The following is a 57,671-nucleotide window of genomic DNA, read 5'->3' as shown; positions in this document are numbered from 1 at the left end:
CCTTCAGCCATACCAAGTGTGCCAAACACACTAAAGTGCCTGTAATCGTTCGGTACATTTAAGTTAGTATGAAAACTCAGATTTATGCCATTTTCATACTGAATGAGTGCGGTTTGGTGATCCACCAGCTCAGAGTCATTATCAAACACTTCATCTATGCCATTCCAACGTGACTTGCGCTGATGGTATACAGGGTGTTTGCCTAAGTGCTTGTTCTCAGGCGTGAAGGTTTTTCGACCACCAAAACTAGCAAGTTTAGCTGGGCGACTTTTCACTATGCCCTGATAAAGATCTAAGTCGTGACAGCATTTTTCTAATAAGAAGCCGCCCGAAAGCCCCTGATGTCTGCGCCAATCTCGCATAAAAAACGCACCATGCTCTGGCGGAATATGCTCTGATGCCTCAATACTGGTGATTTCACCCAGTAATTTAGATGATAAGGCTGCGACCAAATCTTTATACAAAGGCGCATAACGAAGCACCATACCCACTAAAATTTTATCGAAGGCATTATGTTTAGCGATAAGCTCAAGCACGTCGTAGGTCTGCTGCTCAGACATCACAATAGGTTTCTCTGCAAAAATGAGTAATCCTGCTTCAATGCCGAGTCGTAGGTGCTCTAAATGCATATGATTTGGAGAGCCAATCATCAGCATATCAAGCTGCTCATTTTGCAACATATCTGCTAGCTCATCATAATGACGCATCGAGATACCATGCGACTGCATATACTCAACTTTTACAGATTCAGGGTCGGCATAAGCCACCAAATCAAAATTTGGAATAAGCTCATGCATCACTTTGGCAACATAACTTAACCGGTCGCCTAAACCACAAATTCCTACTTTCACAATTTTATTCCTACAAGGTACATTAATAACTCAAGTTAGTTACCTTGCACTTGAACAGTCAATCACTTGTCTGCGCTTTGTGAATGGGATTTTTTTTATGAAATTCGGCTCAACATGGGTTTTACATACAAAACAATCTTCAATTAATAAAGGTTCTAGTTAGCTGTACGTTAAATAATCTTTATTATCGAGAGGCGCTATATTCACTCACTTTGATAACAAAAACTTTACGTGAATCATTGTTCAAAAATAAATTTAACTACTTAATTTTCAAATAAAAATCAGAAAACCTTTATTGACCAAAACAAAACAGTTGGGATATACAAGCTACTTTATTACCAAATTCAGGTGATATTTCAGTGCATAAGCGCTCTTTGAGACTACACTTATGTATAAGGTTTTAATCTAAGAATAAGTAATTAGAAGTACCCGATGACAGAGAAAGAAACTAAATATAAAGCGCCCGCTCTTGAGAAAGGCATGGCGATTATAGAATTACTCGCAAGAACCCCGGAAGGGTTAAATCTGACACAAATTTCTGACTCATTAGGGAAATCAAAAGCTGAAATTTTTCGTATGGTGGCGGTTCTAAATGATCTCCACTACCTTGAGTTTTTTCAAACTGAACGCGTTTATAGGCTCTCACTCAAGCTTTATCGGCTTACTCACCGCTACGCGCCAGTTCACCACCTAAATAATGTTGCCTTTCCTATCATCCAAGAATTGTGTAGTGAAATTCAACAATCTTGCCACTTAGTGGTGTATTCAGACGGTGGTGGATTAATCTTGTCTCACCAAGATTATGATACCAACAGCAACTGCTTAACCCTACCCGTTGGAGGAAGAGGCCCCCTTACCGATAACTGTGCAGGACATGTGCTATTAGCATTTGCATCGTACGACAACCGTGAACGAATGCTCAAAGCATACCAAGAAAATCACCCTGACTTGTCTCTTGATTTAATGGCACTGCGAAATATTTGGCTGCGCGTAAAAGAACAAGGCCATGAAGCTATGCCAAGCCCTGTTCTTGCTGGCGTATATGATATAGGCGTGCCCATTTTCGATTATTACCATAATGCCGTCGCTGTGCTGCTCACCTCAATTCTGATGTACCGTGACGAATCGCGTAATGCTGATTTCGAGCATGTGATAAATAAGTTAAAAGAAACCTCACTTCAAATTTCACAGAAAATGGGTTTTGACGAAGAGGCCTAAATCATAGTGCTTTTCTTATGACTTTCCACTCATGCAAATATTCAAGCAATATACTGGTCTTTTGGTATGCGCAATTCTTTTGGTGAATACGCAACTAGCTAATACTATTTTAGGAATTTTCCCAAAATAACTATCAACATAAATTCAACCATTTTATTTCATTTATAAAACATCATTCTTGGCGAAATTTTAACTAAGAAACCTAGCTAACGCAGTCAGCAAAGCGCGTTGACGGATTTTTAGTCTTTATATATCACTGAATGGACATTTGAACATTCACGAGAATAATTCGCCGAGAGCGATGGGGGTCAATATGATGAAATTCACCAAAAGCCAAATAGCCTTGTCTGTTGCTTTATCCCTGATGGGTAGCACAGCAATGGCAGAGGAACAAAGTACAGCGAAGGATGTTGCACAAGATGATATTGAAGTAATCGCTGTCAGCGGTGTGAGACTGAGTTTGAAAGAAGCTATCGCAACCAAGCGTGGCTCCGACAAAATTCTTGACTCAATTGCAGCTGAAGATATGGGTAAATTCCCTGATGAAAACGTCGCGCAGTCTTTGCAACGTGTTCCAGGTATTTCAATTGACCGCCCTCGCGGTAGTCCAAATGGGGGGACTAATGGCAGTACCGATGGTCGACTTGGTGGTCAATATGTACAAATTCGTGGCTTACCTGTTGATTTTACCCAAGTTACCCTAAATGGCCGCTCTTTGGCATCAGGTCGCAGTATTGGCCGTCAGTTTTCTTTAGATGTCCTGCCTTCAGAGCTAATTGGTCAGCTAGATGTTTATAAAACAGTATCAGCAGATCAACTCGAAGGCGGTATTGGTGGCAATGCAGACATTAAAACCCGTAAACCGCTAGATGCAGATGAAGTTGGCTTTTCTGGTGCTTGGTCAGCTGAGGGTGTATACAGTGAGCTGCCTGATTCTACCGACCCGCGTATTTCTGGCATTGTGAACTGGAAATCAGACGATGAAAAACTCGGTGTACTGTTAGGCGTAACCTACTCAGAGCGACAAACCCGTGAAGACGAATATTTCTCTTGGGGTAATGTAAACTTTGGCCCAGGCACTGGCGATGGTGTTGAAATTCGCCCTGACCTTGCAACCGTTCCTGGTGGTACAGATGATGGCAGTATCGACTATCCTAACTCTCTTTACCCTATCGAACCGCTTACTCAATACTATGGTGATGAGCGAACTCGTACTGGCTTAAATGCAGTAATCGAGTTTCAACCTAGCGACGAGTTAAACATCACATTTGATGGTTTATATGCAACATTCGATGTAGATGAAACAGCGCTACAGTTACCTGCTCGATTCCAGTTCCGTGGCCCACAAGACCCTAGCTTGTGGGTTGCAGCCGACCTAAATGACCCAAACGGTCGTGGTGTAGGCGGTATTTTCCCATTCCTCGTAACAGAAGCTGTGGTAGAAAACGATAACCTTGTTTATGCCGTTGCACCGCAAACCCAGTTCCGTAGTGTATCTGAACTTACTAAACTAGAATCAGATACGCTTGCATTAGGTACTCATGTAAATTGGGCGCCAAATGATGATTGGGAACTTGATTTTGATATTGGTTATTCTAAAGGCGAGCAAACACGCGACCTTAAAAGTGTGCTATTACAAGCATTTGCTGACGTAGTGTATGATGCACGTAATCCAGATAATGGTATTCCTGACCTTTATGTTACTGGTACTGACTTAAACGACCCAGATAACTACCGTGTCGCGTTTGGTAACTCAAATGCACGTGACGTAAAAGATACATCTCTGTCGTTTTCTGTTGACGTTAAGTACTTCTTAGACAATGAGTACTTCACAAGCCTAGAAACAGGTGTACGTTACACACAACGTTCAAAAGAAATCAAAGCCTATGTAGGTAACAGCTTCACAGGCTCGAACGGAGTACCTGATGTACTACCTACATCAGCGATTAACTTGCTTGATTTCCCTGTTGATGATTTCTTAGGTGAAGCACCAAACGCCAATGTTATCCGTAGCTTTGTGATTGGTGATCCAATTGATTTCCACAATAAATACGGTGTTGAGCAACAATTTGATAGCATCAGCTCATTCAAAGTTGAAGAAGATATTGCTGCAGCATACGTTAAAGCGAACATGGCCTTTGATGTAGCTGACATTCCAGTAAAAGGTAATGTGGGTGTGCGTGCAGTAACAACCGATGTTGAAGCTACAGGTGCATTACCAGTTGAAATCATCATCCGCAGTGCCGGTGATTACGACGTAGTTGGTGAAACTAGCTCAACAGGCAGTAGTTACACCAATGTGTTACCAAGCTTAAGCTTAAATGCAGAGCTAACTGACGAAGTGTACTTACGCTTTGGAGCTAGCAAAACAGTAACGCGTCCTACACTTTCGCAGTTATCGCCACGCTTTACTTTTAGCACCACCACACTAACAGGCTCTGCGGGTAACCCGGCTCTTGAACCATTTGAGTCTGATTCACTCGACTTATCACTTGAGTGGTATTTCAACGATACAGGTTTAGCAAGTGTTGCTTTCTTCCAAAAAGACATTGATGGCTTTGTATTTAACTCAAGCTCACCAGAAACAATTGCCGGAATTGATTGGGCATCGGTAGACCGTCCACGTAATGCGGCATCAGCAACAATCAATGGTGCAGAGCTTAGCTTCCAAACTGCTTTTGATTTCTTACCTGCCCCATTCGATGGCTTAGGTATGCTAGCAAACTATACTTACACAGACAGTGATACTGATTTTGGTGATGGCTTTGAAGGTCAAACCTTCAGCTACACTGGCTTGTCTAAAAATGTATATAACCTAGTTGGTTACTATGAAAAAGGCCCAGCGTCAGTACGTTTATCTTACAACTATCGTGAGAAATACTTACTAGAACCTTCGTTCGGTTTCTTCGCTGGTCCTCGTCATGTAAACGACTACCAACAGCTTGATTTAAGTACGTCTTACAAAATCAATGACAACTACTCATTGACCTTTAATGTGACCAACTTAACCAATGAGCGTTTCGACCGTTACTTCAATAACGACGAATCAATCATTGCGACAACCAACTTTACAGGTCGCCAATACTTCGTAGGTATTCGCGGAACCTTCTAACCCATTATGTTGTTGTAGGTGATGAGCCTAACCCAAAGCCTCCTAACGGAGGCTTTTTTTATGAAACCACTCAAAAAAATGCTGCACCAACATCATTGGTACAGCATCTATAGAATGAAAGTGCTTAATGAAAAAGTAGCTTTCTATACTTTAAATTTACGTCTACAAGCAACCACAGCAAGTAATAAAGACATCAGGTAGTAGAGACTACCGCCAGAACCTGAGTCTGAGCTAGAACCTGAATTATCTGCTTTACCAACGATGTTTATAAATACAGTTTTTGTTTCTGATGAAGCAAATCTATCTTTTACTCGATAGGTAAAACTTACAGAATAAGCAGACTCACCTGACGGTTCGTAGACAAATAATCCAGTATCCTTATCAAAACTAAGCTCACCAGAACTTGGGCTCGTTACTAGTTCAAACTCTAACTTATCACTATCTTCGTCATTGCCAATAAAACGACCATTTACTACCGTTGAGTAATAAGTTTCATAACTTAAATCTATAGCCGTCGGTGTTGTATTTGTTAATTCAACTACAACATTGGCAAGCGCAGTCTCTTCAAGCGAGTCTTTCGCGGTAAAAGTAATTGAAACAGGCTGTAAAGATTCACCACTCGGCGTGTATTTTATTTCACCCGTATTTTGATCAAGTAATTCAATTTGACCATGTTGAGGCACATTTTTTACAGTAAAAATAAGTGGCTCATCGTCTGCATCTGAGGCAGGCAAAGTAAGTATCAAAGGTGTATTCCAGTGCGTTGTGATCGAAGAGTTCTCAACGACTGGAGCCTGATTAGTTAACGTAGCTGTAAACTTTGCAAGCTCAGAACGTGAACGACCTTTTACTGTATAAAACGCTAATTCATCAACACCTACAGTGCCGTTAGGCGTATATGTGAACTGTCCTGTTTGACGGTCAATAAACGTCAACTGGCCAAGGGTAGGACTATTTTCAAAAACCACAAAGTCAATATCACTCAAATTAAGGTTAACTTCGAGTGGCGAAAGCACATGGGATGTTACCTCGCTATCTTGCGGTTTAGCTAAAGGAGCTGGGGCTTCATTTGAGAAAACCTCTATAGATTTTCCTGATAGCAATGAATAATCCACACCATTATAAGTTGCACTTACTATAGAACTACGTTGATTTGCACGCGCTACTTCATAAAGCAGTTCATTATTATTTAAATCGTACTCTCCAAACTTATCTTCACAACTAAATAAGATGAAGCCTGCACGTGTAGATACTATATTGTTTAATGAATTGTCACATAATTTAGCAACTTCTGACATTTCACCTGTTTCTGTCAAAGAGAATAAAAGGCCATATTGATTGGCAGCATAAAGTGCTTTTTCACCATTGATAACAACCCCCTCTAGCGACTTAAAACGGTCGTTTAAAGAGTAATTAGTTACACTATTATCAGTGTAATTATATTTGACTAATTGGTTACCGGTTAAAGCAAATAATTCTTTACTGCTTTGTTGTGTATCTATGCCTGCGACTATGTCAGAAACCCCACTCCAAAAGTCATGTAAACGAGGTGAACGCTTAATTAGTTCACCGGTTTGTCCGTTAAAAACTCGTATGTATGAGCCTTCACTTCCGGTATGCGATGCGCCATTGCCAACAATTAGCTCTAAGAAACCATCTTGGTTAATATCATAGGCTTCAATTGTTGAAATTTGGTCGCCACTTTCAAAAGGTATCGTATACAGTACGTTTCCATTATCTGGGGAAAATACTTGTATGCTCCCTGCGTAAGACCTTGATCCTGCAACGATTAAATAGTTTTTATCATCATTGAATAAATCAGCAGCAATCACATACTGGTAGTCATTCCAGCCATCGGTTAAATCGACATTGGTTAGTAATTGCTCGTTTGTTTCGATATCAACAACTTGAAGTTTGTTTGTGCCATTTTCAGAAAAAACAACATCAATTCCACCTTTACCGTCAATATCTGCAAGACCTAATAAAAACTGCGAGTAGCTAAAGATCGTTTGCGACCATTGATTAGACTTATCTTCTACAGTATGAATATGAAACCCATCATCCCCTGAAGACGTATAACCTGCTCCCCAGGCGATATCTGCTTTGCCATCAAGATTAAAATCGTCTACCAAAATACTTGAAACACTGTGTTCAGGGTTATTGATCTGCCAAAACTCCTGACCAGTAGTTAAAGATAAAGCATGAATTTGCCCCCATTGACCATCACCATATACGAGATCTTGGGCGCCATCATTATTAATATCTGCGACTATAATTCTTGAAATGTCTAAATCACTATTTGCTGTCCACATGACACTGTCTGTGCTTGGGCTAATTAATTCTATCGAGTACCAAGCATTTCCATTGATTACTTCATCTAAACCATCTTGGTTAGTATCAACACTTTGTAAATGGATACCTGTTAGTTGCGTACTCAATGTTTTTATATAATCTATTGTATTTTCAGAGATACGATACAACTTGCCATCTTCAAGCATTAATTCGTGAACATTTTGTTCGGTAAACGAACCAACAACAAATTTGTTACCGTAATACTCAAGTTGGGAAATAATAGAAAGGTCTGACTGGTCTAGTATTAAAACCTGGCTATTGGCAATAGCAATGAGCTCGTCCTGACCATCGTTATTAATATCTCTTGCCATAACTGATTGGCTAGAAATTACTTCCTTAGTACTTTCGACTTTCATTGTTAGTAAATTAACTTTTACTATCTGATTGCTCGTCATAAGTATTAAATAATAAGTATCATCGGCAGTGCTTTTTACCAATGTACTATCTGTGATGTAATCCTGAGAATCGAAACCTTCAACGACTGAATATTGATTATCTTTATACTCAATAATATTAAAATCGTTTTGTTGCACCGAAATAATTTGCTTATTACCGTTCCCGAGCAAGTCTACAGAATAAAGACCATTTAGACCTGTTGAATTACCCAAAGAGTAACGACGAAATACAGATGTTAAATCTAAGCTTTCATCTACAGTGGTATTGGGTAAGTTAATCCCAGAAGCTCTGTCTAAATCTGCTTGCGAATTGTTTTTATCGCGGCTAGTAAAATAAGTTTTTTCGTAATTAATCTGTTGCGAATTTAAAAGTGTCGCATCACCATATAGGTTATAATGTGCAGTATTTTCTGTGGCTAAAAGTGATTGCGAGCAAAATAGCAACGCAAGGTATGGTAGCTTGGTCATTTCCCTATCCTAAACAACTTATAATTTTTATTTTACTCACAACAAAAAACTGTTTTCTTATTATGAGATTAAGCAAACGATTTTCCTCTATTAGAGACATTTATTCAAGGAGTAGATTATGAACTCTTAACTAAAAGTATCTAATTAGAAGCAAGCTATTGTTCAACAAATATGCTTAATGAATTAACTTCACGGCTCGTTTCAGAAAGTCCTACCTTTGTGGCACCACCCACTAGCCAAATTTGGCCGTTTAACGTAACAGCTCCTAAACCGTGGCGAGGTGTTTGCCATTCGAAAGTTTTGCGCCATTGCTGCTTAGACAAATCATAGCTAAAAACTTCACGGTCAACTCCTTTGCTATTCTCACCGCCAAACACAGTAATAGCATTATCAATAACTGCCGCCGCATGCCCTGCTCGTGCTTTAGGGAGTGCTGCATGTGCTTGCCAAGTGTCTGTTTCAGGTAAGTATTCGAGCATGTCAGTGATAGGCTCGCCGCCAACGGTTCTTCCACCTAACACAAACCAACGGCCGTATACTTGTGCACTTGCCGCACTATTTCTAGCCGAAGGTAAGGGTGCAGCTTCTTTGAAGGTGAAGCTTTTAGGATCAAAAATTAAATGCGCACTCACATCTAAACTATGCTGCCATTGGCCATTTTTCTCACTGCTTGGGCTACGTCCACCTGCTAAGTGCACTTTACCATTAAGCACTGCGCCCACAGTTTCGCTTAATGCAAAAGGCAAACTCGCCACCTTTTGCCATGCTTTAGCACCTTTATCTAGCATTAGCACATCACGGCTATTGGTCCATTGGCCTTGGCTATTAACAAAACCACCAAAGGCAAATAATCTGCTGTCTACTGCGATTAAATACGTGTGATGACGCCCTTCAGGCAAACTAGGTGCTGATTGCCAACTAGCATACTTAGGTGACCAAAAATGAACTTTTTCTGTCATCTTACCCGTTGATGCTGGCAGCTCGGTAGAGATACCACCCGCAACCCAAATCTGTTGATTCATTACTGTAGGGTAAATTTCTTGTATAGCCTCAGGGAGCTTTGGTGCTAAAAGCTCTTTTGCCGATAACGTATAAGGTAAACAAGTAATAGAAAATGCTGACAACAGTTTGGCTAAACGCATATAAATCCTTAATAAGCAGTCAATTAGCTAAAGGTTAAGCCAGTTGTACCGGTTAGTACACTGTCAAATAGTATTACTCGAACAACGATTACTATTCCTAAACGCCAGCAATTTGATATATTATAACAAAACATTTAGCGTATTTTGTTTAATCTAATTAAGGGTCACTACTATGAGCAAACTTCCCGTCACCGTGCTCTCTGGCTTTTTAGGTGCAGGTAAAACCACTGTGCTCAGCCATATTTTAAATAACCGTGAAGAAAAAAAAGTGGCTGTAATCGTCAATGATATGAGCGAAATAAACATCGATGCTGCAACAGTTAAAAACGATGTTTCGCTGAGCCGCGGCGAAGATAAACTAGTAGAAATGAGCAATGGTTGTATCTGCTGCACGCTGCGTGAAGACTTACTCATTGAAGTACGCGCTTTAGCGCAAACGGGCCAATTTGATTATTTGGTTATTGAGTCAACCGGTATTTCAGAGCCCCTTCCTGTTGCCGAAACATTTACCTTTGCCAATGAAGATGGCGTGTCACTTTCTGATGTTGCAAGGCTTGATACCATGGTCACGGTCGTTGATGCCGTTAACTTTTTAAACGACTTTAACGAAGCCAAGTTTTTACAAGAAACCAACGAGCATTTAGGTGATGAAGATGAGCGAAGCGTAGCCGACTTACTTATTGATCAAGTTGAGTTTGCTGATGTTATTTTAATTAGTAAAACAGACTTAATTAGTGCCGATGAACTTGAGAGTTTAAAAGCCATTTTAAGCTCATTAAATACTTCTGCAGAGCTTATTGCCATTGAAAATGGCCAAGTTGATATCAATAAAATTCTCGGCACGGGCCTGTTTAACTTTGAAAAAGCTCAGCAAGCACCTGGCTGGCTAAAAGAGCTGCGCGGCGAGCATACCCCAGAAACCGAAGAATACGGTATTAGCAGCTTTACTTACGAGGCCCGCCGCCCTTTTCACCCTGAAAAATTTTATAACTTTATTCATAATAATCAACGCGAAGGCAAACTACTTCGCTCTAAAGGCTACTTCTGGTTAGCCTCTCGACCCCAATTTGCTTGCCAATGGAATCAAGCTGGCGGCATAGCCCGCTATGGTTTTGGCGGGGTATTTTGGAAAGCCTTACCAAAAGATCAGTGGCCAACAGATAGCGACTACTTAGATTCAATTAACCAAGTATGGCAAGAACCCTTTGGTGATATGCGCCAAGAGCTGGTTTTTATTGGTCAAAACCTCAATCAAGCAGCGACCACTCAAGCTCTCGATAACTGCTTACTTTGCGACGATGAACTATTAGCAGGCAAAGCGCTTTGGCAAACCCTGCCCGATCCATTTCCTGTTTGGGAGGAAGCATAATGACAGCCTACGCATTAGAACATGACACAGATAACCTACCATCAGCGGCAGCAACAGCGCTAAGCCCTGTGGTGTTTTCACAAATTTATAAACCTGAGCATAATATTGCAATTTGGCAACGCAGCTTATCAGAGCAGCTGCAATCAGAAGTAGCTGAGAGTATTACAGCCAACCCAGAACTCAGTATTAACGCAGTGATCAATCAAAATACCATTGTGGCTGACATAAATAAGGCCCTTAAAAAACTACCTCAAGCAGAAGAGCTTAAAGCCGACCTCGCTCAGCTTGTTGATATGTTTTGTTATTTATTTGAGTTAAAGCGCACCGGATTACGCCTAAGAGTACTTGAACGTGCCATGTGCCCACGTTTTCATGTTGACAGAGTTCCTTGTCGGTTAGTCAGCACATATTGTGGTAGTGGCTCACAGTGGTTGCAAAATGCAGGACTTGATCGCACCAAGCTTGGCGCAGGGCATCAAGGATTAAGCGATGAAGAATCAGGCTTAATGACAGCAAATACTAAAATTCACTCTCTAAATGTGGGTGATGTAGCCCTATTAAAAGGCGAAACTTGGCAAGATAACGAAGGCAAAGGCCTTGTGCATCGCTCACCTGCACTTGCTGCTGGCGAAAAACGACTACTTGTAACCCTCGACTTTATTGCTTAATACGAGCGTACCTACTGCGTCTATTAATTCTAATAGGCGCTATTTCATTCAAGAACACACAACAACTGCTCATGGCTTTAAATTAACGAAAAGCATACTAAGCGCACTTGCAATTGCAGATAGAGCAAACATCCTTAGTAACAAAATTAAGGCATTCCTTTCGCCACCAGCAAAAGTGCCTTTAAAGCTTAATGGGTAGCCATGAAAAACCATTAAATATAACACGTTAAAAAGCCCTACCCGCATCCCGTCAATTTCATGGGTACCACCATTTTTTAAGTGAATTTCACACACATGCAAAGTGGGTAATCTAATTCGTGGTTCGCCAAACTTTCGTTTGCGTTTTAGATCCATCGTGTAGTGAAACAAGACCTCTGCGATTTGGTTTTTAGCAATGGTGAGAGTGTGATTTTGGTGCCCTTTAAAAGTCAATTTATCAATTTTGAGCTCATCCTTGCTTATGCTCATTGCCCATCTAGAACCAAAGCCATACTTCTTGTAAGTCATGATGCGTTTGGTAATAAACACGACCAAAAAACTTGTAAGACAAACTAAAAAAGCCAACCATGGGTTAAAAGCATCTACTAAATAAAAACTAGATAGCGAAATTGCGCATACCATAAGCGCAAAAAACACTTCGGCCCACCCAGATAACGTCGCTAAGCCTGGGAGAGATTCTAATTCTGTTATTGACTCTTCAGTTAGTGACGATTTTCCTTTAAAGGCAGCATATCGAAACCATTTTTTATCATTTAAATCCAGTTCTAGTGAGTGCTTAGCCATCGACCCCATAAAAATCCCTTTTGTACTAATGCTTGTTAGAAGTAACCCTTGTTGTTCCTTAAACTTATACACAATCCGACCTTACGAGTAAATACTAAAAGAACTAGTAAGTTAGGTTCATCTTCGCTAATGATGCATGCTGTATTTAATCAAAAACCAGCTAAGCTTCGTATAACAAAGAAATTAATTTGTGTGAGTTGATATGGAGCGCCTTTTTCAAAATAGCCGGTTTTTAGTCATCATCGCGATTATCACTACAGCAATTTCATCATTACTTGTTTACATTGCTTGTGTGAATATCGTTTTCAATGTTGTTAAAGTCACCATCACCGCGCTACCTGACTCAGCAAAAGGGGGGAAAGAGTTAATTGTCGAGCTTTTAAAAATTCTCGACCTATTACTCATCGGTATTACTCTTCAAGTTATTACCATCAGTCTGTACCGGCTATTCATTTCGCCTGCGACCAATAAGAGTAGCCAGTTTTTAGCCGCTTTTCATATCGAAGATTTTCATGACTTAAAAATTACCTTAGTGCAGGTAACATCCGTCATTTTAGTGATTCTGTTTTTAGAACACGCCGTTGAGTTTGGCGGCACAATAGAAACCCTCTACCTTGGTATTTCTATTGCGATTGTGGTTGCCGCTTCGACCTTTGCATGGCGCTCAATGAAATAGTGAACACTCACCAACGTTAGTTTTCTTTTTCAGGGTAACGTAGCTGATATTGCTCTTTCATCGCGGCATTAAATAATTCAAGTAAAGTGCCCTTTTGAGTATCTTTAGCCAGTTCAAGCAAATCAATCTTTAAGTGGTTATGTTCATTAAATTGGCTGGCAAACGTGCCCATCATTGCTGATTCAAACTTACCATCAGTGAGCAGTTCAAGTACCTGATTACCAAATTGAAACGCCTCGTACTCATTGAGTAGTGTTAAAAAATCACTAAATGTTGCGCCTGATAAGTTACTTTGCGTATTAAACGCACTTAAGTAACCCTTTGCTAATAAGTTTTGCTCATTAAAAGCTAGCTGAAATTGGTATGCATGGCGGGTTTCGTGTAATAAAAACGCTAATGGCGCATAAACTTCCATCTCTTTGAGCTTATCTGGGTTTAAGTAAACTAATCCTGCACCTGGGTAACGTACATCAAACACAAAATTAACGGCTCTTTGCGGATATAAGGTGTTATTTATCACCAAGGTTGGTGCTGTAATAGCAAAGCTTTGAATTTCAATTGCAAACACCTCTGGTAGTAAAGCCATTCGCTGTTCAAACGATAGCGCTTCCCAGCTCATTAACTTATTATAAAGCGCTTTATTTTGCTTTAAGGCGTTGACCAGTTTTTCTGCATCAAGTTGTCTTTGCTTATGTGCTTGCTCTAACCAAGGAATATTAGATTCACTGAGCGCATATGCTGTTGGAGCTTGTTTTTGCAATGCTTCATTAGCATAAAACTTTGCAGGTTCTGCATAAACAAAGCAAGATAAAGCCAAGCAAGCGCTTGAAAATAGGTGGGTAAGTTTCATGATGTGATTTTTATCGATAATTTATTGCCTAGATTTTACTAGCTTATGCAATAGAATTAAACGTATTCAATTGTTTAAAAAGGCGTAACACTTCATGTTACGCCTTTAAATTTAAGCCCTAAAGTGCAAGCGCTAATATTTGCTTAACCTTTGCTAAGTCAATATCACCATGTTCGCCTAGCGTAGTTATCTCATTCTTTTCTAAGTTTTTAACAACCGCGTCTATTGCTTCTTCATCAAGGTCATAATCAGCAAGGCGCGTTTTCACAGCCATTGCTTCGAAGAAGTCTTGCACTGCTTTAATCGTTTTATCGATTTGCTCAGCTTCATCGTTATAATTAAAACCAAACACTCGCTCACCAAGTTGCTGTATTTTAATAGACTTTTGCTCTTTTTGAACATGCATTAGCGCAGGTAAAACAATCGCCAGCGTTTGTGCGTGATCAAGGTTATAAAGGGCTGTTAATTCATGACCAATCATATGTGTAGACCAATCTTGCGGTACACCCTGACCAATCAAACCATTAAGTGCCATTGTAGCCGCCCACATAACATTGGCTCTAACATCATAGTTTTGCGGTTCGCTTAAGGCTTTAGGTCCTTCGCTGATCAAGGTTTGTAAAATACCTTCTGCAAAGCGGTCTTGTAATGGCGCGTTTACTGGGTAAGTTAAGTACTGCTCAATAACGTGTACAAACGCATCTACAACACCATTGCTTACTTGGCGTTCTGGTAACGAAAAAGTATATTCAGGATCAAGTACTGCAAAAACAGGTTGCACACTCGGTGATGAAAAAGCACGTTTTTGCGCAGTCTCTTTTTTAGTAACCACTGAGTTACCGTTACTCTCAGAGCCAGTTGCAGGTAAAGTTAATACCGCACCGATAGGAAGCGGGTTGCTAAACTCAGCACCTTTAACAAGGATATCCCACGGCTCACCTGCAAAGTTATAAGCTGCTGCAACAAACTTAGCGCCATCAATAACACTGCCACCGCCAACAGCTAGAATAAAGTTAACATTCTGCTCTTTAGCAGTTGCTACTGCTTGCATTAGTGTTTCGTAAGTTGGGTTAGGTTCAACACCACCAAACTCAATAACGTCAACATCGGCTAATGCACTCATTGCTTGGTCGTATACGCCATTTTTCTTTATTGAGCCACCACCAAAAAGTAATAGTACTTTAGCGTTTTCTGGTAAACGTGACGTGATCTCACTCATTTGACCTTTACCAAACAAAATTTCGGTTTGATTTTTATAAATAAAGTTCAACATTTAAATGCCCCTTAAATTAGGTTTAAATTGCTAATTAGCTAATTTACTTAGCTAACATTTCTAAAAGCTTTTCTGCTAATAATTTATCTGAAAACGGGTTTTGCCCCGTAATGAGTTCGCGGTCAACAACCACGTTTGGCTGCCACTCACTAGCGAATGCCATATTTCCACCGGCGTTTTCCATTGCCATAGCAGGATAGAACTTAAGCTTTTTACCTTCTAAACTGCTTTCAAAAACACGCTCTTCAGGGTCTGAAAAAATAGTCATTTTATAGCCGTCATAAATCCAGTTATTGGCTGATGCTTTTTCGCCATCTTTTATCGCTTGATAATAAGAATTTGGCTGAACTTGTGCAGACAACAACGTAATTGGGCCATGGCAAATTGCCGCTGTTGGTTTACCTTGCTTATTAAAATGACGCAAAATCTCACCCACTTCTGGGCTGTTTGCTAAATCAATTAAAGGCGCATGCCCGCCTGGGATAAATACAGCCTCATATTGGCTTAAGTCACCCGCTAAAATTTCGCTTAAACTTGCGGTATCTTTGATATCTGGTAGCGATGCTACAAAACGCTGAATGCTCTGCATTTTAGCTTCATCACCATCAAAGTAGTCGGTACTCACTGATTTTTTATCTACTTGAGGCGCATTACCTTTGGGTGTTGCAAGTACAAGCTCATAACCCGCATCGACTAATGCTTTCGCAGGCACACCAAATTCATTTAAGTAGTAGCCTGTTTCAATGCTCTGGCCGTCAGCTAAGTTCATGGTTGTTTCACTTGATAAAATAACCAATACTTCGCCTTCACCCGCCACTGCAAACATCGACATAGTTGATGCAGCAACAAGCGTTAGTCGCTGTAATATCTTTTTCATAACTCGTCCTCTTAGAAAGTGTAGCCATCATAGTTGGTTTGCGAGGCGAGTAGAATTCGGATAAATTAAGAGGAGCAATCAGAATATTTATGGCTCGTACAGTTACATGTCTTATCTCACGCAATTAAAAACCTTTGTTGAAGTTTATCGTTGTAAAAATATTACGAAGGCAGCGGCTAATTTAGGCTTATCTCAGCCTTCGGTGACCTCACACATTCAAGCAATGGAAGTTGTAGTTGGTAAATCTTTATTTGAGCGCAAAGCCCGCGGGGTTACCCCCACTGCCGCAGCACATGATCTAGCGCTTCAGGTTTCTGGTCATATCGATATATTAGAGCAAAAGATCATGTCGATACGGGCACGTTCTGATGCCGCTCATGGCACTATAAATATCGCAGGACCTGCCGAATATATTAGTAGTGTATCGGGGCCACAAATTGCCAACTTACTGCAATCTGGCAATGTGAACCTTGTTCTGCATATTGGTAATAAGGTGAGTATTTTTGATGCCTTGCAATCAGGTACTGCAGATATTGCTATTGCCGCATCAGCGCCTGATCCAGCACTATTCGATAGCCTAGTGCTCGACAAAGAAAAGCTCATTTTGGTGATGAACCGTCTACATGGAAGAGAAATCAAAGACAGCACTATTACCGCCGATTTACTCTCAAGCTACAATGTCGTTGCTTATGATGAAGAGCTGCCTTTGATAAGACAATACTTTGAAGCTGTATTCAACGCAAAATGCCACTCAAACGTCATTGCTATTTGCCCAGATATACGTGCTATTAGCAATATTATTCGCTCAGGCATTGGCTATTCTGTACTACCCGATTACCTTTGTCGCGATCAGATAAAAGCCGGAGAGCTTGTGCAATTAGGGCCCGAAGGCCCAGAAAACATAATTTACTTAGTTTGGAACAAAGGGGCACTAAAGCACCCCCGTATTGCATTTGCCAAAGATGTTATTTCGGCCTTTGCAAATATTAACTACTTTGCAAACTAAGCAAGGCTTGCTTTGCGTCATCATTTTCGCTCTCAGTTTGGTTTATCACCGCGAGACTGGCGTAATGCATTCCGCCAAGCGTAAAGCTTAGGTATAATCAGTTTTTCGTCTCGATTTTGGTTTTTAAATGAAAAAGCTTTCTAAAGTACAATTAAAACAGCAAGCCCTTGTATTAAATGTTGCCGACGCCCTTGAAGAGCAAGGCCGCGCTGAACTTGAAGGCATGTTGCAATGCTGGTTTGATGTGGAATACCACTTATTCCCAGGCTCATTGCTTTTGTGTTTTCAATTTGAAAACCAACAATCACTCGATGCTGCAACCCCAGAGCTATTAAAATGGCAGAAGCGCCTAAGTGGCGCAATGCTGAAAAAAGGTGTGATTTTAAAAGACATGCGCAGGCATTTAGTGTTTACCCTAAAAGGCCCTGACGATTAAATGAGGTAAGTTGCGAGTTAGCAAGAGTGTAGCCGCGATTTTATATCGCGTAGTTCTCTTAATACTCACAAAGAGAATAAGAGACGCTACGCTTAAGAGGTATTATTAAAAACAAATTTTATAGTTTTGTTGGGTTACTCATTCACTTCTCATTTTATTCTCTTTGTGCAAAAACAAATTGAACCACAGAGATCACCGAGACGCTTCGCGTTACACAGAGATAAACAGTAAATTACGCGGAGTAAGCCCCGCAACTATCAGTTTGGCGCCCCCTCCTACACCTCGTATCTTTCTCCTTTACCCTTGTAACTTGCTAACTTATTCCAACACCAGCGTACTTAACGCCAGATAACAACGCCATATCTTTGTGCCATGTTGCTAGATCATTAGCATTGAACTTAGCTAAAGAGTCATGACCACATGCCCTTGCCATAACCGACATTAACTCAGTTGACGCTTCAAAAAAGTTCTTTAATTGATTTGCTGACTTTTCAATATTTAAGCGCTGACGTAAGTCTTGCTTTTGTGTGGCAATCCCTGCAGGGCAGTTATTGGTATTACACATGCGCGCAGCAACACAGCCGATTGCTTGCATTGCACTATTCGAAATCGCCACACCATCAGCACCAAGCGCAAGCGCTTTTACAAAATCAATTGGCAAGCGTAAACCGCCAGTGATGATCAAAGTAACATCACTTGCACCTTGTTCATCTAAGTACTTTCTTGCTCTGGCAAGTGCAGGAATAGTCGGTACGCTAATATGGTCTCTAAAAATCTCAGGGGCTGCGCCTGTACCGCCACCACGACCATCTAGAATGATATAATCGGCACTCGCATCGAGCGCAAATTGAATATCTTCCTCAATGTGATTTGCACTCAGTTTAAACCCGATTGGAATACCGCCCGTTACCTCGCGCACTCTGTCAGCAAACTTTTTGAAATCGGCGGCACTGTGTAAGTCTTTAAATGTTGGCGGTGAAATCGCCGAAGTACCTGCTTCAATACCTCTAACCTCAGAGATTTTTCCTACATTTTTGTTACCCGGCAAATGACCCCCTGTGCCTGTTTTTGCGCCTTGTCCACCTTTAAAGTGAAAGGCCTGCACGTTTTTTAATTTATCTTCGCTATAACCAAAGCCTGCGCTTGCTAGCTCATAAAAATAACGTGAATTGGCTTGCTGCTCTTCAGGGAGCATACCGCCTTCACCTGAGCAAATACCTGTACCAGCAAGTTCAGCTCCTTTCGCTAAGGACACTTTAGCTTCTTCAGATAAAGCTCCAAAACTCATATCAGAAACAAACAATGGAATAGCCAGCTTTAATGGTTTTTTCGCTCGCGGGCCAATCACAAGTTCGGTATTAACAGCTTCATCTTCCATTAAAGGTTGTGTCGCCATTTGCGCCACCATCAGCTGTAAGTCATCCCATTTTGGTAATTGATATCGTGGCACGCCCATCGACACCATAGGACCATGATGGCCAAGCTTTGATAACCCTTCTCGAGCTAATTGATGAATAAGCTCAACGGTGGGTTCCTCTTTGGTTGCTGTAGCAACTGGCAAATCAGAGGCTTGAATTTGCACGCCTGGCCCTTCTTGACCAACTTGGCTTTTATCAAATTGTTTGTGACTGCCATCACAAAACGGCGCATTGGCAGTGTGCTTACATTGGCATAAATAGGCATCGCCCGACTCTTCTGCTGTAAATGCTTTGGGTTTGAAATCGGTTCCGGCATGTGAGCCATCACAAAATGGCTGATTTTTAGAACGCCCACAGGCACAAAAATAATATTCTTGCCCCTGCTCTAAGGTGACTTTTTTTGGCGAAACGGCTGCAATTATGGGTTTGCTCATTATTGTTCCCTCACGGTTGCTACATTACATTGCTAAGTTCAAGGTACTGCGATTGAGGTAAGTATTTATTCAAGGCTTACTTGCTTTACAAAGGGTAGTTCAGCTCAGTTAAAAAACGAGCTCTTAAGCGCCTAGAAGTTTACTTAGCTATCACTAATCGACTATATAACCGCAACAAGCAGCCAAGATATCAGCCATTTCGTATTTTAAGGTAAGCGGTAAATCGGTTTGTAAGCCGCTGCGGGGTAATTATCACAAAGAGACAAAGAGGCGCTGCGCGCTACACAGAGAAAATAAAAATACGAGCTTCTGCATAAATAAGTGATGAACAATCTGTTTCAATCAAAAAATGTATCTTTAAATATTTATTAAGTGAAAAACAATTCTGTCCCTTCATTATTGACAAAAGTTTTATTTAATAAGACCATGACCACCTATATTAAACCTTTTAAAGGAATAACAGGTGAATATTTTAAACAGGGATAATTTTAAGTAAAAACAACTTAAAACCAAATTAAATTTTTTCTTGATCAAAAAAGTTATTTGAAGAAATAGACAAGGATATCCAGCTTTCTGGCGCTGGTGTTATTTATATAGATGAGAGTTTTACAGTAGTTACTCTTAGGGAGTTCAAATCTATATGCCGTCTAAATCCAGTAAATATAATTCTAAGAGAGCCACCAAAGCATATAAACAAAAGCGATTTTACAAACGAACTTAGACATAGCTCGGTAAACCCTAGAGAAAGTAGATTCGTATCCGAAGTTGCAGGGACCGTTTTTGCGTGTACTGGTGCAATAATTTCTTGGGTTGCTTTTGTCGCTTCTGGTTTAGCTACACCAATATCTTTTGGAAGCAGTGCAGTAGTCTCTGTTTTATCCTTTAGCGCTGCATCTGCAACAACACTCCAATGTGCAAACGGAATAATGAGAAGTAGTGCTGAAAAGTATTCTCCAGAATTTAATGATTGGCTAGATTCTGAGGACTGGTATGTAAACACAATCAAGGCACTAGACTATATCTCTTTAGCTGGTGCTACAGCTGCTAGTGCTATCGCAGTAAGAACTCTCAAGAAAGCAAACTCTAGCGGTGTGAGCTTTAGACAACTATTATCAAGTAAAAGCTGACAAGAAAGAAGCCGGATTACTAAAGAAATAATAAGGCTTAAGGTACCAGGGATATCTAATAAAATGCTTAAAAAAATGATGAGAAGTAATATTGTTCCGAAAAGGTTTAATAATATACAAATTAACAATGAACTAAGAACGCGTTTACGTGATTCTGTCGCAGCAGCACTTTCTTTTACTGGTAGTGCATATAACGGTGAAATAAAAGGAATTGCAATTGGTGTATATGAGAGCTTAGAAAGTGAAGGCTGAAGATCTACCCTTAAGTGACTCCGTCCCAAAGTTAAAATACATCTTAACTTGCGCTATATCTATAGTTGCTAGTATTTTTAGCTACTCATCTGCTGCGTTCTTAGTATTAATGGTTCTTTGGCCTTATGAATCCTTTAAAGATTTGACCCCTAGAGTAATAATTTTCTTTTCTGGAATTTGTACATGTATAACACTGGGTGTACTTTTATCTTTTGGAAAAACCTGGGTCATAAAAATTTTTAAAGGGCTGGTTATTACAGCGATTTTAATATCACTTTTTACTTTTTCTATAATTTTATTCACTGACCTTTATGCCCAACCTATTAATGGTTTAAAGTTATCAAGCTTTTTTATTTTGTTTAACTTATTACTAGCACTGTTATTCTTTAGTAAGCTACTTAAAACTAGCTCCCTAGTTATTAAAAGGCATAAGAGAAGACACAAAAAGCAATTACATTATATTAAAGATCAATTGTAAGAAAAACTGTGACGGCGAACACTTTTCCATTAATAAACACTTGAGTCTTAGGGAGGAATTATCTCCCTTTTTCACTGAGCTGTTTGTGCAAAAACAAATTGAACCACAGAGTGCACCGAGGCGCTTCGCGCTACACAGAGAAAAACAGAGTTTAAAAATATTATTCACAAAGAGGCTAATAAGCGCTGCGCTTTAGAGGAAGAGATTAAACTGACTTCTATGGTTCCCTCACTTTCTTCTCATTCGCTTCTCTTTGTGAAAGAATAAATTGAACCGCAGAGAAAAACAGTAAATTATGCGGGTAAACCCGCTGCTACCTGTTCAGCGTTAAAACGCCTAAACACGTATCTCGCAAACTTTCCCCTTGTAACTCGCTAACTTGTTTGGTTTCAATCCGTTCTACCCAACCTTGCTGATGGCTTAAAGCTTTTGCTTTTCCACTCCCATTTGCTTCACATGCTCAACCAACTCGGGGAAAAACGCTAAAAACACCGCGTCTAATTGTTGGTAGTGGCGGGCTATATCGTCAGCGGCTCCTGCAAAATTATTAGTAAAGCGAATACGCTTAGCGATGTTATCAAGGGTAAGGCCGACCCCATCGAGGGTTTCATATTCTTTAAACCAATCATTGCTGGTCATACTAATCACAACTTGCTGCATACGCGAAGGCATCATGGCTCGGCGAGCATTTAAAAGACCATAGCTGTGCTGTTTGAATTCAGCTAATGGTTGATCATTAAAGCGCTGCCAATGCTGAATAAGAAAGTGATCAAACGCCACATCAATCGCTACACTTGCAAAGCGTTTACGTGCTGGCGAAAAGTACTGCTTAGCCTCTTTTACAAAGGGATGTGAGTCGGTAAACCTATCAACTAAATAATGATTTTCAAGGCCATTTTTAACCGCATCAGGTAACTGCGCAGAATACCGACGCCCACCAAAATCCCCCAGCAAATTACCAAAATGTGAATCAGCCGTCGGTTGTGCTAAATAAAGGTGAGCCAAGTAGTTCAACGCATTCTCTAAATAAAGTCATTTTATGCATTGTAAAAGAATACAGGTGAAAGGGTCTAGGGGCACAAGGTGCAAGTTAGCGAGTTAGCGAGTTAGCGAGTTAGCGAGTTAGCAAGATTGTAGCCGCTATTTTATATCGCGTAATCAAATGCCTGGTAAGCGTTATGCTTGCATGGCACGTTTTAAATAGATCATCGCGCGAAATAAATTTCACGCCTACAGTGCTAGGTGCTAGGTGCTAGGTGCTAGCAGCATAGTGTTGGTTTTGGGTAAGTAGAAGGGATTAAGCAAAAAAACGCCTGACCCATTTTTCTAATTATCCAAAATAACGCTTGAACAATCTGGGGCATAAAAATTTTTCTGCCCCCTCATCAAATAGCCAATTACCGGGATATTGAATAAAACAAAAGGCATGGTCAATGAAGTAAGCCATTTCCTTCAAATAATCTTTCGATTCTTTGTTTTTAAGCCCCGTCGAGATTCGGACATGAATTAAGTCTTTGCGTACATCCTCATTAACTCTGAAATAAACACTTGTCCCAGCTTCAGAATAATACTCGGTGGAAAATGCATTTCCTTCAATTTCCCATTCAGCTTGATGTATTTGCTTTTTAGTTGCCACACCTTTTAAAAAGCTCCGGGCTACTTTCATGTTTCGACTAAAGCTTTCCCCAGACCTAAAACGGGATAATTTTACACAGCTTTCTAATAAGTATCTTTTTATCAAGTATTCTTTATTTTTGTCTTTCTTAATTACTTCTAATTCTTTTAAAACGTTCATATTAAAGGCATCTATTTGATGCGAGATGATTTGTAATTGGTATGTGTTTTTCGCTTGTTCAAGTTCAATCAAGCATTAACATATTTATCGCCAATTAAGTTAGGGTCAAGACAATAATCATCAGATATTATCTTTTAACTATGATTTTAATGACTTGCCGTGAACTCTGTTTAAGATTTCGCGCGAAATAAATTTCACGCCTACAGTAACGTATTTAGTCATAGCGATGTGCAGACACAATAAACTAAAAACTTACAGCTTAAAGCTCTTTTGTTTTAATCTGACTTCTAACGACTGATATCTAATATCTTCTAACGCCTCCTACACCTCGTATCTCGCTAACTTTTTCGTCTGATAGCTGACGGCTGAAAGCTGATGGCTCCAAACGTTGAGTTTAAATCCGCTCTCACCAACCTACCAGCTAATAGCCATACAAATAACTCACCTTTATGACTTTAAATTAAATGCCAACATTACAAGAGCCGAAATGATCGCGGAAAGAGAAATTAACCGCATAATCAAAATAACTATATTACCTGCACCGCCTGAAGTTGTACCTCTGAATAGTAGCGGGTATTCGTGGAATTTAAAAAGATACAGCACATCAAAAAGACCTACACGCATACTATCTATTGTTACAACCTCGCCACTTTTTTGATGAATTTCACAAGCGTGTAAATTGGCCGTTTTTTCGTTCACAATGTGACCACTTCTACCGTAAAAAGTATAATTAAAAATGATTTCTTGGATATCGCCCTTAGTGATTTGCAAAACTTTTGAAGCTTTACCCATTATTGCTTGCCTATCTATTTCGAGTGAGTCTTTAGATATACTCATAACCCACTTACGACCAAATCCAAATTTGTTATAAATCGCAATTCGCTTGATAACAAATACACAAAGATAACAACTCACACAAGTTACAAAAGCAGGTATCGACTGCATCGTTTCTTGAAGCACTAGGCTCATTACAGCAATAGCGATAGTCATAAAGAAAAATAAAAATTCAGCTCCGCCCGACAGCACAGCTAGGCCCGGTAGCGACGTTAGTTTTGTATTAGAGTCTGCTTGTAAAACTGTCTTGTTATAGAAAGTTGAATATCTAAACCAAACTCGGTCGCTCAGGTTTAAATCTAGGGAGTGCTTCGAAAGTGGCTGATTATAATCCATTATTTACGTTTCCATTTTTAAAACACAATTTTGCCATTACTTTCCCATTAAGCCAACATTCCTACTTAAGGATATATTTCCTTTACGTTCAAGTACTAAACTAACTGCACCGAGGCGCTTCGCGCTACACAGAGAAAAGCAGCATTTAAAAATAATATTCACAAAGAGAATAAGAGACGCTGCGCTTAAGAGGAATTATAAAAAATTGGTAGTTTTGTTGGGTTACTCATTCACTTCTCATTCTATTCTCTTTGTGCAAAAAACAAATTGAACCACAGAGCTCATCGAGGCGCTGCGCGCTACACAGAGAAAAGTAGGGTTTAAAAATATTATTCACAAAGAGGCTAAGAGGCGCCGCGCTTAAGAGGTAATATTAAAAACAAATTTGATGGTTTTATTAGGTTTCTCATTCACTTCTCATTTTATTCTCTTTGTGCAAAAACAAATTGAACCACAGGGTTCTGCGTTAAAACGCCTACTCTCGTATCTCGCCAACTTTTTCGTCTGATAGCTGACGGCTGAAAGCTGATAGCTACTCCCCTAGCAACTCACTAACTTGTTGGGCTTCGCTCAGCTCCACCCAACATACAATTAGAGCTACCCTTTACTCTCCCGCAAACTTTAACATTCGCGTTTGGTCGGTAAGCTCAATATCCACCAGCTCGAACGGGGCTTTGGCTACTTGAGTGACAGCAAAAGGCATGGTGAAACTGCCGTAACTATCAATCTGTTTTGCTACTTCAACCGTTGCCAGTTTGATGCGCTCACCTTTATCACCTTTGCCAGTTAAGGTTGCACGAATAGCATAGCGGCCAGAGTGAGTCACTTGCACTGGCACCTTGGCTTGGTATTTGTTATTGCCAAGCGCAGTTACCTTGGCTTTATCCATACTGATGGTTTGTGAGCTATGTACAAATGGCATTTTTATAGAGCGTTTTACCGTCTGGCCATTCACTTTGGTGTCTACACTGGCCTCAAGCTCATAGTAACCATTTGCGGCACCTAAGGTTTCAAGCGGGTAATTGAATACGGCTTCACCATTTTCGTAACGTACATCTAACTTTTCGCCATCAGGACTTGAAAGCGTTAACTTCACATCACTATCTTTAAAGCGCTTTTTACCCATACTAAGCTGCATAGCAACACGTTGTTGCTGATCTTTCACTTTAAACTGCGATTTAGCATGTAAAGCATTGCTCGATCCTTTTTCAATCACGTGCAGCAAGTAGGTGTCATTATCGTTAAGCGCTTGGCTTGTTCTTAACATTGCTTTGCCATTTACCTGACCTAGCTTTAGCCCAACACTGCCATCGCTAAATCCTGCATTTTCCATTTGCTCACGTGCAACCATGGCTTGCATTGGCATTTGCCTAAAGTTGTCATCTCGCACCGACAGCTTATCAAGCTGTAAGCCATGAGGCTTAAATACTTCACCACTATCAAAGCGTGCTTTTGGTGCAATGCGAATAAAGTTATCAGCTTGGTTTACAAAGACAGGCACACCGCGCTTAAGCTCTTTACCAGAAACTTTCTGCCAATATTCAACACTGTCTTTTTCAAGTGTTTGTAGTTGAGCGCTTGACGCTGTTTGAACTTGAGGAAATTGATAAACCGTTTGCTCATTAGCATTTGCGGCTGTGCTTACAAGCACAATTGCAGCTGCAATTGTGGTTAACTTATTAATCATAGCGGGCTCCTAAATTCGGTTTTTAAGCATGTTTGGCAAGCCAAAACAGTTACGTCGACTTTGCTGATGGCTCAAAGGCTCACCACCTTGGGTTCGTGATTTATCAGTAAACCACACCACCCCAGCTAACGACTGAGAACTGCAATTTAAAAAGCCATCTGAGCAGCTATCTAACCAGTTTTGCGTTACTTCAAGGCCCACTTGATTTTGATAACCGCCACAATAGCTGTCGCTATCCCATATCGCTGATTCAACATCACTGCCCACCACGGTTTCAAATCGAGACGGTAAACCTGGGCGGTTCGGTGTGCCATACAACCACTGTGCGTTATACGATTCCATCCAAGATACTTGTTGTTGTTTTACTGCATCGCTGCCGTAACCTAAAAGCCAACCCAAGCTTTGCTCGAACGAGTTACCTGCTATAACCGCATCTGCCAAAGGCGTGCCACCACTTGAAGGAGCCAGAGCAATAGTACGCGTGACTTTGCTAATAATATTTGGATAACGGCTATCCCATGTTGGGTTAGATAAAATCCAACGCACCACATTACCGCCATTAGAATGGGTGATCAGAGTTAAATCAGTGATGTTTTTATTATTGATAAATGTAGTGAGCTGCCCTGCTAAACAGCCAGATGCTGCATCTGCCCACATGTACTGATCAAAGTCACAATTAATGACCGTGTAATTACTACTGTTTGGTAAACCTTGACGAACCGTATCGACAAAACTGCCTGTCCAATAGTCATTATACGCATCGCTTTGCTGGCCTGTACCGTGCACAAATGCGACTCCTTGCGCAGCAAAAGCACTGTGGCTAATACCCGCTGCCAACATTAAAGCTGGCACTAGTGAGAGTGTTTTTATTTTCATGTATGTTCCTGTTGATTGTAATTTTATCTATCAGGTTGGAGGAGTGACCTCCGACCAAAAACATAGACCAAACAGGTACGAAAGCAAGATTAAATTTACATTAATTTAACTTTTGTGCATTTTTTAAGTACAAATTATTAGATTTTAGGAGAAAAAGAGGGGCGAGGTGCGAGTAAACTTTCCCCTTTACCCTTTCCCCTCGCTAACTTATCGAGCTTCGCAGTGCTCTGCCCAACACGCTGTTATTAATACCCTTCAAACCTTGTTGCACAACCAATGCCTATGCACTCAACACGGCTGTCGAGTTCTAACAGCTCTAAATTATAGCTTTTGCTTACATCTACTTTTTTTAGTGGGTTATTAAAAAGGCTGATATCTACTAAATTTGCATGTTCACGTAAATCAATGTTTTTTAATTTGTTATTCGACAAAAAGAGTATTTGAAGCATGGGGTTTGCTGTTAAATCGATAGTGCTTAAGTGGTTATTACTGGCGTAAAGTGCAGTTAACTTTTTATTATGGCTGATGTCTAAAGAGCTAAGCTGGTTGGCATCTAGGTTTAGTTCGCTGAGCATCTTGAACTTGCTTAAATCTAGGTTTTTTAACTGATTATTTGCAAGCTCAAGGTTACGAATACCACTTGGTATATTTACTTTTGTGAGCTTATTGCCCGACAGATTAAGTTGATACAGTTCAGAATTAACAAGCGTCAATTCGCCTGTCAGCTTATTATCTTTAAGATCAAGCCATCTAAGTTTACTGTTAGTGCTTACATCAAGCTTTGAAAGCTTATTACCACTCAGCATTAAAGTCTCTAACTCTTCGTTGTTATTTACATCAATACTCGTAAGGCTATTTTGGCTTAAATTAACAAGGAAAAGCTGGCTATTGTGGCTTATGTCGATTTCGGTCAGTTGGTTTGGCACTTTCTTATCGGCAGGCCTACTTGTAATGCCACCAATCTCACCAACTATGAAGCTATCCCCTTCATTACTGAGGACGAGTTTTGTTAAGTTACTAAAATGCTCAAGCCCTTTGGCTGAAGTAATACCGCGATCTCTGCAATGTATTTTTGTCACCTCACCCACTGTTTTATAGCCACTTTCTTGTAAACACGCTAAGAAGTTAGCATCTGCAACCACGCTCTCAATTGGTGTATCGTCATTAGCCGAAGCTCCAGCAACCCCAAGATTTAACACAAGCAAACAGGCCAAAGCCATGTTAATGCGCGCAAAGTTCCTTTTTAGCATTCTTTCACCTTAAAATTTCAACAACATAATCAGGTGGTTAATTAAGAGGTTTCACCACCCAACAACAAAGCATGCATAATACAGGTTATTTGATATTTGTACCCATATAAATACATAAATACTTTCGAAGTTGTTTTTTAATGGGTTCACGCGAAATAAATTTCACGCCTACAGTGCTAGGTGCTAGGTGCTAGGTGCTAGGTGCTAGGTGCTAGGTGCTAGGTGCTAGGTGCTAGGTGCTAGGTGCTAGGTGCTAGGTGCTAACAGCATAGTGTTGGTTATGGGTTGGTAAAGGGGTTAAGGAAAAAGAAAGACCAGACCCCCTTGGTTCTTACATTTGACTATATGGAAACACAGGAAGAAATAAATGACTTTCTAAGAGATTGACTAGCTGATGATGATCCTAATACGTTTATCGAAGCAATTGGCTTTCTTGTGAAAAAACACGGAGTGAGCGATGTTGCGAGATCAACAGGCTTGAACCGTGAAAGTATTTATAAAATAAATGGTAAAATAAAACCCCGCTGGGAAACTATTTTTAAGCTAATGAAAGCTTTAAATCTACCACTTACAATGAAATCAATTTGATTAAGGGTGCACTAAACAGAGTGGAGTCAGATTTCTCGGATAGCGCAAGGAAAGTCCAGAGAGGGGTCAACGGCAGCCCCTCTTTGGCTGCCGTCGCCAGTGCGACAAAACCTTAAATAAGGTTTTTAATTTGGTAGCTCAAGAAAGCAACGTTGCCTGCTTGAGCGATACTTTCTAATGGGTTAGGCCTTTGGCTCCTTTGGTTTTTATCCTTACCAAATAAAGGGAAAAGAACATTATTAGATAAAAATATTCAATTACTCCTCCTGAACTGCTCTCGCTCATCAATTGTTCAGATGGTTCAACATTATTTTTTATTAAAACTTTAAACTCTAGCTCTGAAGAATTACTTTCACTGTCTGTTGCCACAATTTTCAAGCTATATTCCCCTTCAGCTAAAGAGCCTGCACTCAATGACATAAAGTGATTATCCATAATTGAGTAATTCAGGTCTGTTGATATTTGAAAGCTCAATAACTCTTCATCCATATCATAGAAAAAATCTAATAAATGTATTTCAACTTCCTCAACTTTATTAAGCTGTATAGTACTTGGTTCTTTAATAATTTCAGGGGAATGATTAACATAATGAAGCTCAATACTAACAACATGCTCCACAAGTTCATCACCATAGCTAAGTAACAACTTTAAATTACTCGGCGCCGAATAAAATTCAGATTTCATAATTTTTCCAGTCAAAATATTAGATTGAATGGAAAAAAACTTAGACTCCTCAGGTATAGAGATATTTACATCTTCTCCATTATTATTTTTCAGATACTCATTAAGATTTAATATGATTTCTTCACTAGTATTCAAAGTAACCTTTTCAATGTTCAACGAAGGTTTATTATTAAGTTCCTCTGTAATCAGAAGATTGAGTGTTTTCGTTAAACTTACTTCTCCATCTGTTACTAATACATCTACTTTTATAGTCTCACCTACCACCCAACTTTTTTGATAATCGACAGTTAATTGGCCTAGGACATTTAATCTAAAATAACTTTCTTGATTTGCCAATCGATAAAGTAACACGTCATTATCAGCATCACTAAATAACTCTCCAATATTATAAATATTTTGCTCCTGATTAATAAGAATTGTATTTTCATTCTGAACTGGTGCAGTATTAACTCCATCATCATCTTTTAATACATAACTACTGTTAGTTTTATCATCAAATGGCATGCTAATTTTATAATTTGAGCCTATTTCCATGCCGACAGTAGTTATTGCTGATTTCAAATTTTCTGATAAGTTCCTATAGCTATATACAATAGTAGAACCTTGCTCAAAAATTAAAGTTTGTACTTCACCATGCGTATCCTCTAACTGATCATATTGATCATAATGGGAAGTAAAAATAACAACTCTATTGTTATCTTCTCCAGTAACTAATCTTTGATTGCTTATGGGTAAGGTAGTCAATTCTAGTTTTTGTAGGTCAAATTCTGAAGGGATTAGAGTAACTTCTTCTTCCCAAGGGTTACTGATACCATTGTAAACATATTTATAATCATATTCTTGTGGAGAACTTTCCTCATCAAGAATGTTGTGAGTTCTATTGACGGAAAACTGTGGTTCTGTTTTATTTTTCTCTCCTGAAATATTTGCATGTTCTTTAACTTTACCTTCATATAAAACAGTCGGCTTTATATTATTCTCAGAAGTAGATGAGCTAAAAATAGAAAGAGCATTATTTAGGTCAGCCCATCTATTTTGAATTGTTCTAACACTTGCATTGATCCCTTCTTTAAGACCACCTATTTTTATTTTGAAAGGGAAATCATCAAACGTATAGGCATTGATATCTTCCTTATCTAACCAAAAATCTCCTAACTCTGTATGGATTTTATAAGGGTTTACAGAGTAAACAGCTATCGTTTTATCAGATCCTACTGAAAGTTCATGCATTCCTACATCATCAAAAGTAATACTTGCTATGTTATAGCCATCATTTTCATACTTATCCAAGCCAAGACCATCATCTTTTGCAATATACTCTTTATTTTGAGTGAGATCTTTTATCGTCATGTCCCCAAGAGACACTGAGCAATTTATATTAATACCTTTAATTATTAGCTCTTTTCCTTTTACCCTAGTAATAAATTGCTCTGTTTGAGGGTATAATCTTTTTGTTACCTGCTGATTTTTACAATCTAAAAGCCCTTGATTATTTCCGATAATGCTTAACCTTTTATTATTTAAAGAGCTATGTTCTGCGCTTTGTAGATCAACCCCTGATGAAATGATAAGATTTCGAATAGAAGGCATTGATAAGTTTTTAGCTGACTTTAGTAATGCTGCAGCTCCCGCTACTTGTGCTACCGCCATAAAGTTACCTGATGAAATCCTATAATCATCTTTTTCAACTGTTTGACTTTTTTTAGTTATTTTAATGTTATCAACATACAAGTTGTTGTCATGTAAATCGCTCACATATGTTACTAATTTAAATTTAACATCACTAAAATCTACATCCGAATTCTCTAATGAAAATAGCCTTGAGTATTCATACCATTCAACACTCCTATGATATGTATTACTAACTGGCAACCAAGAACCATCCTTTTTCATTACTTCTAAGTGTATGTATTTTTTAGAGTTATTAAGTAAATCAAATGAAATTACAAACTCCTTTTCCTCTGTTCTACTGAAGTCTAATGAAGGAAGAATTAGTGTAGCTTGATTATCAATAAACCCCCATGAATCATTACCAGTAGTAAAATGTTCTGTCATCACTTCCACTTTATGTAGATTTTCTAAAGGGACATCTTTTGGTTCAAATGTAAAGTCTGCGTTAAGTGGCTCATAACGCTTTTTATAAGACGTAGAAAAAATATAATCGGATGCAGCGAAAGTACTAATACTATTACCACCTGACATATTTAAATAACCATTTAAATAAATACCTGATACAAGTATCGTATTAGACATTAGTAAGCTTTGTGGGAGACTAAAAGTAAAATCAGTATCACCATCAATAGGGTAATCAAAGCCATATCTCGCTGGCGCTATAACTAAGATATCATTAGCTTCTAGCTTCTTTATAGCGTTGTGTGTCAATTGGGTAGCGTACAGTACATTATGATCTAACTGCCCGATTTTCAAACCAGTCGATGTCCAGTCATAAACAACCGAAGCAATATTTAAGTTAAGCTGATTTTTTAAACCTATTATATAGTCAATACACTTTATATAGTCTCTAGTGTAAACATCAGGGGAAACCTTACATCCTATAATTTTGTTATTTGATGATAGGCCATTGATACCGATATTGTTTTTAGTTCCAGCTATAACTCCTGCCATAGCTGTACCAAATCCATATTCATCAATCAAATCCCCATTTAAAAGACTTGGATTAATTCCATGTATGTCATCGATATATCCATTATTGTCATCATCGATGCCATTTGACGGTATCTCGTTTTCATTTACCCACATAGATCCACTTAAGTCTTCGTGGTTTACGTCTATACCAGAAGATAAAATAACTGTTACTACTTCGTTACTTTCATCTATCCCTTCTAAAAGATATTTATCATAGCCAATTCCCCCTACTTCAGTATCATTTAATGCACCACCATATAGATACCATTGATTCAGATAATAATCAGGAGAGCTTGCATAACTATAAAAATTTATAAATAAACTTATTATAAAAAATAAACCAACTTTTATTCCCACTTTCTAATACCGATTACTATAAAAAAAAATACATTACCCAATTTCTTTACAAAAATCGAGTAATGTATTTCTTTGAAACATTTTATAAACACTTGAATTTTGCCAAGACTAACTCCCAATCTCACGTTTAACACCTCCCCCCGTCATCATGCCTTGATAATAAGCAATTGATGAGTATATATCGTGCATGGATGCACGATAAGGCGAAATTAGGCCGTAGATGGCCTATTTTCGCCGCTTGCGTTCACTTCAATTATTGATTTGAAGGGTTACGCGTGATACTCGGGGCGCCGCGGGGTTCCAAGAGACGGTCGGCGGCAGCCGCCCCTTGGTTGCCGCCAGCAATCTGGCAAAAACCTTGAATAAGGGTTTTAATGTAGGTCACGGATTTATCCCGATATATTCCTGAAAAATACTTTCAGGCTAAAGCCTGAGCTACAACAAGCGCTAATGCGGCGAAATAAATTTCACGCCTACGGTATCGGGGTTAACCATAACAATGTAAGGCAAAATCTTACTTAAAACTTATAGCTTAAAGCTCCTTTACTCTTTCCCCTTTACTCTCGCTAACTTTCCCCAAAACACAAAAAAGCCGTTGCATTGCTGCAACGGCTTTTTGGCATTTGAATTTAATCAAACCTTAGTCACGGTATGTCTCAACCGCTGGGCATGAACAAACTAGGTTACGGTCGCCGTATACGTCGTCGATACGGGTTACTGTAGGCCAGAATTTGTCTTTTGCTACGCTTGGTACTGGGAATGCTGCGTAGAAACGGTCGTATGCACGATCCCACTCATTCCCTAGTACGTCTGCTTGTGTGTGCGGTGCAAACACTAGCGGGTTGTTTTCAATTGACCATTCGCCAGATGCGATACGGTCGATTTCTGACTTGATTGACACCATTGCTTCGATGAAACGGTCGATCTCAACTTTAGACTCAGACTCAGTTGGCTCAATCATTAGTGTGCCAGCTACTGGGAATGACATAGTTGGTGAATGGAAGCCGTAGTCTTGTAGACGTTTAGCTACATCCATTTCAGTGATGCCTGTTTGCTCTTTAAGTGGGCGTAGGTCAACAATACACTCGTGCGCAACGCGGTTGTTACGGCCACGGTATAAAATTGGGAAGTGCTCGCTTAGCTTCTCAGATAAGTAGTTAGCGTTCACGATAGCCATTTCTGTTGCTTGTTTTAAGCCTTCAGAGCCCATCATAGCAATGTATGCCCACGAGATAGGTAAAATAGCTGCTGAGCCGTAAGGGGCAGCAGAAACCGCACCGTTACCGATGTTTGTGCCAGCAACATTAATTACGCTGTGGTTAGGCATAAATGGCGCTAGGTGAGATTTAACACCGATTGGGCCAACACCTGGACCACCACCACCGTGTGGAATACAGAATGTTTTGTGTAGGTTAAGGTGCGATACGTCAGAACCGATTGAACCTGGGCTTGTAACACCTACTTGCGCGTTCATGTTTGCGCCGTCCATGTACACTTGACCGCCGTGCTCATGCACGATGTCACAGATTTCACGAATTGTTTCTTCGTAAACACCGTGTGTAGATGGATAAGTGATCATGATACAAGATAGGTTTTCAGATACCTCTTCGGCTTTCGCTTTAAGGTCTGCCATATCAACGTTACCGTTTTTATCACAGTCAACAACCACGATTTTCATGCTTGCCATTTGTGCAGACGCTGGGTTTGTACCGTGCGCTGAACTTGGGATCAAACATACGTTACGGTGACCTTCACCGCGTGACTCGTGGTATTTACGAATCGCGATTAAGCCTGCGTATTCACCTTGTGCACCTGAGTTAGGTTGTAGTGAAACTGCATCGTAACCTGTGATATTTACTAACCAATCATGTAGTTCTGTCATCATGATTTGGTAACCTGCTGCCTGATCAAGTGGGCAGAATGGGTGTAAGTTTGCAAACTCAGGCCAAGTGATTGGGATCATCTCAGCTGTCGCATTAAGTTTCATTGTACATGAACCTAATGAGATCATTGAGTGGTTAAGCGCTAAATCTTTGTTCTCTAGGCGCTTGATGTAACGCAACATTTCAGTCTCGCTGTGGTACGAGTTGAAGTTAGGGTGCGTTAAAATTTCGTCATCGCGTACTAGGCTTGCAGGAATAGAGTTGCTGCCGTTTACTTCGATTTCGTTTGCCAGCGCATCAACGCTTAGGCCGTGATCTTCACCTAAGATGATGTCGAATAGCTCTGCTACGTCTGCACGCGTTGTTGTTTCTGATACAGAAATTGAGTATTCACCTGCGCGGTTAGACGCAAAGTTAACGCCGTGCTCTACTGCACGTGCAACGATTTCGTCTTTGTTATCTGCAACAACAGTCAGTGTATCGAACCATGTGTCGTGCTTAAGGTTTACACCTTTCGCTTTTAAGCCTGCCGCTAAGATATCTGCAAAACGGTGGATACGCTCAGCAATAGTTTTAAGGCCTTGTGGACCATGGTAAACCGCATAGAACGCTGCCATGTTCGCTAGTAGTACTTGCGCTGTACAGATGTTTGAGTTGGCTTTTTCACGACGAATGTGTTGTTCACGTGTTTGCATTGCCATACGTAGTGCGTCGTTACCTAAACGGTCTTTAGAAACACCGATAATACGACCTGGTAGTGAACGCTTGTACTTGTCGCGTGTTGCGAAGAATGCAGCGTGTGGACCACCGTAACCCATAGGTACACCAAAACGCTGTGCTGAACCAAGTACTACGTCTGCACCTAGTTTACCTGGTGCTTTAAGCATTAATAAGCTCATGATGTCTGCAGCAACACAGGCAATCGCTTTTTTGTCTTGTACTTGTGCGATTAGGTCAGTTACGTCAGTGATTTCACCGGTTGTTGATGGGTATTGGAATAATGCACCAAAAATCTCATGATTAGCCGCTTCGCTTGCAGGACCAACAACAACTTCAAAACCGAACTGGTCTGCACGTGTAGCAACAACGTCGATTGTTTGTGTGTGAACGTCATCAGCTATGAAGAAGATGTTTGCTTTTTTAGCTTTAGCAACACGCTTTGCAAGGCCCATTGCTTCTGCAGCAGCCGTTGACTCGTCAAGTAATGACGCGCTTGCTAAATCAAGACCAGTTAGGTCTAGGGTCATAGTCTGGAAGTTTAATAATGATTCTAAACGACCTTGTGCAATCTCTGGTTGGTATGGTGTATACGCAGTGTACCAGCCTGGGTTCTCAAGTACGTTACGTAAAATTACGTGTGGTACGTGAGTTGGGTGGTAGCCTTGACCGATGTATGATTTGAACACTTTATTTTTGCTTGCTACTGATTTTAAGTAGCTTAGTGTTTCAACTTCAGTGCGGCTTTCGCCAATTGATAAACCTTGCTCTAAGCGAATGCTTGCAGGTACCGTTTGACCGATCAGCTCTTCAACACTCGATACTCCAAGAGCGCTTAGCATGTCGCTTACTTGCGCTGGGCTTGGCCCAATGTGACGGCGAATAAAATCTTGCTTTTGCTCTAATTGTTCAAGAGATTTGGCGTTTGACATTTGTCCAGATTCCTATGATCCAAAAAAAAGTGGTTACTGCCAATGGGTAACTGGCAATAACTTAAAAACAGGTTGATTCAGTAACTTACAGCGTATGGAAACGTAAGCTATAAAATCATAAAAGCCCCACTTATGAGGGGCTTTTAGTCGGCGTGACTAATTAATTAGTCTTCGTCGATTGTGTTAGCGTAGCCTTCAGCGTCTAACAGGTTATCAAGCTCTGATGTGTCAGATGCTTTGATACGGAATAACCAACCGTCAGTGTAAGGGTCGTTATTTACTGTTTCAGGCGAATCTTCAAGCTCTTCGTTGATTGCAACGATTTCACCGCCGATTGGTGCGTAGATGTCTGATGCTGCTTTTACAGACTCAGCTACTGCGCAGTCTTCACCCGCGTCAACTTCATCACCAACTTCTGGTAATTCAACGAATACCATGTCGCCAAGAAGTTCTTGTGCGTGCTCAGTGATACCTACAGTAAACGTACCGTCACCTTCGTCGCGAACCCACTCGTGTGAAGTAGCATATTTTAATTCGCTTGGGATATTGCTCATCTTTTTGTTCCTTTGGTTTATATTGGGTGATAACACCAAATTTTTTATAGTTTAGATAACTGATTTGCCGTTACGTACAAAGCAAGGTTTAACAACCTTAACGTTAACCAGTTTTTTACGCATCTCTACTTGGGCTGTTTCGCCAGTTGAACGCGGAACGCGTGCTAGCGCAACACTATGACCAAGAGTTGGTGAGAATGTACCAGAGGTAATCACCCCTTCACCACCTTCAACGATGACTTTTAAACCGCTACGCAATACGCCTTTTTCTTCAAGCACTAAACCAACTAGTTTGTCTGTGCTCTTATCAGCGCGTTGCTGTTCTAATACTTCACGACCGATAAACTTACGATCTTCTGGCTCCCATGCGATTGTCCACGCCATGTTTGCAGCAAGTGGAGAAACACTTTCGTCCATATCTAGGCCGTAAAGGTTCATACCCGCTTCAAGACGTAACGTATCACGTGCACCTAGACCTGCTGGCGCTACGCCTGCGTCTAGAAGTTGTTGCCATAAATCAGCAGCTTGATCGTTAGGCACTACGATTTCATAACCATCTTCGCCAGTATAGCCTGTTGTCGCAATAAATAAATCACCTGCTTGCACACCAAAGAAAGGCTTCATACCTTCAACAGCAGCTTGTTGCTCTGCATTAAGTACTGTTGCTGTTTTAGCACGTGCGTTAGGGCCTTGAACGGCAATCATTGCAAACTCTGGACGCTCAGTAACCGTTACGGCGAAATCAGCCGAAACTTTAGCTAAATGCGCTAAATCTTTTTCACGTGTTGCTGAGTTAACTACTAAACGGTAGTTCGTTTCTGAGAAGAAGTAGATGATTAGGTCGTCGATTACGCCGCCTTCTTCGTTAAGCATACCTGTGTAAAGTGCTTTACCTGGTACAGTTAACTTAGCAACGTCGTTTGCAACTAGCTTACGTAAGAACGCTTGTGCTTGCTCGCCTTGAATATCGACAATAGTCATGTGAGATACGTCAAACATACCTGCATCTGTGCGAACCGCATTATGCTCTTCGATTTGTGAGCCGTAGTTGATTGGCATTTCCCAGCCGTGGAAATCAACCATTTTTGCGCCAGCTTCAAGGTGCTTAGCATGTAAAACTGTTTTAGAAGTCATAATATTCCTTCACTTTTAAATTAACCCACAAGTTGTGGGGCGTGGCCTCAATTTAATGAGGGGGAATAACATGGGCGGCGATTATACATTAGTTGCACAGTTGTCACACCCAAATTGCGATTTTGTAACTAAAAAACAGCTAAACACCCAAGTGCGTAGCTGTTTTAAAAATTTTATCTTTTAAGCAACGTTGGCTAAGGCTAAATCAAAGCCGAGCTGCTGTAAGTGCGTTTGCCATTTATCAAGCTCTGCTTGGCGCGCCACCAGCTGAAATTGCTGTGTTGCTTGGTTATCTATGGCGGTAATAAATACCTCACCGCTTTGTGCACCATAACAACTGCGCATGTCTGATAAACGCAGCCCCGGCGTTAGCTTAAAGCTGTCGACCAAGGCATCAAACGCCTGCTCACCACTTAGGGTTAGCGCGCTTAAATCGTCACGCATTACGTAATCAATGTCGTAACGTAGTTGTTGTTCATTAATAAGCGACTGTAATTGCACGCTGGCATCTTTACCTAATACAAAACGAAATGCAGTTTCGTTAAAGTAATACAGGGCATAAGCGTAGCTGCTTGTTAGGTCATCGTCTAATGAACTACGTAAGCCTAAACCGCTGGCGGTTAGCTTATTAATATCAAGACCTAAAATAGCCGTTAAAAATGGGATTGCTTCAGTGCCACTAAAATCCATAATGGCAGTATCGCTATTAGCTTGTAGCACGTTGTCTGCTGGGGTCTCAGCTTGGCTGTGGCGAGCAAACATTATTGGCGTAAAAGTCATATGTGACACCTATCAATCGTTAATGCTTGAAGTATATTGCGCCGTGCTAGCAACAACAAATTGTAATTATTTATCAATTGATAAATAATGCTTATATATACAGCCCTATAAATAGAATTTTTTAATGAAAAACATTTCTACCGATAGTTTACGTACTTTAGTCACTGTTGTTGAAGTTGGCGGATTTGCCAAAGCGGGTGAATTATTAGGGCTATCGCAACCGGCTGTGAGCTTACAAATAAAGCGCCTTGAAGACATGCTGGGCCATAAGCTGTTTAAAAAGCAAGGCCAGCGCCAAGTGCTTAATCAATATGGCGAACTGCTCATGCCATTAGCTAAGCAAATGCTGCAACAAAACGATGCCATTTTGCAGCAGTTCACCAGCGAAAACGTGACAGGTAAAGTGCGCTTGGGGATCCCCAGTGAATTTGCTGCACGTATTTTACCGTCGATCATTGGTGACTTCGTGGCCCTATACCCTGACGTATCGCTCGAAGTGCGCTCTCGTTTGAGTAAGCATTTATTGTCGGTCTCGCGCCAAGATCAATTCGATTTAGTGTTGGCATTAAACGAAGAGCTCGAATCAGCCAAGTTCCCTATTTTTATGCAAGACCAACTAGTATGGGTGGGCGATTTAAACCTTGCGCAAAACGATGTGGTAACGCTTGTAACCGCCCCAGAGGGATGTATTTATCGCCGCCGCGCAATCGAGGCGCTACAAAGTGCGGGTATTAAATACCGCATTGCCTACAGTAATGCCGACTTAACTGGTCTAACTGCAGCATTAAAAGAAGGCTTAGGCATTACGGTACTCGCAAAAAGCACCGTACCGAATGAGCTTAACTACCAAATACAAACCAAAGACCTCCCCGAGCTTGGTCAAATCGGTATTAGTTTAATTAAACGTACCGACGACCCCGGCACCGCCGTAGACAAACTCGCCGAATTCATCGCCCTACGTTTGACGTAGGTTTGAGTTAGCGAGTTTCGAGTTTCGAGTTTCGAGTTTCGAGTTTCGAGTTTCGAGTTTCGAGTTTCGAGTTTCGAGTTTCGAGTTTCGAGTTTTCAAAATTGTCGCAGCGATTTTATATCGCGTACTCCACTGAATACTCACAAAGAGGTATAGAGACGCTCCGCTTAAGAGAAACGTAACTAATAGTTTTATTGGGTTACTCATTCACTTCTCCTTGTCTTCTCTTTGTGCAAAAAATATTGAACCATAGAGTGCATCGAGGCGCTTCGCGCTACATAGAGAAAGTAATACTCACAAAGAGTGATAAGAGACGCTGCGCTTAAGAGGAAAGTAACTAATTGTTTCTATTAGCTTGCTCATTCACTTCTCATTGTTTTCTCTTTGTGCAAAAAATAGTGAAACGTTGGGTTTCGCTTCGCTCTACCCAACCTACGAGCTGATGGCTCCGCCTTGTTAAGTTTTACTTAACACCAAGCCAAAACCCAATATCGTAATACAATACTACTGTATTTCTTATATTTGATTGATTTCAAAAACTTACAGTTAAGAGCTGTTTTATTACAAATAGGATTGATTCGCATTATTTTACATGTTTTAATTGCGCCGGTTAAAAAAATCTAAACATATACAGGACACACAATGACACCTAAGTTTATTGTTTCTACGCTTTCGACTGCGGTCGCTTTATCTTTAAGCGCTAATGCTTTTGCAAAAGATGTAACTAAAGAAGAGAAGAACTTCGAGCAAATCACTGTAATTGGCTCTGCATCTGCAATTAACGATATTCCTGGCTCTGCTACTTTTATTGATGAGCAAGAACTAGAAAAGTTTGAATATACTGATATCTCACGTGTTTTAAGTGCTGTACCAGGTGTATATGTACAAGAAGAAGACGGCTACGGCCTTCGTCCTAACATCGGTATGCGTGGTACGGGTACGGGTCGTAACGACAAAATCTCAGTAATGGAAGATGGTGTACTTGTAGCACCAGCACCTTACTCAGCACCTTCTGCTTACTACTTCCCTACTATGGGTCGTATGGAGTCTATCGAAGTACTTAAAGGTGCGGCATCTGTTAAGTATGGCCCGCGTACAACAGGCGGTGTTTTAAACTTAGTTTCTCGTAGCTTACCAACTGAAGGGTCTAAAGGTTTACTTAACGCAGAACTTGGTAGCGATGGTTTCTACAAAGGTCATGCTTACTTCGGTAAAAAGAAAAACAATGCTGCGGGCCTTGTAGAAGTATTTACTTACGGTGCAGATGGCTTTAAAGATTTACCTGTAGGTAGCGACAACACAGGCTTCGAAAAGAACGATTTCTTATTAAAGTTTGGCTTTGACTTTGGTGATAACGAAGCACACAGCCTAGAAATGAAGTTAAAGTACTCAGACGAGCGCTCTGACGAAACTTACATGGGTTTAACTGACGCTGATTACCAAGCAAACCCTTACCGTCGTTATGCTGCATCGCAAAACGATGAAATGAACACACAACACAATGCATACCAAATCAACTATGCATACCGCTTTGGTAAAGGTTACGAGCTACTTGCTACTGCTTACCTAAACGACTTCCACCGTAACTGGTATAAAGCAAGCAAAGTGGGCACAAGTAACCTTGAGCAATACAGCGAGTTTGAAGCAAACCCAACGAGCGAAGGTATTGAAGGTGTTGGCGTAAAAGCGAATAACCGTGATTACCAAGCGAAAGGCTTACAAACTGAATTTCATATCCCAGCGGGCAACCACTACATCACTGTTGGTGCACGTTACCACGAAGATGAAATGGATCGTTTCCAATGGGAAGACAAGTACACGCTTAACCAAGACCTATCAATGACGCTTACAGAAAAAGGCGTTCCAGGTTCAAACAGCAACCGTTTAGATAGCGCAGAAGCGACTACCCTATTCATTCAAGATGAGTGGTCACTTGATGCATTAGTTATTAGCGCAGGTCTTCGCTACGAAGACATCACAATCAAACGTGTTGAATGGGCTAAGTCTGATCCTAACCGTGAAAATGGCTTAACAAAAGATATCAGCAACGACACTGAGATCTTAGTACCATCACTAGGTGCTACTTACACTGTAAGCGACAACCTAACGCTTCTTGCTGGTATTCAAAAAGGTTACGCTCCAGCGGCACCGGGTAACGCAGATCAAGAAGAAGAAGAGAGTGTTAACATTGAGCTAGGTGGTCGTTACGATTACGCGGGTATTCAAGGTGAAGTAATTTACTTTAACTCTGACTACACAAACATGCACGGTAACTGTACTGCGGCTGTAGGTTGTAGCGATGACAACATTGGCGACCAATACAACTACGGTGAAGTATCTGTGTCTGGTTTTGAGCTAAGCGCAGGTAAAGTGTTTGCTACTAACGCAGCTTCGTTCCCAGTTCGCTTAACTTACACTTACACTGATTCTCAGTTCGACAATGCGTTTGAATCTGATCTTTGGGGTAGCGTAGAAAAAGGCGATGCAATGCCATACGTGCCTGAAAACCAATTAGCGCTTTCGATGGGTGCTGAGTTCTCAAGCTTCGTATTCGATACGCAAATGCGTTATGTATCTGATGCACACGCAGATTTAACAGACTCAGGTCGCAATGCAATCGACAGCCGCGTTGTATGGGATTTAGCAGCTAAATACCTAATCGACGACAAACAAAAAGTATACCTAACGGTAGACAACCTGTTTGACAAAACCTACGTTGCAAACCGTGCAAACGGCGGTATTCAGCCAGGTAAACCTCGTACCCTACAACTAGGTTACAGCTACTCGTTCTAATATAACGACTCAGCGAAATATCAAAAGCCGTGTGATGAAAATCCCACGGCTTTTTTGTGAGTGAGAGTTTGCAAGTTAGCAAGATTGTAGCAGCGATTTTATATCGCGTAATTCAATGAATAATCACAAAGAGGACAAGAGACGCTGCGCTTTAGAGGAATTTTCTGTCTCATTTACTTCTCATTGTCTTCTCTTTGTGCAAAAAATAGTGAACCACAGAGTACACCGAGATGCTTAGCGCTCCACAGAGAAAGTAATACTCACAAAGAGGATAAGAGGCGCTACGCTATAGAGGAAAAACAAAATAGCCTTTTTAGTTGTCTCATGTACTTCTCATTTTGTTCTCTTTGTGCAAAAAATTATTGAACCATACATAGAGTGCATCGAGGCGCTTCGCGCTACATAGAGAAAGCATAATTTAAAAAATAATATTCACAAAGAGGACAAGAGGCGCTGCCCTTTAGAGGAAAGTAACTAATAGTTTTTTTGGGTTGCTCATTCTCTTATCTTTGTGAAAAAAATTATTGAACCATAGAGTGCATCGAGGCGCTTCGCGCTACATAGAGAAAACATAATTTAAAAAATAATATTCACAAAGAGGACAAGAGGCGCTGCCCTTTAGAGGAAAGTAACTAATAGTTTTTTTGGGTTGCTCATTCACTTCTCATTCTCTTCTCTTTGTGCAAAAGAATATATTGTCCTCATTTATGGCGACACATAATAGTTAAAATTGACGGGCTAAAGCCCGACCTACGTGTTGCTTTGTAGTTTACATAAGCATCGCGCGAAATAAATTTCACGCCTACGGGTGAGCATTTCAGCTCTTTTGTTTTCAATCTGATAGCTGACGGCTGAAAGCTGATGGCTCCAAACGTTGAGTTTCGCTTCCTCCTAACCAACAAGCACAATCGCTGTAAGTTGTCATTTATGGCGACACATAATAGTTAAAATTGACGGGCTAAAGCCCGACCTACGTGTTGCTTTGTGGTTTACATAAGCATCGCGCGAAATAAATTTCACGCCTACGGGTGAGCTTACAACTCTTTATTTTCAATCTGTTAGTTTTAGTTTACCCACAAAAAAGCCGCGGTGATGGGCGTACCGCGGCTTTGCCTAACTTGAAAAATTAGTTTGCAGGATTACTTCCAGCTTTTCATCTTATGGCCTTTTAGGGCGTAGAATAAAATGAATACATAACTTGGGATCATCACAATGTAAGCGCCTTGTGCGCCTAGGCCTGCTACGTTTCCTAGTCCGATTAATAATGGGCCGAGTGCACCACCAGCAATACCCATGATCAATAACCCTGATGCGGTGCCTGTTAAGCGGCCTAAACCAGCTAAAGCCAGTGGCCAGATTGCAGGCCAAACCATAGCATTAGCAAAGCCTAGTAATGCAATGCATAACAATGGGTCTGGTAATTGTGGGCCACCAAATGGCACTAATAATAGGTTTGAAATAATGAACGAGTCATTGCTACCAAGCACCACTAACATCACGGTGATAATACCGGCAATACCCGACATTAATAACGCCGTTTGTTGGCTCATAAAGCGTGGAATAGTCAAAATACCAATCGCGTAACCAATCAACATACACGCCATGGTGTAAGAGGTCATAACTGAGTAGTCAGCAACGCCAATTTGTAAAGCGTACGAGCCAATAGTGTCTGCTGCAATAACTTCAACAGCTACGTATAGCGCAATACCCACTACACCTAAAACTAAGTGAGGGTGTGCTAGGGTTTCTTTTATTTCACCTTTACCGTTTGATGTTTCGTCTTCATCAAATACTAAATCAGGTAATGGTGCAAATTTCGCAAAGGCAGCAAATAACATGATTAAAGCAGCAATCAACACATAAGGCATGATAAGGCTATTTGCCATAATGTCTTTTTGCTCTTGCGATAATTTACCTGCACCATCAACAACACCGCTTACTACTACAGCAGCAAAAATCACAGGCACAATAACACCCGCAAATTTGTTTAATAAGCCCATGATACACACGCGCACAGCGGCTGATTTCTCAGAGCCCATTTTCACCACGTATGGGTTAACAGCGGTTTGTAGCACGGTTTGTCCAACACCAATCATTAACTGTGCGAACAAGAAAATTTCGATCATTTGCAGTTTTGCAGCGGGAATATACATCAGCGCCGATAAAGCCATAATCGCACAGCCAATTGCCATACCATTCTTGTAACCAACGCGCTTGATTAACATGGCCGATGGGATACCGGCAACCGTTACCGCAATATAAAAAGAAGAGATGATAAACGAAGCTTGTAACGGCGAAAGCTCAAGCATTTGCTGCAAAAATGGTGTGATTGCACCATTAAGCCACGTTATACACCCTAAGATAAAAAACATTGAGCCGGCCAATACCATTGGCAGCCAGATGCTTTGTTTTGTGTTGTTGTCACACTCAACCGTTGCTTCCATAATTGTTCTCTTAGTTTAATTATTTTTATTTGGTTGGAAACTAGTATACAACTCAACAGAGCTGTTTAATTTCCATACCAATCACAAAAATTTAATCATACACTAACAAAAATGACAGCGCTATCATTTTGCGTTCATATAAGTGCAAAAAAGCCGCAGCCAATTGCTTAGCTGCGGCTTTAACTAAGTAGTAACAACTAGTTAGGTGTTATTTACCAATTGCTTCTTTTGCGAACAAATGTTTAATTGGGCCAAGGTTGTCTACAAGGCTTAAACCAACACCACGTACAAGTTTTTTCAGTGGGTTAGCGCCTGCAAATAACTCCTTTAAGCCTTGCATCATAGCTATGTGCTTTTGTGCATCAAGCTTACGAGTACGTTCATAATCACGCAGCATGCGTGCACTTGCAAACTCGCCTTGCTCATTACTTAAAAGCTCAATTAAATAAGCGGCATCTTTGAGGCCTAGGTTCATGCCTAAACCAGCTAATGGATGAATAGTGTGCGCTGCATCGCCCATTAATACCACTTTGCCCGACACCCACTGCTGGGCATAACGCATCTTAAGTGGAAACGCCATGCGCTCACTTTGCACTTCACATAAACCACACTGACCATCGAGTGCTGCCATAACCGCTTTATTAAAGTTGTTATCATCAAGCGCTAAAAGTGTGTCGCAATGCTCAGGGCTTGTTGACCAAACAATTGAGTGCGTATGTTTATCTGGCAAGGGTAAAAACGCCAACGGCCCGGTTGGTAAAAACACTTGGCGTGCCGTGTTGTTATGCTCATCAGCGGTTCTAACCGTGGCAACAATGGCATGGTGGTCATAGTCTTTAAAGGTAATTGGCATGTTGAACTGCTTGCGAATAACCGAGTTAGCCCCATCAGCCGCCACTAATAATTTAGCAATTACAGGCTCGCCGCTTTCAAGAGTAATAAACACGTCAGAGTCGGTTTGATGAATTTGCTGATAGCGGGTTTCGAACAGTAAAGTAGCATTACTTTGCTTTTCAAGTTCACTAATTAAAGCGTAGCGAATAATGTCGTTTTCGACGATATGACCGAGCTGCGGTAAGTCGAGATCGTTATGATCAAAATGAATCTTACCAAAGCTGTCTTGATCACGTACATCCATCGAGGTATACGGTGTAGCACGTTGTTTAATGATCTCTGGCCATACATTTAAAGACTCGAATAAGCCCTGACTAGCTAAGCTCAATGCGCTCACGCGAAGTGCATAATCATCACCCGGTAAGGTTTGATTTTTACTCGCGTCAATCACCACAACGCTGATATCTGCTTTTGCTAAACCAAGTGCTAGCGTAAGGCCTACACAGCCACCACCGACAATACAAACTTGTGCTTGTTTCATATCCGTTTACCTTGCTTAACCTGACCCATAAGCTGTTTTGCCAGCGGGGTTTTTAACGAGGAAAATAAATCCATTGAGAAAAGGCCAATGCTGCGACCAAGCGCAAGCAATCGTGATGAGTTAGAGAACAAACGCACTAGGCTGTCTGTGAGTGTCATCACGGTCGTAATATCTTTATTGCGAGTTTGGCTGTAGTAACGGGTAAAGGCGTAATCACCAAGGTCGCTTCTATTTGCCATATCACACAGTAGTTGCACATCACGCAGACCTAAATTAAAGCCCTGCCCGGCAATTGGGTGAATAGCATGCCCAGCATTACCAATTAATACTGTACGGTGGCTGCTCAGTGATTCTGCTTTACCATACACAAGCGGATAACTTGCACGCATACCCACTTTACTAAATGAGCCACCGCAATAACCAAATGCTTTTTGCAGCGCAGCTAAAAAGGCATCGTCTTCAAGTGCCATATGGTGCTCAATTTGCTCAGGCTCCATACACCATACCAGTGAGTATCGATTGTTACTCATTGGCAACAGTGCCATTGGGCCGTGCTCGGTAAAACGCTCAAAGGCATGATGATGATGACCACCAGCTACTTCGATGTTAGCAATAATCGCCGCTTGCTGATAAGCGCGAGTATTAAACTCTATATTAGCTAGTTTACGGCTTTGCGAATGAGCACCATCGGCAATCACCACAAGTTTTGCGCTTAACTGCTCGCCCGAGTTTAGCGTGATGATGGCACAGTCGCTTTGGTATTCAAGCTTGGCAACCGTATCTGGGCAAAACAAACTAACATCAGTACGAGTAAGCTGCTGATGAAGGCTGCGCCCAAATGGGTTCACTTCGACCACATAGCCAAGGGCATCATGACCATATTCTTGGCAATCAATATGCGTTTTACCGAAATGACCACGATCAGATACGGTTACTTTTTCAATCGCTGCTGCAAATGTCGCATGGCAATCAAAGGCATTGATTGATTTTAAGTACTGAACAGACTGCTGAGCCAGCGCAATGCTTCTATCATCAAAGCTTGGGTGATAGTCTGCGCTTACTTCATTTGCTTCAATTACAGCGATTGATAACTGATTATTGCTCTGTTTTAGGCCCAGGGCACAACTTGCACCCGCCATTCCACCGCCGATAATGACAACATCAAACTGCTTTGCCACGCTTGCTCCTAGCCTATGTTTGCTTGCATCACTGCTTCAATGTCACTAACGGTTTTAGGAACCGAAATGGTCAGGTTTTCATGGCCATCTTGAGTGACAAGTAAGTTATCTTCAATACGAATACCGATGCCTTTATATTGCTCTGGCGCTTTTGCATCTTCGCTAATATATAAACCCGGCTCGATGGTGAGCACCATGCCCGGCTCAAATACACGTTCTTTTTCATCAAGCTTATATTCGCCAACATCGTGCACATCTAACCCTAGCCAGTGGCCAAGACCATGCATGTAAAACGCTTTGCACGCTTGGTTTGCCATTAGCTCATCAAGCTCACCGGTTAAAATGCCTAAGTCAATAAGCCCTTGCGTTAATACCGTTGAGGCTAATTCATTGGCTTTCGATAAACTACCGCCCGGCTTTACTTGGCTGAATGCTGCTTCTTGAGCTGCTAATACAATGTTGTAAAGCGCCGCTTGTGGTTCGCTAAACTTGCCATTGATTGGGAAAGTACGTGTGATATCTGCCGCATAACCTTCAAGTTCACAGCCAGAATCAATTAACACTAAATCGCCATCTTTTAGCTCAGCGTCATTTTGTGTGTAGTGCAAAATGTTGGCGTTGTCGCCACTGCCGACAATCGTGCCATAAGCAGGATGACGGGCACCATTCATTGCATAATGGTGGTGAAGCTCTGCTTCTAATTGGTATTCAGTTGCGCCAGGTTTGGCAAACTGCATAGCGCGAATATGGCCTTGCGCACTAATTTCGCAAGCTGTGCGCATAATGTTTAATTCTGCGTCAGATTTAAACAAACGCATTTCATGCACTAAACCACGAATATCTTTAATGGTATGTGGTGCTTTATAGCCTTTTTTAGGTGCGCTGCGAAGTGTGTTTAATAAGTCCCAAACCTTTGCATCGAAATTTACGTAAGTGCCTTGTGCATAAAATAAAATCTGCTGGCCGTTCACCAAATCTAATAATTGTTCATCTAGTTCACTAAGTGGGCAAGTTGCGTCGAATAAGTACTCAGATTTAGCTTTTTCGAAGCCAATTCTCCGGCCATGCCAAATTTCAGCTAGTTTATCTTTGTTACGGCAAATAAGCGTACTTGGTGTATCGCTCGACGGGCAAAGCACTAAAACCGCATCTGGTTCGTTAAACCCAGTTAGATAGAAAAAGTCACTGTCTTGGCGAAATGCATATTCAGTATCACGGCTGCGTGTTACTTCTCCTGCCGCAGGAATAATAGCCACGCTATTTTTATCCATCATCGCAAGCAAGCGCTCGCGGCGGGCTTTAAATTCAGCTTTATCGATTGCAATAGACGACATGCTAAACCTCTGTAATTTGATTAGTGAAGGGTCTTTTTAGTGCTTTTTCCTACTGGCTCTTTACCTAGCTCAGCAAAACATAACAGCGCAGAAACACGCACATACTCAATCACTTCGTGCAGAGCTTGGCTGTCTTCTTCGGTCTCTTCAAACATGGTGTCTAGGCGGGTAATTTCACTAAAATCGCTGATCACTTCTTTCACATCAGCAGATAACTTGCCGTAATCTTTTTGTTTTAAACCAAAACCAAGCATAAAACCCGATACCCAAGATACTAAGCCATTGGCTAAATCGATCAGTGTTTCGTCGTCGCTTGGTAAAAATAGGTCAAACTGAAATTCTTCATCACTAAAGCTGGCAACAACCTGAGAATACACATCAGCAAAAAATGCTTTTAAATCTTTACTAAAAGCTTGGCCATCGTTGAATACATCGCTTAGTAAACCTAAGTATTCGTCGGCTTCGATATTGATGCCACAGGCTAATAAACCACTGATCACACCATGGGCTTCGGCTGGTGCGACAAAAATTTCATTCTTTTCTAATAACAATTGGGCTTGTTGGTAATCAGGTAACGTGCTCATAACTTTTTCTTTGTTCGGCTAAGTAACGCCATGCTACCACTCGATAAATCGCAACTCCAATTAATTGTATGATTGAGGTCAAAAAGCAATCTGAAAAGTAAATAAGCAGTTAAAGATGGGGAAAAACTACCCGAACGATCCGCTTTTTTTGCTTCTATGGTTTAAGGATTGGAACTTGTCTTATATACTGAAGGTGTTCCCTAGGGTGCAGGAGCTTGGTTAAGTCCCTGAGCCGATAAATTTTATGTTAGGGTTTCTGTTCGTCTACTATTGTGCAAGCTCGGCATGTACCGAGAAGCCTACGGTAAACCGCAGATCCCCGCCCTGAAACCTCAAGGTTTCAGGACTGACACCGGGCACCGCATACTTGGGGAACACCATCAATCTATCAGCTATCAGCTATCAGCTATCAGCTATCAGCTATCAGCTATCAGCTATCAGCTATCAGCTATCAGCTATCAGCTATCAGCTATCAAAAATCTTCCATGTAGTTTTTCTTTTATACAAGAGCTTATTACTCTTATTCGCGCGAAATAAATTTCACGCCTACGGTATCGGGTTTAGCCATAGCAATGTGCGGGCACAATCTAACTTTACTCTTTCCCCTTGCTAACTCGCTAACTTGTTTGTTTTTCTGATAGCTGACGGCTGAAAGCTGATAGCTTCTGTGTGCTGGATTTCACTTCGCTCTACCCAACACACATGCTTTTAACCTATCGCCCTCTACTTAAACCATCCCTGAAAGCGCTCCATTAATAGATAATTAACTGGCACTAATAGCAAGGTGATAAGCGTTGCGAAGATAATTCCAAAGCCAAGGCTTACCGCCATTGGAATAAGGAATTGTGCTTGCGTTGCTTTTTCAAATAACAGCGGCATTAAGCCAATAAAGGTGGTTAAACTGGTTAGCATTACTGGGCGAAAACGTGCCGCACCGGCAAGCTTAACGGTTTCAAGTAAATCGCCGCCCTCTTCACGCTTCTTATTGATAAAATCAACCAATACCAATGAGTCATTCACTACAACACCTATCAAGGCTAACATGCCAAGCAAGCTCATAATGGTTAACTCCATGCCCATTACCCAGTGACCCATTACCGCACCTATCATGCCAAACGGAATAACACTCATCACAATTAATGGCTGCAAATATGATTTAAACGGTATCGCTAATAACGCATAAATAATAAAGAATACAAACACGAGGCCCCAAGCGAGTGAACCAAATGACTCACGCTGCTCTTTGGCTTCACCTTCTAGTGTGTAATCAACACCTGGGTATTGCACCATGAGCTCATCTAAGTAGGTTTTTAAGTCTGCTTGCAGCACCGTCATATTGGTATTTGATTTTTCAACATCAGCTGTGACATTCAATGTTCGATAGCGGTCAATACGGTAAATTGAGGATGGGCTTTGCCCCGGCACTAAAGTAGCCACATGCGACAATGGCACAGTACCACCAGCAGGTGTTTTAATAAGTATATCTTTTAAGTCTGCAACCGAGCGACGCTCTTCAATCGGTAAGCGTACCATTACCCGCACATCGTCGCGCCCACGTTGAATGCGCTGTACCTGCGCACCAAAGAACGAGTTACGCACTTGCTGCGATACATCAACACGGTTTAATCCAAGCGCTAACCCCTGCTCTGTCAGCTCAATTTGCAACTCTTCTTTACCATCTGACATGCTATCGGCTATTTCGTACACAGTTGGATACGTCGATAAACGTACTTTAACTTTTTCAGCAACTGCTTCGAGGGTGTCGATTGAGCTACCACTTAGCTGTACATCAATAGGGCTAGATGTTCGGCCAAACTCAGCACGGAAAGTGACACTCTCTGCTCCCGGTATAATACCGATAAGATCACGCCATTCGCTGGCAAGTTCTCGTGAGCCTATATCTGATTCACGCTTTTCTGCTGGCATGATCTCAAATCTAACACTACCGGTATTTGACGAACCACCACGGCCACCTGTGGTTGCCAAAATATTTAGAATCACACTTTGACCGTCTTCATCGCGGTATTTATCTTGTAACTCTTTTGCCTTGTCTGACATTTTAATGACGTATTTATTGGTCACTTCAAACGGTGTTCCGGCAGGGAAAGTTACGGATGCACGTACAGTTTCACTTGGAATACGCGGGAAAAAGGTAAATTTAGTCCAACCACTTGTGATCAAGGTAACAATAATTACAAAAATCCCAACAAATAAGCTAACCGTAGCCATTTTATTCTTTAAAGCTAGATTCAATAATGGTTGGTAATACTTCATTATTGCGTGTTCAAAGCCATCGGCAAAACGCTGTTGAAGGCGCTCTAGTTTCGATGGTTCGCCCTTTTCATGGCGTAACTTTAAGTATTTTAAGTGTGCTGGTAATACAAACTTAGACTCAATCAAAGAGAACAGTAAAACAGGAATAACTACTACTGGAATTTGTGCAAATATAGCGCCTCGAGCACCTTCAATAAAAGCGAGAGGTAAAAATGCCGCAACAGTCGTGAGAACACCAAATGTTACCGGAGTTGCCACCTCTTGCGTTCCACGAATAGCGGCTTGCTCACCACTTTCGGCTGTTTTTAGGTGGGTGTAGACGTTTTCACCGGTCACAATGGCATCGTCAACAACAATACCTAGCACCAAAATAAAACCAAATAAGCTGATTACATTAAGTGTGATACCAAATATTGGCATCATTAAAAACGCGCCCATGAACGACACAGGGATCCCAATAAATACCCAAAATGCTATAGCAGGACGCAAGAATAAGGTGAGAAGCGCAAGGACTAAAATCCCGCCCTGAATTGCGTTACTAGTAAGCGTTGCTATTCGGCTTTTTACAACTTCTGAGTCATCATCCCAATAACTTAACTCAAACCCTTCCGGTAGTTGGCTTTGATGCTCAGTAATATAGTTTTTTACCGCATCAGCAACTTCAATCGCACTTTGCGGACCAATACGATACACATCAATAAACGCCGCTTGTTTACCATTAAATCGAGTACGCACTGGGGTTTCTTCAAAATCATCGCTAATACGGGCTATGTCACCTAAACGAATAATAGTGCCATCAGCTTGGTTTTTTACCACTATGTTAGCAAATTCGTCTTTGCGATAAGCTTGACCTTTTGAACGAATGAGTACATCCCCCCCTTCGGTTTTTAAGTTACCAGCTGAAACATCTGTACTTGAATTGCTAATTGCTGAAGAAATGTCCGATAAGCGTAAATCGTATTGGCGTAAAGTATCTTGACTTACTTCAATGGCAATTTCGTAATCACGCACTCCGCTTAACTCAACTTGAGTTACACTTGGCAAACGTAGAAGCTCATCGCGTACAGTCTCGGCGTATTCAAGCGTTTCTTTTTCACCATAGATACTTGAAACAGTCACGGCGATTACTTCGCGCTTCCACTCAGCAAGCGAAACAATCGGTTTTTCAGCATCGACCGGAAAGGTGTTAATTGCATCAACCCGACTTTTAATATCAGCTAACAGCTCTCTTGGATCATACCCAGTCTCAACTTCAATACTTACCGAAGAAGAGCCTTCAGATGAGCGACTAGTAATACGCTTTACACCTTCGAGATCTTGAACTGCTTCCTCTATACGAATCGATACGCCTTTTTCTACATCTTCTGGCGTAGAGCCGCGCAATGATACACTGACACTAATTCTGTCAGCTTCAAATGAAGGAAACACCTCAAGTGGTATTTGCGTCGAAACGCTAAATAACCCTGCTAATAAAATGCTGATCAGCAATAAGTTTGCTGCAACATGATTCTTTGTAAACCAAGCAATCATTATTGCGCTCCTTGCTCTTTAGGCGGCTGTTGATTGTTTGGGCGCTTAGCTTTTGCTCTGGTCGCTTGATACTCTTCGCTACCCATAACGGTAACTTGTGTACCAGAGCTCACTTGACCAAGCGGTGTAATCACCAAGTTATCGCCTGCAGTCAAACCATCAGCGACAACGGCTTGGTTAGCGTTTTGCCAAGCCAGTGAGATGTTTTTACGACGCAATACACCTTGCTCTTCAATATAAACGTACGTGCCTTGGTAAATTGCGCTGTTTGGGATCACAATGGCATTTTCAACCGCTGTGCCAGTAATTTGCGCTTTGATGTACTGACCAATTTTAATTGGGTATTGATTCGCAGAAGTGGCTTTGTAAGGGTCATTAATTTGTGCAACCACGTAAAGCTGCTGCGCACTTTCATCTATGGCCCCTTCGGTACGTATAACTTGACCTTGCCAATACTGTTTGCCAACGAGATCTGAGCTAAATTTAACGAGTGAACCGGCGCTATTTTTAGCGCCATCACGAAATTGCTCTGGTAAGTTAATGAACGGCAAATCTTTATTTTTGATTGGTAAGCGAATTTCAACACGGTCAATCGCATAAATGGTGGCAAGTTCCATGTTATTACTCACCACTTGGCCTAAATCTACGCTGCGGCTTAAAACTCGCCCCGCGTATGGAGCAGTGATTTTTGTACGCTCTAAATCAAGTTTGGCTTTTTCAAGCGTCGCTTGGGCAGACAATACACTTGCCTCGGCTGCTGCAAGTTGTGGCTTACGCAATACCAGGCTACTTGCTTGTTCACCCTTGCCTAAGCGCTCCCAATCAGTAATTGCTTGGCGACCACGAGCTTGCTCTTCAAGTAAGCTTTGCTCAGCGGTTAATAACGTCGCTTGTGCTGATTTTACTTCGGCGCGGTGATCTCTATCATCTAGTTGCAACAACACATCGCCTTTTTCGAAAAAACCACCTTCACGAAATTGCTCACTAATTTCGATAATTTGCCCTGAAGCCTGTGCGACTAGCATGCTTTGCGTACGTGGCTTTACGGTACCAAAACTATCAATCATCACTTGATAGGTTTCTGGTGTTAAGGTTTTAACAGCTACATTCACTTTTGCTTTTGGCGGTGAAGAAAAGCGGTTTGCTTGCGGCGGGTTGCCTTTAATAAACATGACAAGCAGTATCGTCACAACGATCACTACCAATGGAATTAAAATTTTACGTGTCTTGCTATTCATGATTATTGCTCTGCTACTTCGCTGTTTGCTTCACTAAAATCACCACCAAGGGCAATATGTAAGTTGATTCTGTTGATAATTAATTGGTTTTTAAGTTCGATTACCGAACTTTGCGCATTGAACGAACGGTCTTGTGCATCGAGTACCGTGGTGTAGGTAACCAAGCCACTTTGATATTGTTCAAACGCTAATGCCTCTGCGGTAATGGCATTTTCTTGCGCTTCTAAGGTTTTTTCATAGCGTACTTTAAGCGCTTGCTCTTGACTGATGGCTGTTTCAACGTCGTTAAAGGCATCGTAAAGTGTGGCAAGATACGCCTGCTCTTGGCGCTTAACGTTTAACCTTGCTTGTTCTTCATTGGCTTTTAAGCGACCACCTTCAAAAATTGGCATCGAAATACTACCAATCAGCGACCACGCTAAGCTTGAAGGCGAAAATAAGTCGCTCACTCTATCTGTGCTATCACTAATTGATGCAGAAAGGTTTAAGCTCGGAAAACGCTGTTTATGCGCATAAGCAAGCCCAGCATCGGTACTAAGTAATTGATACCAGCTTGCCATTAACTCAGGTTTACGAGTGATAAGCTCTGAAGGTAAACCAAGTGGAATAGCATTATCGAGTAGTGGTAAATCTGCGCTAACGCTTAACGCGCCAGTTGGGTATTGGCCTGTTAAACGCTCTAAATCGCGAATCGATTTAGTTAACGTTGCTTGCTGCGCCGCAATGTTCGAGCGCTCGGTATTTAGCTCATTACGAGCAAGGTAAACATCAAGCGATTCATTTAAACCTTGGCGATAACCTGACTCAATAATATCTAAATTTTTCTCAGCGTTTTGCTCACGCTGCTTATATAGCTCAAGTAATTTGTGATTCGTAATAACATCAAACCAACTCGCTACCACATCAGCAACCAATTGTTGTTTACTTTGCGCAAATGTGGCTTTTTCAGCTAGGTATTCAAGATTTGCTTGTCGTTCTGAGGCCGACAATTTGCCCCATAAATCAACTTCGTAGCTTAATTCTAATGATGCTGAGCTGGCGTTGTTATAACTAACAGGGCGGTTATCTTTACTTCGGCTCGCACGTGTTGATAAATCAAGGCTTGGCCATAAATCAGCCCCAGCCGCAATAAGCTGCTGCTCTTTAATCGCGACATCGTAACCCGCTTGTAAAATGGCTTGGTTATGGGCTAATGCTTGCTCAACTAAAGTAAAAACTTGAGGGTCGTGTAATTGCTGCAACCAGTTATCTTTAACAGCAAGCACCTTGTCGCCAGAAGGAAGTTGCTGCCATGCACTTGGTACACTCTCAAGCTCAGCAACTCGTTCATTGTGAGTCGGCTGGCTCGCACATGCACTTAGCAAAATTACACTTAAAGCCAATAAACTCGGCTTGTATTGCCAATTCATTCTAAAAACCTGAAAAACATCTATTTATGAGTGTAATTCAAGCACCACGTTAAGTTTTGCTCAACTGACTTTACATAACATTACACTGCATGACATTTGGGGGCGATGAACGGTAGGAAAATGGGGGTAAGTTGCAAACTATCAGCTATCAGCTATCAGCTATCAGCTATCAGCTATCAGCTATCAGCTATCAGCTATCAGCTATCAGCTATCAGCTATCAGCTATCAGCTATCAGCTATCAGCTATCAGCTATCAGCTATCAGCTATCAGCTATCAGCTATCAGAACTTTGACCTAGCTTCTCTCTTTTACAAGAGTTTATTAGCGTGTAATAAATTTACATATACGGGTGAGCATTTATCTGAAACTGAGTGTAGGCACTTTTCAATCTGACTTCTAACCACTGATATCTAATAACTCTTTTTTCGGCGTTAAAACGCCTCCTACACCTCGTATCTCGGGCCTCGAAACTCGTACCTTTACTCTTTCCCCTTTCTAACTTGCTAACTTTTTCATCTGATAGCTGACGGCTGAAAGCTGATAGCTCTTTAAATTTCACGCCTACGTGATGTTAAATCATGATTTGGAGGGGACAGAAACAAAAAAGCCTCGCGATTGCGAGGCTTTGAATCAATGGTGCCCAGAGGCGGAATCGAACCACCGACACGAGGATTTTCAATCCTCTGCTCTACCGACTGAGCTATCTGGGCAAAATTTAGTTTTATGCAGAATATCCACAAGGATTTTCAATGCAATTCCCGATGGCTCTACCGAATGAGCTATCTGGGCAAAACAATTAGCTAAATGCTAACTATTAAATAAATGGTGCCGACTATCCGAGTTGAACGGATGACCTACTGATTACAAGTCAGTTGCTCTACCAACTGAGCTAAGTCGGCACACCAAACCTGTGTGCGTTTAGCACTTAATCACGTTGTGATTATAAATAATGGTGCCCAGAGGCGGAATCGAACCACCGACACGAGGATTTTCAATCCTCTGCTCTACCGACTGAGCTATCTGGGCATAACAAAAAGCTAGAAGCTTGATGTTTAAATAAATGGTGCCGACTATCCGAGTTGAACGGATGACCTACTGATTACAAGTCAGTTGCTCTACCAACTGAGCTAAGTCGGCACACTAAAATCGTGTGCGTTGTGCACTATAATCACTTTAAAAGAGATTATCAAATAATGGTGCCCAGAGGCGGAATCGAACCACCGACACGAGGATTTTCAATCCTCTGCTCTACCGACTGAGCTATCTGGGCAAAATAAATGGTGCCGACTATCCGAGTTGAACGGATGACCTACTGATTACAAGTCAGTTGCTCTACCAACTGAGCTAAGTCGGCACACTAAATCTGTGTGCTATGCACGATACTGATGTTTAAAGCATAAATTAAACACCAATATATTAAATAATGGTGCCCAGAGGCGGAATCGAACCACCGACACGAGGATTTTCAATCCTCTGCTCTACCGACTGAGCTATCTGGGCGTGCGGCGTATTAAACGGGTTTTGCCTTCTCAAGTCAACTTTTTTTTGAGGATTCTAACTGTTTGCACAGTTTTCAATCAAGATTGCTGTTTTTAATAGTTTTTAGCTTATTTAATCGGCAAGTTTATCCATTTGAGTTGACCCTCATCATAAAAGAGTTACCTATGTTAAAAACGTGGTGAATTTTTCTTCATTGATGGTAGGATTACCTAATAATAAGAATACGCTCTCTATCGCTGTTTAAATTTTGTTGGATAAAAAAATGCCAAGTAAATCGAATTCACCAGTAAAAGGCTTATTACCGCTTTTTATTATCACGAACCTTGTCATCGCCCTGCTTGCGGTTGTTTCTTACTCTTTTTATCCAACCAGTAATACACCACAAAAGATAGAACAGCCTCAATTAACAGCTCAACAGCTTTCAACTCAACTCACATCCCCACTTGTTAGCGCATTGACTATGCCTGGCCAAGATAAAGTAAAGGAAGTTTTAGATTTAGCATTACTTCTTGAAAGTGGCTTTGATTACTACTTATATAGATACGAATTCAATGGTAACGTTTCACTGGTTTATGCTAATAACAAAGCGCTCATAGAACCAAGTAAAGTAACCCAGCAACTAGAACAAAGCTCACTTATTCACACCGTTCTAGAATTTAATGATCAACCTGTTGGCGAGCTTATTGTAAAACAACACCCAATTGAGCAGCCAATAGCAGAATCATCAATAGTTTCAATCGGCCTTGCTGTTTTAACTCTTCTAGCCTTAATTATTTTATCCTTTGCGCTAAGTATTTTTATTAA

The 57,671-nt window shown here is 41.0% G+C and carries 42 protein-coding genes, 7 tRNA genes and 1 other RNA gene (2 of these 50 cut by a window edge); 15 read left to right on the top strand and 35 right to left on the bottom strand.

The features are described from left to right. Positions 1-851, bottom strand: the 5' portion of a protein-coding gene (locus KQP93_RS05055) for a Gfo/Idh/MocA family protein (RefSeq protein WP_217876150.1). 292 nt of this gene lie to the left of the window's left edge; the window shows 851 of its 1,143 coding nt (coding positions 1-851); the start codon lies at positions 849-851; its stop codon lies off the left edge, out of view. 432 nt (positions 852-1,283) lie between these two features. Between KQP93_RS05055 and KQP93_RS05050 the strand changes: the two genes are divergently transcribed. After that, the gene (locus tag KQP93_RS05050) at positions 1,284-2,069 is read left to right on the top strand and encodes an IclR family transcriptional regulator (RefSeq protein ID WP_130166894.1); all 786 of its coding nucleotides are present in this window, start codon (positions 1,284-1,286) and stop codon (positions 2,067-2,069) included. A gap of 313 nt (positions 2,070-2,382) precedes the next feature. Beyond that, positions 2,383-5,181 (top strand): TonB-dependent receptor, encoded by a 2,799-nt coding sequence (locus tag KQP93_RS05045; protein ID WP_217876148.1) that lies wholly within the window; start codon positions 2,383-2,385, stop codon positions 5,179-5,181. A 143-nt stretch (positions 5,182-5,324) separates the two neighbouring features. Here the strand turns inward: KQP93_RS05045 and KQP93_RS05040 are convergent, their stop codons facing one another. Together KQP93_RS05040 and KQP93_RS05035 are read right to left on the bottom strand one after the other, a co-directional pair. Then, positions 5,325-8,396 carry an Ig-like domain-containing protein gene (locus KQP93_RS05040; RefSeq protein WP_217876147.1) on the bottom strand — a complete coding sequence of 1,024 codons (3,072 nt, stop codon included), beginning with the start codon at positions 8,394-8,396 and terminating at the stop codon, positions 5,325-5,327. A gap of 155 nt (positions 8,397-8,551) precedes the next feature. Further along, positions 8,552-9,538: a Kelch repeat-containing protein gene (locus KQP93_RS05035; protein WP_217876145.1), complete on the bottom strand. Its 987-nt coding sequence runs from the start codon at positions 9,536-9,538 to the stop codon at positions 8,552-8,554. Between the two features lie 172 nt (positions 9,539-9,710). Between KQP93_RS05035 and zigA the strand changes: the two genes are divergently transcribed. Both zigA and KQP93_RS05025 read left to right on the top strand, forming a co-directional pair. Next, on the top strand, positions 9,711-10,907 hold the full coding sequence (gene zigA, locus KQP93_RS05030) for a zinc metallochaperone GTPase ZigA (protein WP_217876143.1): 1,197 nt from the start codon (positions 9,711-9,713) through the stop codon (positions 10,905-10,907). Beyond that, positions 10,907-11,575, top strand: a complete 669-nt coding sequence (locus tag KQP93_RS05025) for a DUF1826 domain-containing protein (RefSeq protein WP_217876142.1) — start codon at positions 10,907-10,909, stop codon at positions 11,573-11,575. Before zigA ends, KQP93_RS05025 begins: the two co-directional genes overlap by 1 nt. Before the next feature lie 69 nt (positions 11,576-11,644). On the opposite strand, the gene KQP93_RS05020 is transcribed toward KQP93_RS05025, so the two are convergent. Continuing rightward, positions 11,645-12,430, bottom strand: a complete 786-nt coding sequence (locus tag KQP93_RS05020; RefSeq protein ID WP_217876140.1) for a hypothetical protein — start codon at positions 12,428-12,430, stop codon at positions 11,645-11,647. A 130-nt stretch (positions 12,431-12,560) separates the two neighbouring features. Between KQP93_RS05020 and KQP93_RS05015 the strand changes: the two genes are divergently transcribed. Then, positions 12,561-13,034 carry a YqhA family protein gene (locus KQP93_RS05015; protein WP_217876139.1) on the top strand — a complete coding sequence of 158 codons (474 nt, stop codon included), beginning with the start codon at positions 12,561-12,563 and terminating at the stop codon, positions 13,032-13,034. Positions 13,035-13,050: 16 nt separating this feature from the next. Here KQP93_RS05015 and KQP93_RS05010 read toward each other — a convergent pair whose 3' ends face one another. From KQP93_RS05010 to KQP93_RS05000, 3 genes are all read right to left on the bottom strand, one after another. Next, entirely contained in the window at positions 13,051-13,884 is an 834-nt protein-coding gene (locus KQP93_RS05010) for a hypothetical protein (protein ID WP_217876137.1), read from the bottom strand. A gap of 118 nt (positions 13,885-14,002) precedes the next feature. Continuing rightward, positions 14,003-15,157 (bottom strand): iron-containing alcohol dehydrogenase, encoded by a 1,155-nt coding sequence (locus KQP93_RS05005; protein ID WP_217876136.1) that lies wholly within the window; start codon positions 15,155-15,157, stop codon positions 14,003-14,005. 43 nt (positions 15,158-15,200) lie between these two features. After that, positions 15,201-16,034, bottom strand: coding sequence for a type 1 glutamine amidotransferase domain-containing protein (locus KQP93_RS05000; RefSeq protein WP_217876135.1), 834 nt, complete (start codon positions 16,032-16,034; stop codon positions 15,201-15,203). Positions 16,035-16,140: 106 nt separating this feature from the next. Between KQP93_RS05000 and KQP93_RS04995 the strand changes: the two genes are divergently transcribed. Beyond that, positions 16,141-17,040, top strand: coding sequence for a LysR family transcriptional regulator (locus tag KQP93_RS04995; RefSeq protein ID WP_217876134.1), 900 nt, complete (start codon positions 16,141-16,143; stop codon positions 17,038-17,040). A gap of 127 nt (positions 17,041-17,167) precedes the next feature. Beyond that, positions 17,168-17,476: a hypothetical protein gene (locus tag KQP93_RS04990; RefSeq protein WP_058585610.1), complete on the top strand. Its 309-nt coding sequence runs from the start codon at positions 17,168-17,170 to the stop codon at positions 17,474-17,476. A gap of 313 nt (positions 17,477-17,789) precedes the next feature. Here KQP93_RS04990 and KQP93_RS04985 read toward each other — a convergent pair whose 3' ends face one another. Further along, entirely contained in the window at positions 17,790-19,328 is a 1,539-nt protein-coding gene (locus KQP93_RS04985) for a glutamate synthase-related protein (protein WP_217876133.1), read from the bottom strand. A gap of 589 nt (positions 19,329-19,917) precedes the next feature. Then, the gene (locus KQP93_RS04980) at positions 19,918-20,328 is read right to left on the bottom strand and encodes a hypothetical protein (protein ID WP_217876132.1); all 411 of its coding nucleotides are present in this window, start codon (positions 20,326-20,328) and stop codon (positions 19,918-19,920) included. 190 nt (positions 20,329-20,518) lie between these two features. On the opposite strand from KQP93_RS04980, the gene KQP93_RS04975 reads away from it, so the two are divergent. After that, positions 20,519-20,707 carry a hypothetical protein gene (locus KQP93_RS04975; protein ID WP_217876131.1) on the top strand — a complete coding sequence of 63 codons (189 nt, stop codon included), beginning with the start codon at positions 20,519-20,521 and terminating at the stop codon, positions 20,705-20,707. After that, entirely contained in the window at positions 20,697-21,185 is a 489-nt protein-coding gene (locus KQP93_RS04970) for a hypothetical protein (RefSeq protein ID WP_217876129.1), read from the top strand. Before KQP93_RS04975 ends, KQP93_RS04970 begins: the two co-directional genes overlap by 11 nt. Positions 21,186-21,605: 420 nt before the next feature. Here KQP93_RS04970 and KQP93_RS04965 read toward each other — a convergent pair whose 3' ends face one another. The 6 genes from KQP93_RS04965 to KQP93_RS04940 all read right to left on the bottom strand — a co-directional run bounded on the left by KQP93_RS04965 (position 21,606) and on the right by KQP93_RS04940 (position 27,963). Beyond that, the gene (locus KQP93_RS04965) at positions 21,606-22,199 is read right to left on the bottom strand and encodes an ACP phosphodiesterase (protein ID WP_217876127.1); all 594 of its coding nucleotides are present in this window, start codon (positions 22,197-22,199) and stop codon (positions 21,606-21,608) included. Positions 22,200-22,515: 316 nt separating this feature from the next. After that, positions 22,516-23,052, bottom strand: a complete 537-nt coding sequence (locus tag KQP93_RS04960; protein ID WP_217876125.1) for a hypothetical protein — start codon at positions 23,050-23,052, stop codon at positions 22,516-22,518. Between the two features lie 375 nt (positions 23,053-23,427). Further along, a complete protein-coding gene (locus KQP93_RS04955; RefSeq protein WP_217876124.1) occupies positions 23,428-24,150 on the bottom strand; it encodes a hypothetical protein in 723 nt (240 codons plus the stop codon). 604 nt (positions 24,151-24,754) lie between these two features. Beyond that, on the bottom strand, positions 24,755-25,837 hold the full coding sequence (locus KQP93_RS04950) for a DUF4785 domain-containing protein (RefSeq protein WP_217876122.1): 1,083 nt from the start codon (positions 25,835-25,837) through the stop codon (positions 24,755-24,757). Positions 25,838-25,846: 9 nt separating this feature from the next. Further along, positions 25,847-26,713, bottom strand: coding sequence for a hypothetical protein (locus KQP93_RS04945; protein WP_217876121.1), 867 nt, complete (start codon positions 26,711-26,713; stop codon positions 25,847-25,849). Positions 26,714-26,958: 245 nt separating this feature from the next. Next, a complete protein-coding gene (locus tag KQP93_RS04940) occupies positions 26,959-27,963 on the bottom strand; it encodes a hypothetical protein (protein WP_217876119.1) in 1,005 nt (334 codons plus the stop codon). A gap of 435 nt (positions 27,964-28,398) precedes the next feature. On the opposite strand from KQP93_RS04940, the gene KQP93_RS04935 reads away from it, so the two are divergent. Next, entirely contained in the window at positions 28,399-28,551 is a 153-nt protein-coding gene (locus tag KQP93_RS04935) for a helix-turn-helix domain-containing transcriptional regulator (RefSeq protein ID WP_440590107.1), read from the top strand. Between the two features lie 174 nt (positions 28,552-28,725). Here the strand turns inward: KQP93_RS04935 and KQP93_RS04930 are convergent, their stop codons facing one another. The 5 genes from KQP93_RS04930 to KQP93_RS04910 all read right to left on the bottom strand — a co-directional run bounded on the left by KQP93_RS04930 (position 28,726) and on the right by KQP93_RS04910 (position 38,238). Then, a complete protein-coding gene (locus KQP93_RS04930; RefSeq protein ID WP_217876116.1) occupies positions 28,726-32,238 on the bottom strand; it encodes a S8 family serine peptidase in 3,513 nt (1,170 codons plus the stop codon). 640 nt (positions 32,239-32,878) lie between these two features. Then, positions 32,879-35,770, bottom strand: a complete 2,892-nt coding sequence (gcvP, locus tag KQP93_RS04925; protein WP_217876115.1) for an aminomethyl-transferring glycine dehydrogenase — start codon at positions 35,768-35,770, stop codon at positions 32,879-32,881. Between the two features lie 164 nt (positions 35,771-35,934). Continuing rightward, positions 35,935-36,324: a glycine cleavage system protein GcvH gene (gene gcvH / locus KQP93_RS04920; RefSeq protein WP_054551324.1), complete on the bottom strand. Its 390-nt coding sequence runs from the start codon at positions 36,322-36,324 to the stop codon at positions 35,935-35,937. A 51-nt stretch (positions 36,325-36,375) separates the two neighbouring features. Beyond that, a complete protein-coding gene (gcvT, locus tag KQP93_RS04915) occupies positions 36,376-37,458 on the bottom strand; it encodes a glycine cleavage system aminomethyltransferase GcvT (protein WP_054560755.1) in 1,083 nt (360 codons plus the stop codon). Between the two features lie 180 nt (positions 37,459-37,638). Then, positions 37,639-38,238, bottom strand: a complete 600-nt coding sequence (locus tag KQP93_RS04910) for a hypothetical protein (protein ID WP_054560756.1) — start codon at positions 38,236-38,238, stop codon at positions 37,639-37,641. Between the two features lie 124 nt (positions 38,239-38,362). Between KQP93_RS04910 and KQP93_RS04905 the strand changes: the two genes are divergently transcribed. Together KQP93_RS04905 and KQP93_RS04900 are read left to right on the top strand one after the other, a co-directional pair. Continuing rightward, the gene (locus KQP93_RS04905) at positions 38,363-39,208 is read left to right on the top strand and encodes a LysR family transcriptional regulator (RefSeq protein ID WP_054551321.1); all 846 of its coding nucleotides are present in this window, start codon (positions 38,363-38,365) and stop codon (positions 39,206-39,208) included. A 642-nt stretch (positions 39,209-39,850) separates the two neighbouring features. Continuing rightward, positions 39,851-42,001, top strand: coding sequence for a TonB-dependent receptor family protein (locus tag KQP93_RS04900; protein ID WP_217876112.1), 2,151 nt, complete (start codon positions 39,851-39,853; stop codon positions 41,999-42,001). A 1,139-nt stretch (positions 42,002-43,140) separates the two neighbouring features. Here the strand turns inward: KQP93_RS04900 and nagP are convergent. The 5 genes from nagP to KQP93_RS04875 all read right to left on the bottom strand — a co-directional run bounded on the left by nagP (position 43,141) and on the right by KQP93_RS04875 (position 48,916). Continuing rightward, positions 43,141-44,445: an N-acetylglucosamine MFS transporter NagP gene (nagP, locus tag KQP93_RS04895; protein WP_217876111.1), complete on the bottom strand. Its 1,305-nt coding sequence runs from the start codon at positions 44,443-44,445 to the stop codon at positions 43,141-43,143. A 208-nt stretch (positions 44,446-44,653) separates the two neighbouring features. Next, on the bottom strand, positions 44,654-45,820 hold the full coding sequence (locus KQP93_RS04890) for an FAD-dependent monooxygenase (protein WP_217876110.1): 1,167 nt from the start codon (positions 45,818-45,820) through the stop codon (positions 44,654-44,656). Next, positions 45,817-46,998, bottom strand: a complete 1,182-nt coding sequence (ubiH, locus tag KQP93_RS04885; RefSeq protein ID WP_217876109.1) for a 2-octaprenyl-6-methoxyphenyl hydroxylase — start codon at positions 46,996-46,998, stop codon at positions 45,817-45,819. The genes KQP93_RS04890 and ubiH overlap by 4 nt, the downstream gene beginning before the upstream one ends. A gap of 8 nt (positions 46,999-47,006) precedes the next feature. Next, complete coding sequence (gene pepP, locus KQP93_RS04880) at positions 47,007-48,332, bottom strand: Xaa-Pro aminopeptidase (protein ID WP_217876108.1); 1,326 nt, start codon at positions 48,330-48,332, stop codon at positions 47,007-47,009. A gap of 20 nt (positions 48,333-48,352) precedes the next feature. After that, the gene (locus KQP93_RS04875) at positions 48,353-48,916 is read right to left on the bottom strand and encodes a UPF0149 family protein (protein ID WP_217876106.1); all 564 of its coding nucleotides are present in this window, start codon (positions 48,914-48,916) and stop codon (positions 48,353-48,355) included. A gap of 194 nt (positions 48,917-49,110) precedes the next feature. Here KQP93_RS04875 and ssrS point away from each other — a divergent pair. Continuing rightward, positions 49,111-49,294: non-coding RNA, 6S RNA (gene ssrS, locus KQP93_RS04870), on the top strand. A gap of 345 nt (positions 49,295-49,639) precedes the next feature. Here the strand turns inward: ssrS and KQP93_RS04865 are convergent. The 3 genes from KQP93_RS04865 to KQP93_RS04855 are packed head-to-tail and all read right to left on the bottom strand — an operon-like array spanning position 49,640 to position 55,367. Further along, a complete protein-coding gene (locus KQP93_RS04865; protein WP_217876104.1) occupies positions 49,640-52,720 on the bottom strand; it encodes an efflux RND transporter permease subunit in 3,081 nt (1,026 codons plus the stop codon). Further along, on the bottom strand, positions 52,720-53,958 hold the full coding sequence (locus tag KQP93_RS04860; RefSeq protein WP_217876102.1) for an efflux RND transporter periplasmic adaptor subunit: 1,239 nt from the start codon (positions 53,956-53,958) through the stop codon (positions 52,720-52,722). The genes KQP93_RS04865 and KQP93_RS04860 overlap by 1 nt, the downstream gene beginning before the upstream one ends. A 2-nt stretch (positions 53,959-53,960) precedes the next feature. Beyond that, positions 53,961-55,367 (bottom strand): efflux transporter outer membrane subunit, encoded by a 1,407-nt coding sequence (locus KQP93_RS04855; RefSeq protein WP_217876101.1) that lies wholly within the window; start codon positions 55,365-55,367, stop codon positions 53,961-53,963. Positions 55,368-55,498: 131 nt separating this feature from the next. On the opposite strand from KQP93_RS04855, the gene KQP93_RS04850 reads away from it, so the two are divergent. Continuing rightward, positions 55,499-55,660, top strand: coding sequence for a hypothetical protein (locus KQP93_RS04850; protein WP_217876100.1), 162 nt, complete (start codon positions 55,499-55,501; stop codon positions 55,658-55,660). Between the two features lie 341 nt (positions 55,661-56,001). Here KQP93_RS04850 and KQP93_RS04845 read toward each other — a convergent pair. From KQP93_RS04845 to KQP93_RS04815, 7 genes are all read right to left on the bottom strand, one after another. Further along, a tRNA-Phe gene (locus KQP93_RS04845) sits at positions 56,002-56,077 on the bottom strand. Between the two features lie 113 nt (positions 56,078-56,190). Continuing rightward, positions 56,191-56,266 (bottom strand) — tRNA-Thr (locus KQP93_RS04840). A gap of 51 nt (positions 56,267-56,317) precedes the next feature. Continuing rightward, positions 56,318-56,393, bottom strand: a tRNA-Phe gene (locus KQP93_RS04835). A 35-nt stretch (positions 56,394-56,428) separates the two neighbouring features. After that, a tRNA-Thr gene (locus tag KQP93_RS04830) sits at positions 56,429-56,504 on the bottom strand. A gap of 57 nt (positions 56,505-56,561) precedes the next feature. After that, positions 56,562-56,637, bottom strand: a tRNA-Phe gene (locus KQP93_RS04825). Between the two features lie 8 nt (positions 56,638-56,645). After that, positions 56,646-56,721: transfer RNA gene (locus tag KQP93_RS04820), tRNA-Thr, on the bottom strand. A gap of 70 nt (positions 56,722-56,791) precedes the next feature. Next, a tRNA-Phe gene (locus tag KQP93_RS04815) sits at positions 56,792-56,867 on the bottom strand. Positions 56,868-57,129: 262 nt separating this feature from the next. On the opposite strand from KQP93_RS04815, the gene KQP93_RS04810 reads away from it, so the two are divergent. After that, on the top strand, positions 57,130-57,671 hold the 5' end (the start) of the coding sequence (locus tag KQP93_RS04810) for a hybrid sensor histidine kinase/response regulator (RefSeq protein ID WP_217876099.1). Its footprint extends 2,230 nt past the window's final position; only the first 542 of its 2,772 coding nucleotides appear in the window; its start codon is at positions 57,130-57,132; its stop codon lies beyond the right edge, outside the window.

The organism is Pseudoalteromonas shioyasakiensis, from assembly GCF_019134595.1.
Classification (GTDB): domain Bacteria; phylum Pseudomonadota; class Gammaproteobacteria; order Enterobacterales; family Alteromonadaceae; genus Pseudoalteromonas; species Pseudoalteromonas shioyasakiensis_A.
The sequence above is the reverse complement of the archived record's forward strand: the minus strand, read 5'-3'. Positions and strand labels throughout refer to the sequence as shown.

Excerpts from the sequence above, each read along its gene's own strand:
- KQP93_RS05050 (WP_130166894.1), top strand. The coding sequence starts at position 1,284 with ATGACAGAGAAAGAAACTAAATATAAAGCGCCCGCTCTTGAGAAAGGC.
- KQP93_RS05045 (WP_217876148.1), top strand. The coding sequence starts at position 2,383 with ATGATGAAATTCACCAAAAGCCAAATAGCCTTGTCTGTTGCTTTATCC.
- KQP93_RS05040 (WP_217876147.1), bottom strand. The coding sequence starts at position 8,396 with ATGACCAAGCTACCATACCTTGCGTTGCTATTTTGCTCGCAATCACTT.
- KQP93_RS05035 (WP_217876145.1), bottom strand. The coding sequence starts at position 9,538 with ATGCGTTTAGCCAAACTGTTGTCAGCATTTTCTATTACTTGTTTACCT.
- zigA (WP_217876143.1), top strand. The coding sequence starts at position 9,711 with ATGAGCAAACTTCCCGTCACCGTGCTCTCTGGCTTTTTAGGTGCAGGT.
- KQP93_RS05025 (WP_217876142.1), top strand. The coding sequence starts at position 10,907 with ATGACAGCCTACGCATTAGAACATGACACAGATAACCTACCATCAGCG.
- KQP93_RS05015 (WP_217876139.1), top strand. The coding sequence starts at position 12,561 with ATGGAGCGCCTTTTTCAAAATAGCCGGTTTTTAGTCATCATCGCGATT.
- KQP93_RS05010 (WP_217876137.1), bottom strand. The coding sequence starts at position 13,884 with ATGAAACTTACCCACCTATTTTCAAGCGCTTGCTTGGCTTTATCTTGC.
- KQP93_RS05005 (WP_217876136.1), bottom strand. The coding sequence starts at position 15,157 with ATGTTGAACTTTATTTATAAAAATCAAACCGAAATTTTGTTTGGTAAA.
- KQP93_RS05000 (WP_217876135.1), bottom strand. The coding sequence starts at position 16,034 with ATGAAAAAGATATTACAGCGACTAACGCTTGTTGCTGCATCAACTATG.
- KQP93_RS04995 (WP_217876134.1), top strand. The coding sequence starts at position 16,141 with ATGTCTTATCTCACGCAATTAAAAACCTTTGTTGAAGTTTATCGTTGT.
- KQP93_RS04990 (WP_058585610.1), top strand. The coding sequence starts at position 17,168 with ATGAAAAAGCTTTCTAAAGTACAATTAAAACAGCAAGCCCTTGTATTA.
- KQP93_RS04985 (WP_217876133.1), bottom strand. The coding sequence starts at position 19,328 with ATGAGCAAACCCATAATTGCAGCCGTTTCGCCAAAAAAAGTCACCTTA.
- KQP93_RS04975 (WP_217876131.1), top strand. The coding sequence starts at position 20,519 with ATGCTTAAAAAAATGATGAGAAGTAATATTGTTCCGAAAAGGTTTAAT.
- KQP93_RS04955 (WP_217876124.1), bottom strand. The coding sequence starts at position 24,150 with ATGGATTATAATCAGCCACTTTCGAAGCACTCCCTAGATTTAAACCTG.
- KQP93_RS04950 (WP_217876122.1), bottom strand. The coding sequence starts at position 25,837 with ATGATTAATAAGTTAACCACAATTGCAGCTGCAATTGTGCTTGTAAGC.
- KQP93_RS04945 (WP_217876121.1), bottom strand. The coding sequence starts at position 26,713 with ATGAAAATAAAAACACTCTCACTAGTGCCAGCTTTAATGTTGGCAGCG.
- KQP93_RS04940 (WP_217876119.1), bottom strand. The coding sequence starts at position 27,963 with ATGCTAAAAAGGAACTTTGCGCGCATTAACATGGCTTTGGCCTGTTTG.
- gcvP (WP_217876115.1), bottom strand. The coding sequence starts at position 35,770 with ATGTCAAACGCCAAATCTCTTGAACAATTAGAGCAAAAGCAAGATTTT.
- gcvH (WP_054551324.1), bottom strand. The coding sequence starts at position 36,324 with ATGAGCAATATCCCAAGCGAATTAAAATATGCTACTTCACACGAGTGG.
- gcvT (WP_054560755.1), bottom strand. The coding sequence starts at position 37,458 with ATGACTTCTAAAACAGTTTTACATGCTAAGCACCTTGAAGCTGGCGCA.
- KQP93_RS04910 (WP_054560756.1), bottom strand. The coding sequence starts at position 38,238 with ATGACTTTTACGCCAATAATGTTTGCTCGCCACAGCCAAGCTGAGACC.
- KQP93_RS04905 (WP_054551321.1), top strand. The coding sequence starts at position 38,363 with ATGAAAAACATTTCTACCGATAGTTTACGTACTTTAGTCACTGTTGTT.
- KQP93_RS04900 (WP_217876112.1), top strand. The coding sequence starts at position 39,851 with ATGACACCTAAGTTTATTGTTTCTACGCTTTCGACTGCGGTCGCTTTA.
- nagP (WP_217876111.1), bottom strand. The coding sequence starts at position 44,445 with ATGGAAGCAACGGTTGAGTGTGACAACAACACAAAACAAAGCATCTGG.
- KQP93_RS04890 (WP_217876110.1), bottom strand. The coding sequence starts at position 45,820 with ATGAAACAAGCACAAGTTTGTATTGTCGGTGGTGGCTGTGTAGGCCTT.
- pepP (WP_217876108.1), bottom strand. The coding sequence starts at position 48,332 with ATGTCGTCTATTGCAATCGATAAAGCTGAATTTAAAGCCCGCCGCGAG.
- KQP93_RS04875 (WP_217876106.1), bottom strand. The coding sequence starts at position 48,916 with ATGAGCACGTTACCTGATTACCAACAAGCCCAATTGTTATTAGAAAAG.
- KQP93_RS04865 (WP_217876104.1), bottom strand. The coding sequence starts at position 52,720 with ATGATTGCTTGGTTTACAAAGAATCATGTTGCAGCAAACTTATTGCTG.
- KQP93_RS04860 (WP_217876102.1), bottom strand. The coding sequence starts at position 53,958 with ATGAATAGCAAGACACGTAAAATTTTAATTCCATTGGTAGTGATCGTT.
- KQP93_RS04855 (WP_217876101.1), bottom strand. The coding sequence starts at position 55,367 with ATGAATTGGCAATACAAGCCGAGTTTATTGGCTTTAAGTGTAATTTTG.